This is a genomic window from Streptosporangium sp. NBC_01639 (genome assembly GCF_045209755.1).
Lineage (GTDB): Bacteria > Actinomycetota > Actinomycetes > Streptosporangiales > Streptosporangiaceae > Streptosporangium.
Genome location: NZ_CP109272.1, coordinates 3,095,321 through 3,152,991, shown reverse-complemented (window position 1 = coordinate 3,152,991; position 57,671 = coordinate 3,095,321). Strand labels below are relative to the sequence as shown.

52 protein-coding genes (1 of these 52 cut by a window edge) are annotated in these 57,671 nt (G+C 71.2%); 37 read left to right on the top strand and 15 right to left on the bottom strand.

The genetic code is table 11. The features are described 5' to 3' along the window. A protein-coding gene (locus OHA77_RS14060; protein ID WP_406318521.1) for a hypothetical protein crosses the window boundary here: on the bottom strand, window positions 1-1,467 show its 5' portion. 114 nt of this gene lie to the left of the window's left edge; 1,467 of the gene's 1,581 nt are visible here — the first part of the coding sequence; it begins with the start codon at window positions 1,465-1,467; its stop codon lies beyond the left edge, outside the window. A 104-nt stretch (window positions 1,468-1,571) separates the two neighbouring features. On the opposite strand from OHA77_RS14060, the gene OHA77_RS14055 reads away from it, so the two are divergent. The 6 genes from OHA77_RS14055 to OHA77_RS14030 all read left to right on the top strand — a co-directional run bounded on the left by OHA77_RS14055 (window position 1,572) and on the right by OHA77_RS14030 (window position 6,879). Continuing rightward, complete coding sequence (locus tag OHA77_RS14055) at window positions 1,572-3,728, top strand: hypothetical protein (RefSeq protein WP_406318520.1); 2,157 nt, start codon at window positions 1,572-1,574, stop codon at window positions 3,726-3,728. A 105-nt stretch (window positions 3,729-3,833) separates the two neighbouring features. After that, entirely contained in the window at window positions 3,834-4,079 is a 246-nt protein-coding gene (locus OHA77_RS14050; protein ID WP_406318519.1) for a type II toxin-antitoxin system Phd/YefM family antitoxin, read from the top strand. After that, entirely contained in the window at window positions 4,076-4,507 is a 432-nt protein-coding gene (locus OHA77_RS14045; RefSeq protein WP_406318518.1) for a type II toxin-antitoxin system VapC family toxin, read from the top strand. Before OHA77_RS14050 ends, OHA77_RS14045 begins: the two co-directional genes overlap by 4 nt. Before the next feature lie 10 nt (window positions 4,508-4,517). Next, the gene (locus OHA77_RS14040; protein WP_406318517.1) at window positions 4,518-4,706 is read left to right on the top strand and encodes a hypothetical protein; all 189 of its coding nucleotides are present in this window, start codon (window positions 4,518-4,520) and stop codon (window positions 4,704-4,706) included. 208 nt (window positions 4,707-4,914) lie between these two features. Continuing rightward, window positions 4,915-5,808, top strand: a complete 894-nt coding sequence (locus OHA77_RS14035; protein WP_406318516.1) for a glycosyltransferase family 2 protein — start codon at window positions 4,915-4,917, stop codon at window positions 5,806-5,808. 3 nt (window positions 5,809-5,811) lie between these two features. Further along, a complete protein-coding gene (locus tag OHA77_RS14030) occupies window positions 5,812-6,879 on the top strand; it encodes a glycosyltransferase family 4 protein (RefSeq protein ID WP_406318515.1) in 1,068 nt (355 codons plus the stop codon). Here OHA77_RS14030 and OHA77_RS14025 read toward each other — a convergent pair. Continuing rightward, on the bottom strand, window positions 6,852-7,796 hold the full coding sequence (locus tag OHA77_RS14025) for a lysylphosphatidylglycerol synthase domain-containing protein (protein WP_406318514.1): 945 nt from the start codon (window positions 7,794-7,796) through the stop codon (window positions 6,852-6,854). The two genes, OHA77_RS14030 and OHA77_RS14025, sit on opposite strands and share 28 nt — an antisense overlap. Before the next feature lie 179 nt (window positions 7,797-7,975). Between OHA77_RS14025 and OHA77_RS14020 the strand changes: the two genes are divergently transcribed. The 8 genes from OHA77_RS14020 to OHA77_RS13985 all read left to right on the top strand — a co-directional run bounded on the left by OHA77_RS14020 (window position 7,976) and on the right by OHA77_RS13985 (window position 17,005). Beyond that, the gene (locus OHA77_RS14020) at window positions 7,976-8,815 is read left to right on the top strand and encodes a class I SAM-dependent methyltransferase (protein ID WP_326820169.1); all 840 of its coding nucleotides are present in this window, start codon (window positions 7,976-7,978) and stop codon (window positions 8,813-8,815) included. Further along, window positions 8,812-9,738: a lysylphosphatidylglycerol synthase transmembrane domain-containing protein gene (locus tag OHA77_RS14015; protein ID WP_326820170.1), complete on the top strand. Its 927-nt coding sequence runs from the start codon at window positions 8,812-8,814 to the stop codon at window positions 9,736-9,738. The genes OHA77_RS14020 and OHA77_RS14015 overlap by 4 nt, the downstream gene beginning before the upstream one ends. A gap of 145 nt (window positions 9,739-9,883) precedes the next feature. After that, window positions 9,884-10,951 (top strand): glycosyltransferase family 4 protein, encoded by a 1,068-nt coding sequence (locus OHA77_RS14010; protein ID WP_406318513.1) that lies wholly within the window; start codon window positions 9,884-9,886, stop codon window positions 10,949-10,951. Between the two features lie 17 nt (window positions 10,952-10,968). After that, complete coding sequence (locus OHA77_RS14005; RefSeq protein WP_326820172.1) at window positions 10,969-12,063, top strand: NDP-sugar synthase; 1,095 nt, start codon at window positions 10,969-10,971, stop codon at window positions 12,061-12,063. 43 nt (window positions 12,064-12,106) lie between these two features. Next, window positions 12,107-13,012: a DNA-3-methyladenine glycosylase family protein gene (locus OHA77_RS14000; RefSeq protein WP_406318511.1), complete on the top strand. Its 906-nt coding sequence runs from the start codon at window positions 12,107-12,109 to the stop codon at window positions 13,010-13,012. Between the two features lie 320 nt (window positions 13,013-13,332). After that, on the top strand, window positions 13,333-15,891 hold the full coding sequence (locus OHA77_RS13995) for a bifunctional FO biosynthesis protein CofGH (protein WP_326826997.1): 2,559 nt from the start codon (window positions 13,333-13,335) through the stop codon (window positions 15,889-15,891). Between the two features lie 300 nt (window positions 15,892-16,191). Beyond that, the gene (locus OHA77_RS13990; RefSeq protein ID WP_406318510.1) at window positions 16,192-16,365 is read left to right on the top strand and encodes a hypothetical protein; all 174 of its coding nucleotides are present in this window, start codon (window positions 16,192-16,194) and stop codon (window positions 16,363-16,365) included. 385 nt (window positions 16,366-16,750) lie between these two features. Next, entirely contained in the window at window positions 16,751-17,005 is a 255-nt protein-coding gene (locus OHA77_RS13985; RefSeq protein WP_326820176.1) for a hypothetical protein, read from the top strand. 182 nt (window positions 17,006-17,187) lie between these two features. On the opposite strand, the gene OHA77_RS13980 is transcribed toward OHA77_RS13985, so the two are convergent. Further along, window positions 17,188-18,498, bottom strand: coding sequence for a coenzyme F420-0:L-glutamate ligase (locus tag OHA77_RS13980; RefSeq protein ID WP_406319822.1), 1,311 nt, complete (start codon window positions 18,496-18,498; stop codon window positions 17,188-17,190). 5 nt (window positions 18,499-18,503) lie between these two features. Then, window positions 18,504-19,484, bottom strand: coding sequence for a 2-phospho-L-lactate transferase (cofD, locus tag OHA77_RS13975; RefSeq protein ID WP_406318509.1), 981 nt, complete (start codon window positions 19,482-19,484; stop codon window positions 18,504-18,506). A 298-nt stretch (window positions 19,485-19,782) separates the two neighbouring features. On the opposite strand from cofD, the gene OHA77_RS13970 reads away from it, so the two are divergent. From OHA77_RS13970 to OHA77_RS13955, 4 genes are all read left to right on the top strand, one after another. Further along, on the top strand, window positions 19,783-21,891 hold the full coding sequence (locus tag OHA77_RS13970) for a hypothetical protein (RefSeq protein WP_406318508.1): 2,109 nt from the start codon (window positions 19,783-19,785) through the stop codon (window positions 21,889-21,891). A gap of 223 nt (window positions 21,892-22,114) precedes the next feature. Beyond that, entirely contained in the window at window positions 22,115-22,375 is a 261-nt protein-coding gene (locus tag OHA77_RS13965) for a WhiB family transcriptional regulator (protein ID WP_012888122.1), read from the top strand. A gap of 159 nt (window positions 22,376-22,534) precedes the next feature. After that, window positions 22,535-25,387, top strand: a complete 2,853-nt coding sequence (locus OHA77_RS13960; RefSeq protein ID WP_406318507.1) for a glycosyltransferase — start codon at window positions 22,535-22,537, stop codon at window positions 25,385-25,387. Further along, a complete protein-coding gene (locus tag OHA77_RS13955) occupies window positions 25,384-26,799 on the top strand; it encodes a DUF5719 family protein (protein ID WP_406318505.1) in 1,416 nt (471 codons plus the stop codon). Before OHA77_RS13960 ends, OHA77_RS13955 begins: the two co-directional genes overlap by 4 nt. 62 nt (window positions 26,800-26,861) lie before the next feature. Here the strand turns inward: OHA77_RS13955 and OHA77_RS13950 are convergent, their stop codons facing one another. Beyond that, entirely contained in the window at window positions 26,862-27,314 is a 453-nt protein-coding gene (locus tag OHA77_RS13950) for a metallopeptidase family protein (protein WP_326820182.1), read from the bottom strand. A gap of 168 nt (window positions 27,315-27,482) precedes the next feature. Between OHA77_RS13950 and OHA77_RS13945 the strand changes: the two genes are divergently transcribed. The 5 genes from OHA77_RS13945 to OHA77_RS13925 are packed head-to-tail and all read left to right on the top strand — an operon-like array spanning window position 27,483 to window position 31,506. Beyond that, window positions 27,483-27,851, top strand: coding sequence for a DUF3499 domain-containing protein (locus OHA77_RS13945; protein ID WP_406318503.1), 369 nt, complete (start codon window positions 27,483-27,485; stop codon window positions 27,849-27,851). 48 nt (window positions 27,852-27,899) lie between these two features. Next, on the top strand, window positions 27,900-29,252 hold the full coding sequence (locus OHA77_RS13940; RefSeq protein WP_406318501.1) for a phosphomannomutase/phosphoglucomutase: 1,353 nt from the start codon (window positions 27,900-27,902) through the stop codon (window positions 29,250-29,252). Window positions 29,253-29,256: 4 nt separating this feature from the next. Beyond that, window positions 29,257-29,430, top strand: a complete 174-nt coding sequence (locus OHA77_RS13935; protein WP_406318500.1) for a Trm112 family protein — start codon at window positions 29,257-29,259, stop codon at window positions 29,428-29,430. Next, on the top strand, window positions 29,427-30,533 hold the full coding sequence (locus tag OHA77_RS13930) for a bifunctional phosphoglucose/phosphomannose isomerase (protein ID WP_406318498.1): 1,107 nt from the start codon (window positions 29,427-29,429) through the stop codon (window positions 30,531-30,533). Before OHA77_RS13935 ends, OHA77_RS13930 begins: the two co-directional genes overlap by 4 nt. A gap of 43 nt (window positions 30,534-30,576) precedes the next feature. Then, a complete protein-coding gene (locus OHA77_RS13925) occupies window positions 30,577-31,506 on the top strand; it encodes a cation diffusion facilitator family transporter (protein ID WP_406319821.1) in 930 nt (309 codons plus the stop codon). A 161-nt stretch (window positions 31,507-31,667) separates the two neighbouring features. On the opposite strand, the gene OHA77_RS13920 is transcribed toward OHA77_RS13925, so the two are convergent. Continuing rightward, window positions 31,668-32,003, bottom strand: a complete 336-nt coding sequence (locus OHA77_RS13920) for a MerR family DNA-binding transcriptional regulator (RefSeq protein ID WP_406318496.1) — start codon at window positions 32,001-32,003, stop codon at window positions 31,668-31,670. 196 nt (window positions 32,004-32,199) lie between these two features. Here OHA77_RS13920 and ahcY point away from each other — a divergent pair, with 196 nt between their 5' ends. After that, window positions 32,200-33,627: an adenosylhomocysteinase gene (gene ahcY / locus OHA77_RS13915; protein WP_326820187.1), complete on the top strand. Its 1,428-nt coding sequence runs from the start codon at window positions 32,200-32,202 to the stop codon at window positions 33,625-33,627. A 119-nt stretch (window positions 33,628-33,746) separates the two neighbouring features. Further along, the gene (locus OHA77_RS13910; RefSeq protein ID WP_326826999.1) at window positions 33,747-34,931 is read left to right on the top strand and encodes an adenosylhomocysteinase; all 1,185 of its coding nucleotides are present in this window, start codon (window positions 33,747-33,749) and stop codon (window positions 34,929-34,931) included. On the opposite strand, the gene OHA77_RS13905 is transcribed toward OHA77_RS13910, so the two are convergent. Continuing rightward, window positions 34,926-35,561, bottom strand: coding sequence for a DUF305 domain-containing protein (locus tag OHA77_RS13905; protein ID WP_406318494.1), 636 nt, complete (start codon window positions 35,559-35,561; stop codon window positions 34,926-34,928). The two genes, OHA77_RS13910 and OHA77_RS13905, sit on opposite strands and share 6 nt — an antisense overlap. A 181-nt stretch (window positions 35,562-35,742) precedes the next feature. Between OHA77_RS13905 and OHA77_RS13900 the strand changes: the two genes are divergently transcribed. Next, window positions 35,743-37,170: an LVIVD repeat-containing protein gene (locus OHA77_RS13900; RefSeq protein ID WP_406318493.1), complete on the top strand. Its 1,428-nt coding sequence runs from the start codon at window positions 35,743-35,745 to the stop codon at window positions 37,168-37,170. A 225-nt stretch (window positions 37,171-37,395) separates the two neighbouring features. Here the strand turns inward: OHA77_RS13900 and OHA77_RS13895 are convergent, their stop codons facing one another. Further along, window positions 37,396-38,472 (bottom strand): RDD family protein, encoded by a 1,077-nt coding sequence (locus tag OHA77_RS13895; RefSeq protein WP_406318492.1) that lies wholly within the window; start codon window positions 38,470-38,472, stop codon window positions 37,396-37,398. A 241-nt stretch (window positions 38,473-38,713) separates the two neighbouring features. On the opposite strand from OHA77_RS13895, the gene OHA77_RS13890 reads away from it, so the two are divergent. The 7 genes from OHA77_RS13890 (at window position 38,714) to OHA77_RS13860 (ending at window position 45,699) form a co-directional block, all read left to right on the top strand. Further along, entirely contained in the window at window positions 38,714-39,736 is a 1,023-nt protein-coding gene (locus OHA77_RS13890; RefSeq protein ID WP_406318490.1) for a LacI family DNA-binding transcriptional regulator, read from the top strand. Beyond that, complete coding sequence (locus OHA77_RS13885; protein WP_406318488.1) at window positions 39,691-41,235, top strand: sugar ABC transporter ATP-binding protein; 1,545 nt, start codon at window positions 39,691-39,693, stop codon at window positions 41,233-41,235. Before OHA77_RS13890 ends, OHA77_RS13885 begins: the two co-directional genes overlap by 46 nt. Further along, entirely contained in the window at window positions 41,219-42,187 is a 969-nt protein-coding gene (locus OHA77_RS13880; protein WP_326820193.1) for an ABC transporter permease, read from the top strand. Before OHA77_RS13885 ends, OHA77_RS13880 begins: the two co-directional genes overlap by 17 nt. 18 nt (window positions 42,188-42,205) lie before the next feature. After that, on the top strand, window positions 42,206-43,153 hold the full coding sequence (locus OHA77_RS13875; protein WP_406318487.1) for a substrate-binding domain-containing protein: 948 nt from the start codon (window positions 42,206-42,208) through the stop codon (window positions 43,151-43,153). Then, complete coding sequence (locus OHA77_RS13870) at window positions 43,153-44,109, top strand: ribokinase (RefSeq protein WP_406318486.1); 957 nt, start codon at window positions 43,153-43,155, stop codon at window positions 44,107-44,109. The genes OHA77_RS13875 and OHA77_RS13870 overlap by 1 nt, the downstream gene beginning before the upstream one ends. Beyond that, window positions 44,106-44,495: a D-ribose pyranase gene (gene rbsD, locus OHA77_RS13865; RefSeq protein ID WP_326820196.1), complete on the top strand. Its 390-nt coding sequence runs from the start codon at window positions 44,106-44,108 to the stop codon at window positions 44,493-44,495. The genes OHA77_RS13870 and rbsD overlap by 4 nt, the downstream gene beginning before the upstream one ends. Window positions 44,496-44,703: 208 nt before the next feature. Next, window positions 44,704-45,699: a stage II sporulation protein M gene (locus OHA77_RS13860; protein ID WP_406318484.1), complete on the top strand. Its 996-nt coding sequence runs from the start codon at window positions 44,704-44,706 to the stop codon at window positions 45,697-45,699. An 82-nt stretch (window positions 45,700-45,781) separates the two neighbouring features. Here the strand turns inward: OHA77_RS13860 and OHA77_RS13855 are convergent, their stop codons facing one another. The 7 genes from OHA77_RS13855 to OHA77_RS13825 all read right to left on the bottom strand — a co-directional run bounded on the left by OHA77_RS13855 (window position 45,782) and on the right by OHA77_RS13825 (window position 52,130). Next, window positions 45,782-45,946 (bottom strand): hypothetical protein, encoded by a 165-nt coding sequence (locus tag OHA77_RS13855; RefSeq protein WP_406318483.1) that lies wholly within the window; start codon window positions 45,944-45,946, stop codon window positions 45,782-45,784. An 84-nt stretch (window positions 45,947-46,030) separates the two neighbouring features. Further along, window positions 46,031-46,378 (bottom strand): DUF6247 family protein, encoded by a 348-nt coding sequence (locus OHA77_RS13850; RefSeq protein WP_406318481.1) that lies wholly within the window; start codon window positions 46,376-46,378, stop codon window positions 46,031-46,033. A gap of 190 nt (window positions 46,379-46,568) precedes the next feature. Next, window positions 46,569-47,936 (bottom strand): DUF58 domain-containing protein, encoded by a 1,368-nt coding sequence (locus OHA77_RS13845; RefSeq protein WP_406318479.1) that lies wholly within the window; start codon window positions 47,934-47,936, stop codon window positions 46,569-46,571. Between the two features lie 4 nt (window positions 47,937-47,940). Continuing rightward, complete coding sequence (locus tag OHA77_RS13840) at window positions 47,941-48,945, bottom strand: MoxR family ATPase (RefSeq protein WP_326827000.1); 1,005 nt, start codon at window positions 48,943-48,945, stop codon at window positions 47,941-47,943. Between the two features lie 73 nt (window positions 48,946-49,018). Further along, window positions 49,019-50,179: a DUF4350 domain-containing protein gene (locus OHA77_RS13835; RefSeq protein WP_406318478.1), complete on the bottom strand. Its 1,161-nt coding sequence runs from the start codon at window positions 50,177-50,179 to the stop codon at window positions 49,019-49,021. After that, window positions 50,176-50,841, bottom strand: a complete 666-nt coding sequence (locus tag OHA77_RS13830) for a DUF4129 domain-containing protein (protein ID WP_406318476.1) — start codon at window positions 50,839-50,841, stop codon at window positions 50,176-50,178. The genes OHA77_RS13835 and OHA77_RS13830 overlap by 4 nt, the downstream gene beginning before the upstream one ends. Continuing rightward, window positions 50,826-52,130 carry a hypothetical protein gene (locus tag OHA77_RS13825; protein WP_406318475.1) on the bottom strand — a complete coding sequence of 435 codons (1,305 nt, stop codon included), beginning with the start codon at window positions 52,128-52,130 and terminating at the stop codon, window positions 50,826-50,828. The genes OHA77_RS13830 and OHA77_RS13825 overlap by 16 nt, the downstream gene beginning before the upstream one ends. Window positions 52,131-52,474: 344 nt before the next feature. Between OHA77_RS13825 and mtrA the strand changes: the two genes are divergently transcribed. The 4 genes from mtrA (at window position 52,475) to OHA77_RS13805 (ending at window position 57,472) form a co-directional block, all read left to right on the top strand. Further along, the gene (gene mtrA, locus OHA77_RS13820; protein WP_012888151.1) at window positions 52,475-53,152 is read left to right on the top strand and encodes an MtrAB system response regulator MtrA; all 678 of its coding nucleotides are present in this window, start codon (window positions 52,475-52,477) and stop codon (window positions 53,150-53,152) included. A 28-nt stretch (window positions 53,153-53,180) separates the two neighbouring features. Continuing rightward, complete coding sequence (mtrB, locus tag OHA77_RS13815; protein WP_406318473.1) at window positions 53,181-54,920, top strand: MtrAB system histidine kinase MtrB; 1,740 nt, start codon at window positions 53,181-53,183, stop codon at window positions 54,918-54,920. A gap of 13 nt (window positions 54,921-54,933) precedes the next feature. Further along, window positions 54,934-56,676, top strand: coding sequence for an LpqB family beta-propeller domain-containing protein (locus tag OHA77_RS13810; RefSeq protein ID WP_406318472.1), 1,743 nt, complete (start codon window positions 54,934-54,936; stop codon window positions 56,674-56,676). Window positions 56,677-56,767: 91 nt separating this feature from the next. Continuing rightward, entirely contained in the window at window positions 56,768-57,472 is a 705-nt protein-coding gene (locus OHA77_RS13805; RefSeq protein WP_406318471.1) for a ComF family protein, read from the top strand. The last annotated feature ends 199 nt before the right edge of the window (window positions 57,473-57,671 follow it).

Sequence of the window (57,671 nt, the reverse complement as noted above, 5' to 3'; positions counted from 1 at the left end):
GACCGCCGGCGGCATCACGAGCAGCACCACCGCCGTCGTCCACGGCAGCACCCACATCATGGAGTCCGGGCCCACCCGCCCTGCCGGGGCCGCCACCGGGGCCGCCACCGGGGCCGCCACCGGGGTCGCCACCGGGGCCGCCGACGGGGCGGGCACCGGGCGGAATCGCCGGACGAGCGCCGTCACCGGGGGGACGAGCAGGATGACCAGCACCGCCGCGCCGGGCAGCCACACGATGTCCTGGTAGGCCCGTATCCAGCCCGCGTACGGCTCGACGATCCGGGTGGTGATGGGCCCCCGCTGGTAGTGGCGCTCGGCCTGCTCCGCGCCCACCGTGGCCGGGTGGCGGCCCGGCGTCGCGGGCGGCGTCGCGGGGAACTCGTAGTAGTCGTAGACCTCCTGGTCCGGGTAGACCGGGCGGGTCAGCGGGAACGAGCGCGCCAGTTCGGAGAGCACCGAGCCCAGGTAGGCGAGTGGCTGGCGCTGGATGGCCAGTGACGCGAACCGGCCGGCCAGCGTGTCGTTCGCCTCGCTGAAGGTGATGCCGGGCAGCATGACCAGCGGGGACTCGGGACTCCAGACATACTCCTGGGCGGGCGGCCGGCGCTCGGGCGGGCGGGGATCGCAGAGCACGGCCAGGTCCGCGGGCGGCCGCAGCACCGCGCAGTCGGCGAACGTCATCGTCTTGGCGTAGAGGAAGACGCCGTTGGCGCCCACGATGCCGATCCGGCCGGAGGTCGCGTGGAACCAGGCCCCGTACCCCAGGATCGGCAGCGCCGCCGCGGCCAGCATCACCCCGGCCATGAGCACCCGGCCCCGCGCCCGGTAGACCAGCCAGCACGCGAAGATCACGACGAGCGGCAGCCCGACGGTCCTGGTCAGCGTCGCGGCCGCGACCAGCAGCCCGATCCCGCACGCCGTACGCCATCCGGCGGTCCGGGAGAGGGCGAGGCAGACCGCCGACATCACCAGCGTGGCGAACAGGGTGTCGGAGACCAGCAGGTGCTCCAACTCGATCTGGTAGGCGTCCAGAAGGGAGGGAGCGGACGCGAGCACCGCGGCCCAGCCGGGGGCGCGCAGCCGCCGGGCGGTGAGGTAGACGAGCACGCCGACCAGGAGTCCCAGCAGATGCTGGACCAGCGCGACGAGGGCGAAACTGTGGAACGGTTCGAGCAGCCGCAGGAACATCGAGTAGCCGGCCGGCCGGACCAGGTCGGGCCGGGGCCGCAGCGCGGTGACGACGTAGGTGTAGGAGTCGGGGAACCAGAGCGCGGGGCGGTAGCCGAGCATGGTGACCACCCGCAGGACGGCCCCGAGCCCGAAGACCCCCAGGAACCACCGGTGTCCCCGAGTCCAGCCGGACCCGAGCCCCGCATCCCACGGGAACCGCTTGCGCCCCCGGGCCCGACCGGCGCCGAGATCCAGAATCCCCAGGAACCATCGGTGCCCCCGAGCCCAGCCGACCACGTGCCGCCCCCTTCGCGCGCTGCGCGTACGCTACCGGCTTTCGCCGGATGGATGCGCGTGCCCATCGCCCTCGCGGGGGGCTGCCACTACGCTCGGGTCGAGTTATGAGGATCGTCTGGCTGGATCGCGTGCGGAGGCCCACGGCGGGCAGGGTGCTCGCCGTGCTGTCGGTCGTGCCCGCGCTCGTGCTGGCGGGCTGGCTGCTGGCAGGGCTGTCGCTGCTGCTGTTCGGCTGGTTCCGGCCGCTCGCCGCCCTGCCGCTGGGGCTGGTGCTCGCCGCGGTCCTGTGCCGGTACGGCCTGCGCCGGCTGCCCGAGACCGTCGAGGCCACCGCCTGGCAGACGGCCGGGGTCGTCGCCGTGGCCCTGGCCTCCGGGATCTTCAACGGCCTGTTCCACAGCGAGCAGCTCGTCGTCCGCCGCGACCCCGCCACCTACGCGCAGTACGCCGTCTGGCTGGCCGGGCACGGCTCGTTGCCGATCCCGTACCAGCAGGCGGCCTTCGGCGGGCCGGATCCCGCACTGCGCTTCGACAGCGCGGGTTTCTACAGCTCGGACGGCGCGATCGTGCCCCAGTTCATGCCGGGCGCGCCGCTCGTCGACGCGCTGGGTCACTGGGTGGGCGGTCTGTCCGGCCTGCTGCTGGTGCCGCCGGTGCTGGGGGCCCTGGCGGTGCTCGTCCTGTCGGGGGTGGTGGCCCGGATGGTCGGCGCCCGGTGGGCCCCGCTCGCCGCGCTCGTGTTCGCGGTCAGCCTCCCGATCCTCTACACCTCGCGCACCACCTTCAGCGAGCTCCCCTCCATGATCCTGCTCTTCGGCGGTCTGGCCCTGCTCCACGACGCCCAGGTCAGGCTCCGTTCCGGCATCACCGGCCTCGGCTACCTGCCGTCGCTGCCCTCCGCCGAGCAGCCCGGACGGATCCGCCGGGCCCAGTCGGACGGCGCGGTGATCGGGGCGGAGCTGGCCGGCCTGGTGTTCGGGCTGGCCGTCCTGGTCAGGATCGACGGCCTGCGCGACGTGCTGCCCGTGCTGGTCTACGCCGGGCTGCTGATCGCCATGCGCCAGGTCGGCACCCGCGACGAGGGACGGCTCGGCGTCCCGCTGCTGTTCGGGCTGGCGGCGGGGACGGGGACGGGGATCGCGGCCGGATACATCCTGTCCAGGCCCTACCTGGACTACCTTTCCGGCTCGCTCGTCCCGCTGCTGGCCATCTGCGGCGTGGTGCTGGTCCTGACCCTGGTCGTCACGCTCCTGGCCCCGAGGCTCGCGGTGCTCTTCCGGCGGGTCAGGAGGGTCCGGCGGCTGCCCGAGATCGCCGGCGGCCTGGTGGCGCTGGCCGCGGTGGCCTTCGCGGCCCGGCCGCTGCTGCAGGTGGTCACCCGGCTGCCGACGACGCCGGAGGACCGGCTGAACTTCGAGTTCATCGAGCGGACCCAGCAGGCCAACGGGCTGCCGATCGACGGCTCCCGGCTCTACTACGAGGAGTCGCTGTACTGGGTGGTCTGGTACGTCGGCGTCCCCGTGGTGGTGCTGGCCACGCTGGCCGCGGCGCTGCTGACGCGCAGGATGGTCCGGGGCCGGGGCTTCGGCTGGCTGCTGCCGCTGGCCGTCGTCGGCTGGACCACCGTCACCACGCTCTACCGGCCGGGCATCACCCCCGACCACCCGTGGGCAGACCGGCGGCTGGTCCCCGTCGTCATCCCCGGCCTCATCCTGCTCGCCGTCTGGGGACTGCGCTGGGTGCGGGAGAAGGCCCGCCGGATGGGGTACGGCCGGGCCGTCCAGAACGGCCTCGCCGCCTCCGGCGCGGTGCTCCTGCTCGTCCCCGCGGTGATCACCTCCGCCGGGACGGCCTTCACCCCCGTCGAGTCCGGCGAACGCGCGGCGGTCGAGGCGCTGTGCGCGGCCCTGCCGGAACAGGCCTCGGTGCTGATCGTGGAGCGGGTCACCGGCGAGCGGTTCACCCAGGTCGTCCGGGGCACCTGCGGCGTCCCCACCGCCCGGGCCGACCTCATCCCCGGCGGTGACGTGGCCGCCGCCGCCGACGTCGACCGCCTGGTCGACCGCACCCGCGCCGCGGGCCGCGTCCCGGTCCTGCTCGCCGCCAAGGCCGGCCAGCTCTCCGGGTACGGCCCGGCGGTCCAGGCGATGAAGCTGCACACCCGCCAGGACGAGAGATCGCTCACCGGCCCCCCCGACGGCACCTGGTCGCTGTCCATGGACGTCTGGATGGCCGTCCCACCCGCGAACGCGGGCCCCTGAGAGTCACGGGGATCGCCACCTCGCCGAGCCGTTGCCGGTGACCGTCGGCTTGGGTCTTACGGCGTTCTTCTATTGATGTGGCCACTTGATGGGTAGGGTTTCCACATGAGTGAGCCGTTGCCCGATGACCACACCGTCGGTGTGCGTGACCTTACCCATCGGACCAGTCGGGTTCTCGCACGCGTCAAGGCGGGAGAGACGCTGACCATCACCGAGAGGGGTGAGCCCATCGCCGTGGTGGTCCCGCTCCGTCGGCCGAAGATGGTCATGCCTGCCATGGGTTACGCGATGAGCGGAGATCCCACCTGGGCGTCCCGTGCCGATGACAACCTCGATGGATTCGGCGAATGATCATTGCGGATACCGGTGCGATCCTGGCCACGATCGACTCGGCTGCCGCCGAGCATCCTGCTTGCGTCCGGGTGTTCGGACAGCTCAGACGGCCAATGCTGGTTACGCACATGGTGATCGCCGAAACCGACTACCTGCTGACCAAGCGATTCGGTGTCGCGACGGCGAACCGGTTTCTCTCCGATGTCGCGCAAGGCGCGTACACCCTGATCACAGGGGAAGAGGAGGACATCAATGAGGCGATCACGGTCAACACGCGTTACGCGGATCTGAAGCTGGGGGTGACCGACTGCATGAACGTGGTCATGGCCGCGCGATACGACACAGCGACGATCTTCACTCTGGACGAGCGGCACTTCCGTGTGATCTCCCCGCTCAACAAGGCGGACGCGTTCACGCTCCTGCCCGCCGATTCAAAGCCCACATAAGGCTGTGACCGTGATGCGAACAGACCACGACCGGCGGATTGTGGACGGTCTGGCGATGGTCGCGGCGTGGGAGCGCGAGCAGGGAGCCATGACGGCCGAAGACCTGGCCAAGGCGGCGGAGATTCTCGCCGAGGCGGATCGGAAGATGTTCGGTGATCCTGGTGCCGTCCGGACGCCCTCAATCCGGCCGGAGGAGTGATCTCCCCGGTTCCGCATCGGGGGGCGTGAACCCGGCGATCCGCACGGCCTGCCGACCGTTTCCGGCGGCCCGGGAATCCCGCCTGCTCAGGGGATGTACGCCGGAGGGGGTGACCGTCCGGAGAGGGTGATGTGCGTTCGGCCGCCGACTGGGCAGAGTATCCTCGCCGGACGTGAGCACGCCCGAGACATCCGAGAGTGGACCAGCTGTGGACGCAACGCCGTACGTCACGATCGTTCTGCCCTGTTACAACGAGCAGGACCATGTCATCGACGAGGTCGAGCGCATCTCCGAGGCCATGGACCGCAGCGGCTACACCTACGAGCTCGTGGCGGTCGACGACTGCTCCACCGACCAGACGCTGGCCAGGCTGCGGGAGGCCGCCCCGCGCTTCCCCAACATGCGGATCAGGGCCTTCCACCGCAACGGCGGGTCGGGCACGGTGCGCAGGATCGGTTCGCAGGAGGCACGCGGCGAGATCGTCGTGTGGACCGACGCGGACCTGACCTACCCGAACGAGCGCATCCCCGAGCTGATCGAGATCCTGGACAAGGACCACACGATCGACCAGGTCGTGGGCGCGCGGACCTCCGAGGAGGGCTCGCACAAGTTTCTCCGGGTGCCGGCGAAGTGGTTCATCCGCAAGGTGGCCGAGCGGCTGGCCGGGCAGAAGATCCCCGACCTCAACAGCGGGCTGCGGGCGTTCCGCAAGTCGGTGGCCAGGCCGTACCTGCGGCTGCTGCCGCCCGGGTTCTCCTGCGTCACCACGATCACGCTGTCGTTCCTGTCCAACCAGCACGACGTCTACTACCTGCCGATCGGCTACAGCAAGCGGGCCGGGAAGTCGAAGTTCAGCTTCGTGTCCGACGCCTACCGCTACATCCTGCAGGTGCTGCGGATGGTGATGTACTTCAACCCGCTCAAGGTCCTCATGCCGCCCGCGCTCTGGCTGATCGGCATCGGCCTGGTCAAGGGTGTGGTGGACATCGTCCGCTACGGGTTCTACCTGACCAGCAACACCATCGTGATCTTCATCTCCGGTCTGCTCATCGGGTCGCTGGCGCTGCTCGCCGACCTCATCGTGCGCTCCCGGAGCGAGTAGGCGATGCGGATCGCGATCGTCGGGCCGACCCATCCCTACAAGGGCGGCGGGGCCGCGCACACCACCGAGCTGGCCCACCGGCTGCGCGCCGCCGGGCACGACGTGGTCATCGAGTCGTGGAAGGCGCAGTACCCGTCCTTCCTCTACCCCGGCCAGCAGACCGTGGACACCCCCGACGGCGCTCCGTTCCCCGACGTCCGCCGCGTCCTGGACTGGCGCCGCCCGGACGGCTGGATCCGCTGCGGGCGGCGGCTGGCGAGCGCCGACCTGGTGATCCTCACGGTGCTGAGCCCGGTGCAGGTCCCGCCCTACCTGGGCATCCTCGCCGGCCTGCGCCGCCGGACCAGGGTCGTCGCGCTCTGCCACAACGTGCTGCCGCACGAGCGCAAGCCCTATGACGCGCCCCTGATGAAGGCGCTGCTGCGCCGGGTGGACCGGGTGCTGGTCCACTCCGAGGCGCAGGCGGCGCTGGCCCGTGAGCTCGGGCCCGCCCCGGTGGCGACGGCCGCGATGGCGCCGCATCTCCCGGTCAGGTCCGCGGAGCGCGGCCAGGCCGACGGGGTGGCGGACCGGCTGCTGTTCTTCGGCCTGGTCCGGCCGTACAAGGGGCTGGACCTGCTGATCCGCGCACTGCCCGAGGGCGTCTCCCTGCGGGTCGCGGGGGAGTTCTGGGGCGGGCTGGCGGAGACGGAGGCGTTGATCGCCCAGCTCGGCCTGACCGGCCGGGTGGAGCTGCGACCGGGCTACGTGGCCGACGACGACGTGCCGGGGCTGTTCGCCGACGTGGACGCGCTGGTCCTGCCGTACCGGAGCGGTACGGCCAGCCAGCAGGTGTGGTTCGGCCACGAGCACGGCGTCCCGGTGATCGCCAGCCGGGTGGGAACGCTCGGCGACCACGTCACCGACGGAGTGGACGGGCTGCTCGTCGAGCCCGGCTCGGTGGAGAGCCTCCGCGCCGCGCTGACCGCGTTCTACCGGCCGGGCGAGCCCGAGCGGCTCCGCGCGGGGGTCAAGGCCGTCGATCCCGAGCCCTACTGGGCCACCTACCTCAAGGCCCTGGTCGCGGACTGAACCCCGTCCCGGTCCGCCGCGGGCCGGGGAGCGCGGCCCCAGAGGAAACCGATCCCGGCCCAGGTCACGTCGGCCAGGGTGAACGCCAGCCGGGACACCACCGCGGCCACCAGCGCGTCGGGTGAGCCGAGCACCGGGGCCAGCGCGAGCACCATGGCACCCTCCCGGACGCCTATCCCGGCCGGGACCACCACGGTGAGGATGCCGGTGGCCCAGGCCAGCGCGTAGGCCCCGGTCGCCACCGGGTAGAGCGGACCGCCCGCGGCGCCCAGGTCGGTGATCGGCAGCAGCAGATGCACGCCGTACACCAGCCAACCGGCCAGGGTGAGCGCCACGGCGACCAGTACGGCCCGGCCGCCGAGCACCTGCTCCAGCGGCTCCCTGCGGGCGATCCGCAGGGCCAGGTTGAGCCCGAAGGTGAGCACCTTCGGGTGCAGGCACAGGGCGATGACCGGGATCAGCGCCATCAGGTACCACGCCTGGCTCACGGTCTCGCGCAGGGTGACCGCCGCCACGAGGAGGGCGCAGCCGAGGGAGATCAGCAGGCTGAGCGAGGTGGAGCTGAACGTACGGCGGGGCGGGACACCCTGGTCGCGGCCGAGCTCCATCATCGCGGCATAGGCCCAGACGCTGCCCGGCACGTATTTGCCGAGCTGGCCGATGAAGAAGATCTTCGCGGTGATCCCGAGGGGGAGCGGCGAGCCCAGTCCGGCCAGCACCGCCCGCCAGGCCAGCACCATGAGCCCGATCCCGGCCATGACCGACAGGTAGGACCCGGCCAGTGACCACCAGGAGAGCCGGGAGAGCGCGCTCAGCGTGTCGTCGGCGTTCCTGGCCAGGCCGTACCCCAGAAAACCCAGCGCGACGAGGGCGAGCAGCACCCGGAGCAGGCGGCTTGACCGCAGGCGGCTCAGCATCCGCCAAGGGTACGACGCGGACCTTACCCGGCGGTAGGGTCCCGGCTCGCCGGTACGCTTGGGCGGCGTACCAAGCGAACCCGCCGCGGCGAGCGCGGGAATCCCGCGCCCGCCGCCGGCATGACGGACCATGGGGGCGGGCGGTCCGCGCGGCGAACGAGGGAGTGGCAGGCGAGGCTATGGGCACGAAACGGGTGGCGCAGCTGGCGTACTCCGAGTTCCAGGCGGCGATGCTCGACGAGGCGAAGCGCCGGCGCAAGGCCGCGAAGATCGTGGCGGTGCTCGGTCACTTCCTCGGCCGCGACAAGGACGTCCTCGACGGCCTGACGGTCGCCGACATCGGCTGCTCGGCCGGGTTCATCGCCGACGAGCTCGCCGCCGCGGGCGCGAGGCGGACCTTCGGCGTGGACATCGACGTGCCCGGCCTGCGCAAGGCGGCCGAGCGGTTCGGTGAGCGGGTCGAGTTCGTGTGCGCCGACGGCACCGCGCTGCCGTTCCCCGACGGCTCCATCGACGTGCTGGTCTTCAACCACATCTACGAGCACGTGGTGGACCCCGACGCGATCATGGCCGAGATGCGCCGGGTGCTGACCGACGACGGCGTGCTCTACCTCGGGCTGGGCAACCGGCTCGGGGTGATGGAGCCGCACTACAAGCTGCCGTTCCTGTCCTACCTGCCGCCCGCGCTGGCCGACCGCTACGTCCGGCTGTCCGGCCGTGCCGACAGCTACTACGAGCGCTACCGGACCCGGCGCGGACTGCGGAGGATGGTGCGCGGCCTGCGGGTGTGGGACTACACCTTCCCGGTGCTCGCCACCCCGGCGGCGTTCGCCGGCTCCGAGCTGTTCGGCGGCGTGGCCGGCCGGGTGGCCGGCGGCGTGCTGGCCCGGCTGCCCCGGACCGTCCTGCGCGGACTGCTGCCGGTGGTGCCGACCTACCTGTGGGTGGCCACCAAGAGCAGCCGCCGCCCGGCCGGGGCCGCCCTGCCCCAGCCGCCCGACCCGGTCCGCCCCCGGTGAAACGACTGGTCCGCATCGCCTTCCTGCTCGTGGCGCTGGGGTTCGGCGGGTGGGTGGTGGCGCGCCAGTGGGACGAGGTCCTGGCCGGGTTCGCCCGGCTGTCCTGGCAGGCGCTCGTGCTCTCCCTGGTCGCCGTGGTCGCCGCGCTGTGCGGCGGGATGATGACGTGGCGGGCGCTGCTGGCCGACCTCGGCTCGCCGCTGCCGTTCCGCCCGGCGGCGAAGGTCTTCTTCGTCGGCCAGCTCGGAAAGTACATCCCCGGCTCACTGTGGCCGGTGCTCGCCCAGATGGAGATGGGCCGGGAGCTGGGGGTGCCTCGGTCGCGGAGCGCGGCGGCCTTCTTCCTGACGCTGCCGGTGCAGCTCGGCAGCGGGCTGGTGATCTCGGGGGTGACGCTGCTGGCCGCCCTGCCCGGGTCCGCCGCGCCGTACGCCTGGGTGTTCCTGCTGATCCCGGTGCTGGTGGTGGTGTTCGAGCCGAAGGTGATCAACGCGGTCCTCGGGTTCGGGCTGCGGAAGCTGCGGCGTGAGCCGCTGGAGCGCCCGCTCACCCGCAGGGGCATCCTCACCGCACTGGGCTGGGCGCTGCTCGGCTGGACCGCGTACGGCCTGCATCTGGCGGCGATCATCCACGGGTTCGGGCTCTCGGGCGTCTCGATGGTCCTGTTCTCCATCGGGTCCTTCGCGCTGTCCTGGTGCCTGGGGATCATGACGTTCGTGGTCCCCGCGGGAGCCGGGGTGCGTGAGGCCGCCATGGTGGCGGTGCTGGCCCCGGTCCTGGACCGGGGCTCGGCGATCGCCGTGGCGCTCTGCTCCAGGATTGTGATCATTCTCGGCGATCTCGTCTGCGCCGGTGCCGCGGGCCTGTCCGCGCGACGCGCCGTCGATGCCGGGCACGACTCCGACCCGCGAAAAGCCGTGTGATTCGCCCCACGTTTCCGGAGGCTCTGGCAATAGAGTGAACAGCAGGAGGGGGACGTCCGTCCCGCGATGATCCTGAGGGGAGCGATCCTTCTTGACGCCCCGAGTGCTCATCGACGCAGCCGCCGTTCCAGCTGATCGCGGTGCTTTGATCAGATATGTCGACGGCCTCGTCGCCGCACTGGACAAGGCCGGCGCCGACCTGGTCGTCGTCTGCCAGCGGGCCGACGCCCAGCGCTACGCCGCACTCGCGCCCGCCGCCCGCGTCCTGCCCGGCCCGGCCGGGATCACCAACCGGGCCGCCCGGCTCACCTGGGAGCAGACCGGTCTCCCGCTGCTCGCCCGGCAGGCCGGCGCCCAGGTGATCCACGTCCCCTATTACTCGATGCCGCTCCGCTCCGGTCTGCCGACCGTGGTGACCGTGCACGACGTCACCTGGTTCACCGAGCCCTCCCAGCACAGCGCGGTCAAGGCGTCCTTCTTCCGCTCGGCGACCCGGACGGCCGTCCGGCACGCGTCCCGGGTGATCGTGCCCTCCAAGGCGACCAGGGACGAGCTGATCCGGGTGCTCACCGCCGATCCCACCAGGATCGACGTCGCCTACCACGGGGTGGATCCGGCGCTGTTCCACCGGCCCTCCGAGCGGGAGGCCGGGCACGCGGCCGACCGGCTCGGACTGCACGGCACCCCCTATGTCGCCTTCCTCGGTCCGCTGGAGCCGCGCAAGAACATTCCCAGCCTGATCCGGGGTTTCGTGCGGGCCGTCCAGGATCTTCCCGATCCGCCCGCCCTGGTGCTGGCCGGGGGCGTGCGTGACGCCGACGTGGACGTCGCCGTCGGGGAGGTGCCCTCCGGCGTGAAGGTGCTCCGTCCCGGCTACCTGTCGTTCGCCGACCTGCCCGGGTTCCTCGGCGGCGCGGTCGTGGCGGCCTTCCCCTCGCGCGGTGAGGGTTTCGGTCTCCCGCTGCTGGAGGCGATGGCCTGCGGCGCCCCGGTGCTCACCACACACAGCACCTCGCTGCCCGAGGTGGGGGGCGACGCCGTCGCCTACACCGAGCCCGACGACGCCGCCATCGCCGAGGGGCTGCGGACGCTGCTGACGTCGCCGGAGCGCCGCGAGGCCCTGTCGGCGGCAGGGCTGGCCCGAGCCAAGGAGTTCACCTGGGAAGCCTCGGCCGATGCCCATCTGCTCTCGTATCAACGAGCCGTCGAATAGTGAGTTAATCTCGCGAGATGATGGAGACCCCTTTGCCGGACCTAGAGGCGATCCTCCTTGTCGGGGGACAGGGGACGCGGTTGCGTCCGCTGACGCTTGGCACGCCCAAGCCGCTGCTGCCCACAGCGGGGGTTCCCTTCCTTGCCCATCAGCTGGCACGGGCTCGCTCGTTCGGTGTGCGGCGCATCGTGTTCGCCACGTCCTACCGGGCGGAGATGTTCTCCGACGCGTTCGGAGACGGCTCGGCCTTCGGGCTCTCCCTCGAATACATGACCGAGGAGACCCCGCTCGGCACCGGCGGTGCCATCCGTAACGCCGCCGAGGCGCTGACCTGCGGCCCTGACGCGCCGGTGCTCGTGCTCAACGGCGACATCCTGTCCGGCCACGACATCGGCGACCAGGTCGCCCGGCACGTCGCCCGGCGGGCCGCCGTCACCCTGCACCTGACCGAGGTGGAGGATCCCACGCGCTTCGGCTGCGTGCCGACCGACGACGAGGGGCGGGTCACCGCCTTCCTGGAGAAGACCCCGAATCCGGTCACCAACCGGATCAACGCCGGGTGCTACGTCTTCACCCGCTCGGTGATCGACTCGATCCCGGCCGGTGAGGTCGTCTCCGTCGAGCGCGAGACCTTCCCCGGTCTGATCGACTCCGGTGCGCTGGTGCTCGGCTACGCCGACGCCTCCTACTGGCTCGACGTCGGCACGCCCGCGGCCTTCATCAAGGGCTCCCGCGATCTGGTCCTCGGCCGCCTGGCCTCACCCGCGCTGCCCGGTCCCCCCGGTGAGTTCCTCGCGCTGCCCGGCGCCCGGATCTCGGCCGAGGCCAAGATCGACGGAGGTTCGGTGATCGGCGCCCGCGCGGTCGTGGAGTCCGGGGCCCAGGTGTCCGGCAGCGTTCTCGGCGACGGCTGCGTGATCCACGCGGGGGCCGCCGTGGTCGACTCGGTGATCGGCATCGGTGCCCGGGTCGCCTCTGGAGCGATCCTGCGCGACGCCGTCATCGGCGACGGTGCGATCGTGGGGCCCGGCAACGAGTTGGTGGCGGGCAGCCGGATCTGGCCCGGTGTCGTGCTCCCCGAGTGCTCCGTCCGCTTCTCCAGCGACGTCTGACCCGGTCCGGTCCGTGCGGGTGCGGTGAGAGCAGGGCGTGCGCGTGACCGTGGCGAGGGAGCGGCAATGGCGCTGGGACGGGCCGTTCGACCTTGAGCTGACCCTCCACCCGCACCGGCGTGGCGGTGGGGATCCCGCCTGGCGCAAGACGTCCGACGGGGCGATCTGGCGGACCTCCCGCACCCCCGACGGCCCCGCGACGTTACGGGTGACCGCCCGGAGCGGACACGTCGCCGGCACCGCCTGGGGGCCGGGGGCCGGGTGGCTGCTGGAGACGCTTCCCGCGATGCTCGGCGTCGACGACGACGTCTCGGGGTTCGTTCCCGAGCACGACGCGGTCCGTGCCGCGGCCAGGCGCTACGAAGGGCTCCGGGTCGGGCGGACCTTCCGGGTTCTGGAGGCGCTGGTTCCCGCCGTGCTCGAACAGAAGGTCGTGACCGGCGAGGCGTGGCGGGCCTGGCGGTGGCTGCTCCTCCGGCACGGTGAGCCCGCCCCGGGGCCCGCACCCGAGGGGATGAGAGTCTTCCCCGAGCCTGAGGCGTGGCGGTCGATCCCGTCGTGGGACTGGCACCGGGCGGGAACGGAGGCCGTACGGGCCCGGACCATCGTGAACGCCGCGTGGCATGCCGTGAAGCTGGAGACGGCGGGGGACAGCGCCGACGTGGACCGGCTGCTGCGGGCGCTGCCCGGGATCGGGGTGTGGACGTCCGCCGAGGTGCGGCAGCGGTCGCACGGTGACGCCGACGCGGTATCGGTGGGGGACTACCACCTGTCCTCGCTGGTCGGCTGGTCGCTGACCGGTCGGAAGACCGATGACGCGGGGATGTTGCGGTTGCTCGCGCCTTACCGGGGACACCGGCACCGGGTCAGCAGGCTGTTGAAGCTGGGCGGTGAGCGGCCACCCGCCCGGGGGCCACGGATGCCGGCACGCGACTATCGCCGCTTCTGACCCGGCCGGGCTCGGGGAGCGGCTCGACGCTCCGCCAGTCGCGGCTGTCACGGGTGTCGGCTCCGGCGAACGGGGCGAGGACGGCGAGGACGGCGAAGGCGAGAAGAAACCAGATCATTTTCTACTCCTGGGAAGGGGTGGTGCCTCGGTGGATGCCTCCAATGTATGCAGGCGCAAGTATTTATGTCTATCGAGACCTGCTTCAACTAACGCTTTAGAAACTCTGAATGATCGACTGTGCCGAACCGGCACCCGGTGGCGGTTTCCTGGCCGCTGCGCCGTAATGTGCAGCCATGAGCGTCAACCCCACCGACACCGCGATGCGCCGGGCCCTGGCCCGTGCCCGTGACGGAAAAGCTCTCGACCTGACCGAAGCCGTCGTGCTGCTGCACGCCCGAGACGCCCACCTCGACACCCTTCTCCAGCACGCCGGACGGGTCAGGGACGCGGGCCTGGAGGCGGTGGGACGACAAGGGATCATCACCTACAGCCGCAAGGTCTTCATCCCGCTGACCCGGCTCTGTCGTGACCGATGTGGCTACTGCACGTTCGCCACCGCGCCGCACAAGCTGGAGAGCATGTATCTCAGCCCCGACGAGGTGCTTCAGATCGCCGCCCAGGGCGCGGCGATGGGGTGCAAGGAGGCGCTGTTCACCCTGGGCGACCGGCCGGAGGACCGCTGGCCCCAGGCCCGCGAGTGGCTGCACGCGCACGGTTACGACGACACCCTCTCCTATGTCCGCGCCATGGCCGTCCGGGTGCTGGAGGAGACCGGACTGCTGCCGCACCTCAACCCCGGCGTCATGAGCTGGCAGGACCTGCAGCGTCTCAAGCCGGTCGCGCCGTCGATGGGCATGATGTTGGAGACGACCTCGCGGCGGCTGTTCGAGGAGAAGGGGCAGCCGCACTACGGCTCGCCCGACAAGGACCCCGCGGTACGGCTGCGCGTGCTGGAGGACGCCGGCCGGACGAACGTACCGTTCACCAGCGGCATCCTCATCGGCATCGGTGAGACGGTCGAGGACCGGGCCGAGTCGCTGTTCGCGCTGCGCAGAGTGGCGCGCGAGTACGGCGGGCTCCAGGAGATCATCGTCCAGAACTTCCGTGCCAAGCCCGACACGGCCATGCGCGGCATGCCGGACGCCGACCTGCAGGAACTGGCCGCCACGATCGCGGTGACCCGGCTGGTGCTCGGGCCCAGGATGCGGGTGCAGGCGCCGCCGAACCTGGTCGACTCCGAGTACGAGCTGATGATCAGGGCGGGCATCGACGACTGGGGCGGGATCTCCCCGCTGACGCCCGACCACGTCAACCCCGAGCGACCGTGGCCGCAGATCGACGACCTCGCCGCCCGGACGGCCGCGGCCGGGTTCGCCCTGCGGGAACGGCTGACCATCTACCCCGAGTACGTGCTGGCCGGAGAGCCCTGGCTCGACCCCCGGCTCAACGCGCACGTGGCGGCGCTGGCCGATCCGGAGACCGGGCTCGCCCGCGAGGACGCGATCCCGGCGGGCCTCCCCTGGCAGGAGCCGGACGGCGGATTCGTCTCCCTCGGCCGAACCGACCTGCACACGGCCGTCGACACCGAGGGCCGCACCGCTGACCGCCGGGACGACTTCGACCACGTCTACGGTGACTGGGACGCCCTCAGAGAGCGGCTTCCGGCTCCCGCGGTGCTCGTCGGGGAGGCCGGGGCGGCCCTGCGGCAGGCCGCCGCGGATCCCACCCGGCTGACCGACGAGCAGGCGCTCGCCCTCCTCGACGTCGCCGGTGACCACGACGGCGCGGGAGCGGACGACGCGGCGCTGGAGGAACTGTGCCGGATCGCCGACGACCTCCGCAGGGAGGTGGCCGGCGACGACGTGACCTACGTGGTCAACCGGAACATCAACTTCACCAACGTCTGCTACACCGGCTGCCGGTTCTGCGCCTTCGCGCAGCGCCGTACCGACGCCGACGCCTACACGCTGAGCCTTGAGCAGGTCGCCGACCGGGCCTGGGAGGGCTGGCAGGCGGGAGCGACCGAGGTGTGCATGCAGGGCGGAATCCATCCGGACATGCCCGGCAGCGCCTACTTCGACATCGCCCGCGCGGTCAAGGCACGGGTGCCGGAGATGCACGTCCACGCCTTCTCCCCGATGGAGGTCATCAACGGCGCCAGCCGTACGGCCCTGTCCATCGAGGACTGGCTGGTCGCGGCCAAGGAGGCGGGGGTCGACTCGCTGCCGGGCACCGCGGCGGAGATCCTCGACGACGACGTGCGCTGGGTGCTGACCAAGGGCAAGCTGCCCACCGCCGAGTGGGTCGAGGTGGTCACCACCGCGCACCGGGTCGGCATCCCGACGACGTCCACGATGATGTACGGCCACGTCGACAACCACGCCCACTGGGTGCAGCACATCCGGCTGATCCGCCGCATCCAGGAGGAGACCGGCGGGTTCTCCGAGTTCGTGCTGCTGCCGTTCGTCCACCACAGCGCGCCCATCTACCTCGCCGGGATCGCCAGGCCCGGACCCACCGCGCGGGAGAACCGGGCCGTGCACGCACTGGCCCGCATCCTGCTGCACGGCGCGATCGGCAACATCCAGTGCTCCTGGGTAAAGCTCCAGGACGGCCTGTGCCGCCAGGTGCTCCAGGGCGGGGTCAACGACCTCGGCGGCACCCTGATGGAGGAGACGATCAGCCGGATGGCGGGGTCGGAGAACGGCTCCTTCAAAACGATCAGCGACATCGCGGCCATGGTCGCCCCGACCGGCCGGCCGCTCCGGCAGCGGACCACCTCCTACGGGGTGCCGGACGGGGAACGGCTGGCCGCGGCGGCGGCGAGCGACGGCGTCTGCCAGAGCGTACGGAGGCTCCTGCCACTCGAACAGGTGTGACAGGTCCACAACACCGGACGTCGGGCGCAGCCCGTACACCTGGACCGCGCGGAGCCTTCACGCTCCGCGCGGCCCGTGCTCGGACTGCGCTCGATCGGGCCACCCGCAGGACGTCCCATTCGGTTTGCCGCCATCCGGGTCGGCGGGATGTCATGCGGCGGGCGAGCATGCTCTGACGCCGCACATCGCCACAGACCTCATCCCCGTGGCGCACAGCTGATCTTCACAACGCACGATGCGATCCTGCTGGGCAGTGAGGTGCTCGACCGGCCGCTCAACCGTGATCAGGTGTGGATCACGGTGAAGCAACGCTCAGGAGAGAGCGAGCTGTATCCGCTGACAGCGGCCAAGCCGCGCAAGGAGGAGAATCTGGAGCGCGGTTATCTGCGTGGCCGTTACGGTGGGGTGCCGCGGGTCACCGCCGGAAAGATCGTCCGTGAGCTGTCCCGGCGAGAGGCGAAGGCGACCGGGTAAGTAGGCGGGCGGGGAGAGAGCAGGAACAGGGAAGGCGGAGAAGACGCGGACGTTTCAGCGGCCGCCTGGCTGTCCCTATGGGGGCGCCCGCCGTACCCCTGCTGCGCCGCGTGTTGTGATGGTCGGTGGGGCGGCGTCCACCTGCCCGGACGGTTCCGGCTGAGGTCAAGGGAAACAGTTCTTGGCATTTCCGTAGTCGTTCGCATACTCTTAGTGATGAAATCCTGCTTCCTTCCAGGTGGGAGTGCACCAATGGACAGTGCGGACGGCCGGATCCTGATGCTCATCGTGGTCGCGATGATCGTGTTCGCCATTTCGCAGCTCTGACAGCCCCGACATACCCGCAGCGACGAGAATCCTGCTTCCCCCTGGTAGGAGTGCAACGTTGGACAGCTCGGACGGCCGTGTCCTGATCATCATCGTGATCGCGACGATCGTCTTCTTCGTCGGGCGGCGTTTCCAGCGGACGCTCGACGCCTGGGCCAACTGGGGCAAGGCGCTCCAGACGGTGGCCGAGGCGATGGCGAAGGTCCCGGATGCGAAGGCGGCGGCCTGGACGGCGATCCGGAGAATGATCGTGGTCGGCCTGGGGACGCTGATCCTGTTCGCGGCGATCGTGAACGCGATCCGATACGGATGAAACCCTGAAAATGCTGATCTGCCGTCATCGGCGGCCGTGTTCCCGGAGGCGTTCTCCGGGGCCGTGGCCCGGCATCGGCCGAAACCGCGGAAGCCGATCCCGGCCCTGCTTCCGAAGACCGATCGGTCCTCGGAAGCAGAGAGTCCCGTCAGCGGGTGGCCGGCCGTACCAAGCCCGTACGGCTAGCGGACGGCGATGAAGTCGGCCGCCTGCCGGGGGGCGCGGTCACGGGGCGGGGCGGCCGGATGGCCGATGGCCACGGCGCCCATCGGGTCCCAGTCCGCAGGCAGGTCGAGCACTTCGCGGACCACCTCGCGACAGAACATGGTGGAGGACACCCAGGCCGAGCCCAGGCCCTCCACCGCGAGCTGGACGAGGAAGTTCTGCACTCCGGCGCCCGTGGCGACCACGAACATCTCCCGCTCGGCGGCGTTGCGCCGGTCGTCGCGGTAGGTGTGCGAGCCGTCCATGACCAGGCAGGGAACGGCGAGGTAGGGCGCGGCGCGCAGCACGTCTCCGCGCCGGATCCGCTTGGCGATCGACTCCTCGGAGAAACCGTCACCGCGCAGGTCGGTGATCCACGCCTCGCGCATGGCGTCGAGCAATTTGCCCCGGATCCCGGCCGACTCCAGCAGGACGAACCGCCACGGGGTGGTGTGGTGCGGGGCGGGGGCGGCGATGGCCGCGTCCACCGCCCGGCGGACCCTGGCTCCGTCCACCGGCGTGTCGGAGAACTCGCGGACGGTCCTGCGCGCGAAGACCACGTCACGGGAGCCGTACCGGAACATGTCGTCCTCGGACGGACGGATCAGCTCGCGGATTCCCGGGCCGTCGTCCTCGGTGGTGTATTCGGCCAGGCCTCGGAGCACCGCTACCGGAGTCTGCGCCAGCTTGCCCTTGACCAGGTCTCCGGCGGCGGCGAACTCGTCGGCGATCGCGGTCAGGGTGACCTCCAGCGCGTTGCCGTGGTCGTCGGACAGGCCACGGTAGTCGAGCACGGGGGTCACTCCGGCCGCGCCGACGGCGAGGTCGGTCTGGCCGTTGCGCCAGGGACGGCCGAAGGTGTCGGAGACCACCACGCCGACCGAGACGCCGAGCCGCTCCCAGATGCTCGTCCGGACGGCCGCGGCGGAGGCGTCGGGGTCGACGGGCAGCAGGACGACCGTGCCGGGTTCGGTGTTGGAGGCGTCCACCCCGGCGGCGGCCATGACGAATCCGTGCGCGGTCTGCGCGATCACCGTCTCGCCCCGGCGGGCGACGACCCGGGTGGTCTCGGCGGCGATGGCCTCGCCGCGTCCGACGCCCTGGAGGACCCGGCCCTCGGCCTTGCTGGAGATCTTGGAGGTGACCACGAGGATGTCCCCGTCGCGCAGGTCGGGCGAGGCCGCGGCGATCAGCTCGCCGACGTCGTCGCCCTCCCGCACCTCGGGGATCCCCTGGATCGGGAAGATCTCCAGCCGGCCGTCGCCCTGGTCGCCCCGCCTGCGGTGGATCCTGTTCACAGTTCTTCCTCGCCCTTCGCTCCGTCCGGCTCCCGCCGGGAGGCCGACAGTTCGGCGGCCAGGTCGAGAGCGGCCTGGGCGATGGCCGCGGCGGACTCGACGTCATGCATGATCAGGGGACGGGACCGGACGCTGACGCCGTCGAGGCGGACGCCTTCGTCCTCCTCGGCGACCAGCCAGCCGTCCACCAGGGCCGAGCCGTACAGCTCCAGGACCGCCTGGGCGGTCGTGTCCACGCCGATCGCGGTCAGGCAGGCGTCCGCCATGCCGCGGACCGGGGCGCCGCCGACGATGGGGGAGACGCCGACGACCGTCTTGGACATGAGGGCCTCGCGGATGCCCTTGATCTGCAGGATCGTGCCGATGCTGACCACCGGGTTGGACGGCGGCAGGATCACCACGTCGGCGTCGGCGATGGCCTCCAGCACGCCGGGGGCGGGCCTGGCCTGGTCCGCGCCGACCAGGATGATCTCTTCGGCGGGGACGGAGGCGCGCAGCCGTACCCACCACTCCTGGAAGTGGACGGCCCGGCGGCCCTGCTCGTCGGAGATGACCACGTGGGTCTCGGTCCGGTCGTCGCTCATCGGGATCAGCCGTACGCCCGGCTCCCAGCGCGCGCACAGCGCCTCGGTGACCGCCGACAGCGGGTAGCCGGCCCGGAGCATCTGGGTGCGCACGATATGGGTGGCGAAGTCACGGTCGCCCAGGCCGAACCACTGGGGTTCGACGCCGTAGGCGGCCAGTTCCTCCTTGACGACGTGCGTCTCCTTCTGCCGCCCCCAGCCCTGCTCCTCGTCGATGCCGCCGCCCAGGGTGTACATCACGGTGTCGAGGTCGGGGCAGACCTGCAGGCCGTAGAGAGTGATGTCGTCACCGGTGTTGCCGATGACGGTGATCTCTGATTCGGGGGCGGCGGTGAGAAGGCCGCGCAGGAAGCGGGCACCGCCGATTCCGCCGGCTAGGGACACTATGCGCATGGCGTCCAGTCTTTCACTGCCTCGGACACGCCGGTTCGAAGGCCTTCCGCCGTGCACGGGGTCGCCTTGTCTTGATCGTTACGAGGGCCGTCTTCGCTGGCAGGGTTGCCTCCAGTGGTTCGCTAAATATACGACAATAAGGTGCAGTGAAGTACATATGGGATTCCTGAGGTTTCTGGGTCTCCCGACGTTGAAGTCGACCATGTGCAAAACTGTGCCGGGTTTACCTAAAGACCCGTTGGGGGTAGTTGTGATCAATGGTGAAGCCGGCCGGCTCCGAGAGCCGGCTGCGTGGCTCATGATCGCTATCGCGTCCGCGAGCGTTCTCGTCGGCATCGAACGGCTGCTGTTCGGAGGATCCACCTCTTCGGCGAGCTCGTCCTTCGGCATTCGCGCGTTCGGATACGTGGACGACTTCACCTCGCCGGTGACCGTGGCGCTGCTCGTCGGCGCCGTGCTGCTGGCCGGCCACCTCGGCCCGGTGCTCAGCCGGATGAAGCTGATGACGCAGGTCGCCGTGGGCATGCTCGGACTCGCCGCGCTGTTCGGCGTGGTCGGGCTGTTCGGCGCGCTCTTCAGCGGAGACGCGACCATCGGGCGGAAGGTGGAGTTCCTCCTCCTCAGCGTCCCCGGTCTCGCGCTGGCCGTGCTCGCGCTGCTCTACCTGCTGCCGAAGGCGACCTCGGCCGCTCCCCGCGTGGCCGGCGTCCGCGCCGAGGGCGGCTCCTTCCGTCCTCAGGAGCAGTACGCCCAGGAGCAGCAGGCCTATCCGCAGGGTGGTCACGCCCAGCCCGTTCCGCAGCAGGGTTTCCAGCCGCAGGAGCAGGCCTCCCAGCAGGGGTATCCGCAGGGTTACCAGCCGCAGGAGCAGGCTCCGCAGCAGGGTTTCCAGCAGGAGCAGTCCTTCCAGGGGCAGGGTTTCCCGTCGCAGGAGCAGGCTCCCCAGCAGGGTTTCCAGCCCCACGGGCAGGCCTATCCGCAGGGTGGTCACGCCCAGCCCGTTCCGCAGCAGGGTTTCCAGCCGCAGGAGCAGGCCTCCCAGCAGGGGTATCCGCAGGGTTACCAGCCGCAGGAGCAGGCTCCGCAGCAGGGTTTCCAGCAGGAGCAGTCCTTCCAGGGGCAGGGTTTCCCGTCGCAGGAGCAGGCTCCCCAGCAGGGCTTCCAGCCCCAGGAGCAGGCCCCGCAGGGTGGGTACCAGCCCCAGGGGCAGACCCCGCAGGGCGGGCATGCCCAGCAGCAGGCCCAGGCTGCCCCCGTCCCGCAGCTCCCCTACAGCCAGCCGGCGCTCCCGCCCGCCCGCAGTTCCGCCGCGACCTCCGACGGCTACGGCCAGCAGAGCGCGCACGCCTACACCCCGCCGACCGGCGACGGCTACTCTCCGGCCGCCTACGCGCCGCCGGTCGAGACCCAGGCCCCCGGCAACCAGCCCGCCCCCTACGCCCAGGCGCAGCTTCCGCCTCCCGCCCCGGCCGAGCCCTACACCCCGAGCCCGTACGTCGCCGCCGACGCCCAGCCTTCCGCCCCGGCCGCGCCGTACGACCCGCCGGCCACGGCGTACGACCCGCCGATCTACGCCACGCCGGCGGAACAGCCTCAGCAGGCCCCGGGCTACCCGGACGCCCAGTTCCCGGGCTACCCGCCGCCCGCCGCGGCGCAACATCCCGGCTACGCTCCGCCGGCCGATTCTCCGGCTCCCGGCTACTCCCCGCAGCCCGAGCAGCAGCAGGCCTCCTTCTACCAGCCGCAGCCGGAGACCTACCAGCCGCAGTCCGAGGCCTATCAGCCGCAGCCGGAGGCCTATCAGCCGCAGCCGGAGGCGCCCGCGCCGGCTGACAACCGGCAGCAGACGGCCTTCGACAACCAGGAGCAGCCGTCCTTCCCGCAGCCGCCGGAGAACTACGGCCAGCCGTTCACCGGCTACTCCGGCGCGGAGTTCGCCCGGCCGACCGAGCCGAACCTGCACTACCCGGCACCCGACCCGGTCGACCCCCGTTCCCAGCAGATGGCCCAGGCCTACCAGCAGGCGGAGAGCTACCAGCAGCAGTCCCAGGGGACCGAGCCGCAGCTCAGGGTCCCGGAATACGGTTCCTCCCCGCAGGGCGGGTCCTACGACGACCCGTTCGGTCACCCGCAGACGCCGCCCGCCGCGCAGCCGTACCAGCAGCAGAGCGGTCACCAGTGGGACCAGCCGGCCGACGCGACGCTCCGGTTCGACCCCAGCTCCTACCAGGGCGACCCGCTCGGCGGAAACTCGTGGGACTCGCAGCCGGCCATAGACCCCACCGCGATCTACCGGCCGGAGCGCTCCGGCCAGGTCACGGGCGAGGAAAGTCCTGATAGAGAGAGGGTGGGCCCCGGTCAGGAGCAGAACATGTCCTGGTACGGTTCCGACCGCCGAGAGCCCTGAACGGCCAGGCGGTCGTCATGATCGCTTGGTCCGTCCGCCGTCGTGGGAGGTGCGCGACCTACAACCGGGGAGAGCAGGTCTTTCCCCGGATACCGGCATGCCGCTTGACGCCACACCGGGCACGCGCGTGTAATTACACACGTGTTGTTACGCCTTCCTCTGGGTGGGTAAGAGGGAGGCGTTCATAGGGGGGCTCCATTTGCGGGCGGCAGGGAGGTGTGCAGTGGCCGACCTGGTCATCGCACAGGACAGCATCGCTGAAGAGCAGCTTGGCTGGCAGGAACGCGCCTTGTGTGCGCAGACCGACCCGGAGGCGTTCTTCCCGGAGAAGGGCGGGTCCACACGGGAGGCCAAGAAGGTGTGCCGCTCCTGTGAGGTCCGTGCCGAATGCCTTGAGTACGCGCTTGAGCATGACGAGCGGTTTGGCATCTGGGGTGGGCTTTCCGAGCGGGAACGTCGCCGGATCAAGCGTGAGGCAGTCTAAGAGGCAGTTGAGGCGCCCGCTGAGGGCGCTTGACGATATTTCGACGGGTCACGTGACCACGGGTCACGTGACCCGTTTTTTCATCCATATGGCATAGCCGTACATAGTGTGTCGTATCGTTGTCGCGCCCATCGTCACCCCTCCTGAACCACGGGACGTATGTCCATCACCGACTCCCCCCGTCTCCACCACAGCGTCACTGCGATCGTCGTCTCCCATGACGGTGCCCGCTGGCTGGGGGAGACCCTCGACGCGCTGCTCGCGCAGACCCGGCCGGTGGACCGTGCCGTCGGGGTCGACAACGGCAGCCGGGACGGCAGCGCCGCACTGCTGACCGGCGTCCTCGGCCCGAACGCCGTGCTCACCCTTCCGCGCTCGACGAGCTTCGGCCAGGCCGTGGCCGCGGTGCTCGACCGGCTGGGGCCCGCCGGCGGGCGGGAATGGCTCTGGCTGCTCCACGACGACTGCGCGCCGGACGCCGGAGCGCTGCAGGCCCTGCTCCGGGCCGCCGACGCCGACCCCAAGGCCGGAGTGCTCGGCCCCAAGCTCCGGGACTGGCTGGACCGGCGGGTCCTGCTCGAGATCGGCGTCACCGTCGACCGGACAGGCCGCAGGGACACCGGGCTGGAGCCCCGCGAGTTCGACCAGGGACAGTACGACGGCGTCCGGGACGTGCTCTCGGTCTCCAGCGCCGGGATGCTGATCCGCAGGGACGTCTGGGACGAGGTGGGCGGCCTCGACCCCTTCCTGCCGCTGTTCCGCGACGACCTCGACCTGTGCTGGCGGGCCAGGGCCGCGGGGCACCGGGTGCAGAACGTCACCCAGGCGGTCGCCTGGCACGCCGAGGCCGCCACCCGGCGGCGCCGCCGCATCATCGTCAGTGGCGACCATCCCCGCCGGCTGGACCGCCGCAACGCGATCTTCGTGGTCATGGCGAACCTGCCGTTCTGGCCGCTGATGTGGGCGCTGGTCCGCAACATCTCCGGCTCGGCCTTCCGCACGCTGCTGTTCCTGCTGGCCAAGCGGCCCGCCGACGCGCTGGACGAGATCGTCGCGCTCGGCTCGGTGGTCGGCCATCCCGGACGGATGATCAAGGCCCGCCGGGCCCGCGCCAAGGGCCGCAAACAGGGCCATGCGGCGGTCAAACGGCTGCTCACCCCGTCAGGTGCGGGCTACCGGCGCCTCTCGGACCGGCTGCAGAGCTACCTGGCGGGGACCGGTTTCGTGGAGTCGGCGGGCCGGCACCAGGCCGTGGCCGCCTCCCAGGAGGACGGTGAGGAGCTGCTCGCCGACGCCGGGGGGATGCAGCGGGTCTTCGGCAATCCGGGAGTGCTGCTCTTCCTCGCGCTCGCCGTGGTCACGCTGATCGCCGAGCGAGGTCTGATCGGCGGCGCCCGGCTGGGCGGCGGCGCACTCGTCCCGGTGACCGGTGGCTCCTCCGACCTGTGGGATCTCTACCTGGAGGGATACCACCAGGCCGGGCTGGGGAGCGACGCGTGGGCGCCGCCGTACGTCGCGGCGCTGGCCGCGCTGTCCAGCGTGCTGTTCGGCAAGGTCTGGCTCGCGGTCTCGGTGCTGCTGCTGGGCTCCGTGCCGCTGGCCGGGTTCTCCGCCTACGTGGCCACCCGGTCGATGATCCCGGGCCGTTGGACCCGCATCTGGCTGGCCTCCTCCTACGCGCTGCTCCCGGTGGCCACCGGGACGGTCGCCGCCGGACGGCTCGGCACCGCCGTGGTCTTCGTGCTGCTGCCCCTCTACGCGGCGCTGGCCACCACCCTGCTCTCGGGCGAGGGCCGCCGGGCCCGCCGGGCCGCGTGGGGGCTGGGCCTCCTCCTGGCCGTCGGTACGGCTTTCGCCCCGCTGGTCTACCCGCTCACCCTGGTCCTCGGCGCGCTGGCCGCGCTGGCCTTCCCCCGCAGGGGCGTCGCGCTCTCCGTGGTCATCGCGTTCGGCGTCCCGGTGGCGTTGCTGTTCCCCTGGCTGGCCCAGGTGCTCGGCGCGCCGGGGCGGCTCCTGCTGGAGGCCGGACTGCACCAGCTGGCTCTGGTGGACCCCGCGCTGCCCGCCTCCTCGCTGCTGACGCTCAGCCCCGGCGGCCCCGGCATGCCGCCGCTCTGGGTGACCGGCGGCCTCATCGTCGCCTGCCTGGCCGCGCTGCTGATGCGCCGCAACCGGATGGTCATCGCGGTCGGCTGGGGCGTCGCGCTCTTCGGCCTGCTGGTGGCGATCCTGGTCAGCCGGACCCCGGTCACCTCTCTGAACGGCGACGCCGTGGCCCCGGCCTGGCCGGGTGTGCCGCTGGCCTTCGCCACCACCGGCCTGCTGGTGGTGGCCGCCCTCACCGCCGACCGGATCGTCGAGTTCCGGGCGGCGGGCGGGCTGCGCAGGGTCACCGCGTTCGCCGTCGTGGCGATCGCCTTCTCCACCCCGCTGCTCGCGGCCGGCATGTGGATCGCCAAGGGGGTGGACGGTCCGATCAGCGGGAACGTGCCCGACGTGCTGCCCGCCCTGGCCGCGGTCAACTCGCGTGACGGTGAGCGGACCCTGCTCCTGCGCACCCGGCGGGACGGCCTGACCTTCACCGTGCTGAGCGGCCGTACCCCGCTGATCGGCGAGTCCGACATCCCCATGGAGCAGGCGGCGCGCGAACGCGTCGGCGTCGCCGCCGCCGGGCTGGTCTCCGGCCGGGGCGCGGACGATGCCGACGTGCTGGCCGCACACGGCGTGCAGTTCGTGGTGGTGGCTCCGCCGATCAGCCCGGAGATCAGCCAGGCGCTGGACTCCCAGCCCGCCCTCGCCAGGATGAGCCTGGCCCGGACGCTCGGTGCGTGGCGGCTGACCCAGCCGATCGCCAGGCCCCCCGTCCCGGCCGGCGACCCCTGGCACGACCGCTGGCTCTGGGCCCAGGCGCTCATCCTGCTGGTCGTGTCGGTCCTGGCGGCACCCGGCTCGCGATCCGGCTCCGCCTCCCAGGACCTGCCCGAGCCCGTAAGAGAGCTGGCCCCCCGGTGAAGTCCCTGATCGAGAACCGGTTCAGTCTGCTGGCCCTGGTCCTGGTGGCCCTTCTCGCCCTCTACGGCGTGGCCTCCGCGACCCAGCCGGGGGCCGAGACCCGGCCCGCGCCCGGCCCGCAGCGGGTGCCCGTCGCCTCCGTGACGGCCGTCTGCCCCGACGCCGGCGAGGCCGCCGTCGGCGTCGTCACCCCGCCGGGCGGGCAGGGGCCGGGCACCACGACGATCGTCGCCGGTGACAAGACCCTCCAGACCCTGGAGGCCCCCGGCGGCCTCTGGCAGGAGAAGGTCCCCGCCAAGTCGGGGCCGCTGACGGTGGTGTCCACCGGGAGCATGGCCGCCGGCCTGGAGTCGGAGCAGACCCGCAAGGAGACCTCCGGAAAGCACCGGGGACTGGCCGGAGTGCGGTGCGTGGAGCCCGTGGCGAGCACCTGGCTGGTCGGGCCGGGACCGGCCTCGGCCGACGTCACGATCCACCTCACGAACGCCGACCCCGCCCCGGCCGTCGTGGAGATCCTGGTCTACTCGGGAGAGGGACCGGTGGTCGGCGACTCCGGTGGCGTGTTCACCGTCAAGCCGGGCGAGAGCCGTACGATCAAGGTCGGCGACCTGGCCCCCTCACCGCTCGTCATGGCCGTCGAGGTGCGCACCAGCTCCGGCCGGGTGACCGCCGCGGCTCGGGCGATCATGAACGGCGGCCGCGGCGTCGACTGGCTGCCGGTCTCCACCGCGCCCGCCACCCGCGTCGTGGTGCCGGGCATCCCCGGCGGCGGGGGGAAACGCGAGCTGCTGGTCGCCTCCGTCGGAGAGGCCGACACCCTGGTCGAGGTCAAGGCGCTCACCCCCGACGGGACCTACGCGCTCAAGGACCGCGAACTGGTCGAGGTATCCGCGGGGTCCGTCGCCACCCTCGACCTGTCGACCGGTATCGCCGGGCAGCCCTCCGCGCTGCTGCTCACCTCCGACGCGCCGATCGTCGCCGGGCTGACCGTCACCGGGACCGGGAAGAAGGGGGACGTGGCCTTCACCGCCGGAGCCGCCCCGATCGACCTGGGCAGCGTGGTGGCCGACAACCGCACGGGCAAGAAGCAGAGCTCCCGGCTGCTGCTGACCGCGCCGGACACCGCCGGAAAGGTGAGCGTCCAGGTGCTGCCGCGCAAGGGGGAGGCACCGGAACCCTTCGAGGTGAGCGTCATCGCCTCGCGCACCAAGGAGGTCAAGCTGCCCAAGGTGGACGGCCCCTTCGCGGTGGTCGTGCTGCCGCTGCCCGGGTCCGGCCCGGTATACGGCGGGCGGGTGATGGACGAGCGGGTCAAGGACGGGCTGCTGCTGACCGCGCAGCCGCTGGCGGCCGCGCGCCTGTGGGCGCTGGTGCCGCCGATCACCGAGTCCGTCTCGGCCGTGCTGCCCTGAGGCCCGGCCGGGTTCCCGCCGGGCCCCGGTCCCGCCGGCGGACCCCGCGCGCCGTCCGGCGCTCAGTCGCGGTCGTAGCCGGGGTCGACCGTCTCGGGCGTCAGTCCCAGCAGGTCGGCGACCTGCTCCACCACGGCGTCGTGCACCATCGCGCCGAGCTGGTCGCGGTCACGGGCCCGGGCCTCCAGGGGGCGCCGATAGATGATCACGACGGCCGGGCGCTTGCCCGCGGCGGGCTCGGAGCGGCCGAACGGGATCGGCTCTCCGGCCAGCAGCCCGGGGCCGTCGCTCAGCTCGCTGAGCGGCGGCACCTCCTCGACCGCGAACTCCACCGCCGCTAGCTGCTTGCTCCAGCGGGGCTTGAGCCGGTCCACGGCGTCCAGGACGAAGTCGTCGAAACGCTCGCTGCGGGACTTGGCGATCGGCACATGGGAGGGCGCCAACGGGCCGCGCATGCCACGGCCGTGCCGGTCGCGTCTGCGGGGAGGGCGGAAACCGCCGGGTGCCGAACTCACGGGCCAAGCTTAGACGCGCCGGGAGGAGGGCGGGGAGGCGACCGGGGACAGAGGTGGTAAGCCGTACAGGCGGGTGGAAGATGGGACACGTGTCCGAATTGTGGCGACACGCTCGTTAAGAGCGCTCAGATAGTGGCGCCTCGGACGCTTACCGGATACGGTCCCACCGTGAGCCCCGTCCGCCGCTGTTCCCGCACCGCGTGCAGTCAGCCTGCCGTATTCACGCTCACGTACGTCTACGCCGATTCGACCGCCGTTCTCGGGCCCTTGGCGACGTACGCCGAGCCGCACTGTTATGACCTGTGTGCCGAGCATGCCGAGCGGTTGACCGCACCTCGTGGCTGGGAGGTCGTGCGCCTTCCCAGTGACGGTGCGCCGCCGAGCAGCGACGATCTGGAGGCCCTCGCCAACGCGGTCCGCGAGGCGGCCAGACCCGCCCCGACGGGGGGCGCCGAGCCCGTCGGCCAGGGAGTCGAGGTGGGGCGCCGCGGTCACCTCCGGGTGCTCCGTTCCGCTCAACCCCAGCGTGACCGCTGACCCGGATAAGCTGGGCTCGGCAGACATGACATAAAGGGCGGAGCTGGAGTGGGTGACCTCGCCAAGATCTTCAAGGCGTACGACGTCCGAGGCGTCGTGCCGGACGAGTTCGACGAGGAGACCGCGGAGGCGGTCGGCGCGGCCTTCGTGGAGGTGACCGGCGCCGGGACCGCCGTGGTGGCCCACGACATGCGCGCCTCCTCGGCGCCGCTGGCCGCGGCCTTCGCCCGCGGGGTGACCTCACGCGGGGCCGACGTCGTCCATGCCGGACTGGGCTCCACCGACCTGCTCTACTACGCCAGCGGCAGCCTCGCCCTGCCCGGCGTGATGTTCACCGCGAGCCACAACCCCGCCCGGTACAACGGCATGAAGATGTGCCGGGCCGGCGCCGTGCCGATCGGCGGCGACACCGGTCTGGCCGAGATCCGCGACCGGGCGGCCGAGCTCCTGAAGTCCGGAGTCGGCGGCGACGGCGGCGGGACCGTCTCCGCACAAGACCTGCTACGGGGCTATGCCGACCACCTGCGCACGCTGGTCGACCTGTCCGGCATCCGGCCGCTGAAGGTCGTGGTGGACGCGGGCAACGGCATGGGCGGCCACACCGTCCCGGTGGTGTTCGAGGGGCTCCCGCTGGAGACGACCGAGCTCTACTTCGAGCTTGACGGCACCTTCCCCAACCACGAGGCCAACCCGATCGAGCCGGAGAACCTGCGCGACCTGCAGAAGGCCGTCCTCGACACCGGTGCCGACATCGGCCTGGCCTTCGACGGCGACGCCGACCGCTGCTGGGTCGTCGACGAGCGTGGCGAGTCGGTCTCCCCCTCCACGATCACCGCGCTGGTCGCGGCGCGCGAGCTGGCCAAGCACCCCGGCGCCGTGGTCATCCACAACCTGATCACCTCGCGGAGCGTCCCGGAGATCATCGCCGAGCATGGCGGGCGTCCGGTCCGCACCCGGGTGGGCCACTCGTTCATCAAGGCCGAGATGGCCAGGACCGGTGCCGTCTTCGGCGGCGAGCACTCGGCCCACTACTACTTCAGGGACTTCTGGTCCGCCGACTCCGGCATGCTGGCCGCGCTGCACGTGCTGGCCGCGCTGGGCGAGCAGGACCGGCCCCTGTCGGAGATCCTCGCGGACTACGCCCGCTACGCGGCCTCCGGAGAGATCAACAGCACGGTCGCCGACCAGGCGGAGGCGACGGCGCGGGTGCGCCGGACGTTCGCCGGCCGCGACGGTGTCACCTTCGACGAACTGGACGGCATGACCGTGTCCGGACCCGGATGGTGGTTCAACCTTCGCCCGTCCAACACCGAGCCGCTGCTCAGGCTTAACGCCGAAGCGGCTGACGAGATTCAGATGGCAGCGATCAGGGACGAAGTTCTCGCTGTCGTGAGGAGCTGAACAGATGAAGATCGACGACTGGCTGCTGGAGATCCTGGCCTGTCCCAACTGCAAGTCCCCCCTGCGCGCCGAGCCCGAAGTGGACGAGCTGTTCTGCACCTCCGCCTCCTGCGGCCTGGTGTATCCGGTCCGGGACGACATCCCGGTGCTGCTGGTCGACGAGGCGCGGAAGCCGTGAGCTGGGAGCCGGATCGGCTCGACGACCCCGAGCGGCTGGCCGGCGGCGATCCGTCGGGCATGCTGCGCGCGGTGGCCGCCTCGGCGGCGCAGGTCCGCACCGCCTACCGCGCCACGCGCGAGACCGATCTGTCCGCGCTGGTCGGCGGTGGGCGGCCCCGGGCCCTCGTGGTCGCGGGCATGGGCGGTTCGGGCATCGCCGGTGACATCCTCAACGCGGTCTGCGGCCACGGCGCCCCGCTGCCGGTCGTGACCGTGCGGTCCTACCGGCTGCCCGGCTGGGTCGGCTCGACCGACGTGGTCATCGCGGTGTCGTGCTCGGGCAGGACCGAGGAGACACTCGCGATGGCGATGGAGGCCGTCCGCCGTGGCTGCCGTCTGCTCGCGGTGGGCGCGCCCGACTCCCCGTTGCAGGCGATCGCCCGGCAGGCGGGCGCGCCGTTCGTGCCCGTCACCTCCGGAGGGCAGCCGCGGGCCGCCCTCTGGGAGCTGTCGATCCCGCCGGTCGTCGTCGCCGCCGAGCTCGGCCTGATCAAGGTGGACGACGAGGTGTACGAGAACGTCGCCGGGCGCCTGGAGGAGATCGCGCACCGGTGCCGTCCGGCGAGTGAGTCGTTCATCAATCCGGGCAAGTCGCTGGCCATGGAGATGGCCGAGACCGTGCCGATGATCTGGGGATCCTCGCCGCTGGCCGCGGTCGCCGCCTACCGGTGGGCCTGCCAGCTCAACGAGAACGGCAAATACCCGGCCGTCTGGGGCGAGATCCCGGAGGTCGACCACAACCAGGTGGTGGCGTTCGACGGCCCGCTGGCCACGCGCGACATCTTCGCCGAGGAGAGCGGGCGGTCGTTGCGGCTGTTCGTGCTCCGCGACGTCGAGGAGCATCCGCAGGTGGCGCGACGGCGCGAGGTGTCGGTACGGCTGGCGGAGGACAGGGGGGTCCCGGTCACCCAGCTCGCCGCCGACGGATCACATCCGCTGGAGCGGCTCGCGACATTGATCGGCATGGGCGACTACGCGAGTACGTACCTCGCGTTGGGGTACGGGATCGACCCGACCCCTGTGTCGACCATCACAGAACTGAAGGCGAGAGTTTCCCCATAGGATTTCATCTCGGCTTTTATCGAATCAACGAGTGGAGGCTGCCGTGAGCGCGGGCGGCGGTACCAAGGCGATCATTGCGGCATTATCGGCGAACCTCGCGATCGCGGCGGCCAAGTTCGTGGCCTTCCTGATCACGACGTCCTCGTCGATGCTCGCCGAGTCGATCCACTCCCTTGCCGACTCGGGTAACCAGGTGTTGCTGCTGGTCGGAGGGAAGCGGGCGGCGCGGAAACGGACCCCCGAGCACCCGTTCGGCTATGGCCGGGAGCGCTATTTCTACGCTTTCGTCGTGGCGGTGGTGCTTTTCACGATCGGTGCGCTGTTCTCTCTTTACGAGGGCTGGCACAAGATCAGTGATCCGCACCCGGTGGAGACACCCATTGTGGCCTTCGGGGTGCTGATCTTCGCGATCATCGCCGAGGGTTTCTCCTTCCGTACAGCGATCAAGGAGTCCAACACGGTCCGCGGCGACCAGTCCTGGGTGCAGTTCATCCGCAGGTCCAAGTCGCCGGAACTACCGGTGATCGTCCTGGAGGACCTGGGCGCGCTGATCGGCCTGGTGCTCGCGCTGGCCGGTGTGTCCATGGCGGTGGTCACCGGTGACGGCGTCTGGGACGGTGTCGGCACGATGGCGATCGGCGTCCTGCTCGCCGTCATCGCGGTCATCCTCGCGGTCGAGACCAAGTCGCTGCTGATCGGTGAGGGCGCGGGTCCGGAGGTCGAGAAGCAGATCCGCGAGGCCCTGGAGGGCACGCCCGAGGTCGCCCGGATCATCCACATGCGCACGCTCCACCTGGGCCCGGAGGAGATCCTGGTCGCCGCCAAGATCGCGGTCGACCACGACGACACGGCCACCGAGGTGGCCCGCGGGATCGACGAGGCCGAGCAGCGCATCCGCGCCGCCGTCCCGACCGCCCGCATCATCTACCTGGAGCCGGACCTCGACAGGTCCAGGGTCAACGGCTCGGCCTGACCATCCCCGGGGAGCCCGGAGTCACCGGCGCTCCCCGGGGCAGTCAGCCGAGTTGCCGGCCCAGTTGATCGACGGCGGCCGTCAGCACATGGTCGACGACTTCGGTGATCTCGGGCCGGCGTGCATCGGATTCGTCGCCGAAGCCGATCGGGCCCATGTTTTCAAGAGCGGCCCTGGAGCAGGCGCAGCGCCTTCTCCTTCTCGAAGTCCAGGGCCCGGCGCGGGGCCTGCAGGCGGCCGATCCGCAGTCCCAGTTCCCGTACGGCCTGCGCGACGGCGGGCTCGCTCATCACCCGCAGGGCGAAGGCCAGTTCGGCGGGGGAGATGTCGAACCGCTTCTCCAGCTCCACACCCTGGGCCACGGCCGACAGCTCCTCGGGGCCGAAACGCCGGTGTGAGCCCTGTTCCCTGACCGGTGGGAGTAGGCCGAGCGCCTCGCGGTAGCGGAGCATGCGGGGCGACATGCCCAGCCGTTCGGCGGCCTCGGTGATCCGCATTCCTCAACCTTTCCGCAGTTTCTAACATTCTTGTGTCAGGTTAGCCGTCCCAAAGATGCGCGGAGCCGTATCGCCACCTAAACTCGCAAGCGTCGACTTTTCCGGCGGAGCGACGGGCCGGGCCCGGTGGCGGAGCCGGAGCGCGTGGCCGGCGAGGGCACGAGTCGAGCGCGATCACCAACCAGAGGGGTAACACATGGACTTCAAGGTCGCCGACCTTTCGCTTGCGGACTTCGGTCGCAAGGAGATCCAGCTCGCCGAGCACGAGATGCCGGGCCTGATGGCCATCCGCAAGGAGTACGCGGAGGCCCAGCCGCTGGCCGGTGCGAAGATCATGGGCTCGCTGCACATGACCATCCAGACCGCCGTGCTCATCGAGACGCTGGTCGCGCTCGGCGCCGAGGTCCGCTGGGTGAGCTGCAACATCTTCTCCACCCAGGACCACGCCGCCGCGGCCGTCGTCGTCGGCCCGAACGGCACCGTCGACGCCCCGCAGGGCGTCCCGGTCTTCGCCTGGAAGGGCGAGACCCTGGAGGAGTACTGGTGGTGCACCGAGCAGGCGCTGGTGTGGCCCGGCGGTGACGGCCCCAACATGATCCTCGACGACGGTGGCGACGCCACCCTGCTCGTCCACAAGGGCGCCGAGTACGAGAAGGCGGGCGCCGTCCCCAGCGCCGGCGAGAACGACGCGGAGGAGTGGAAGATCATCCTCGATCTGCTCCGCCGTACGGTCACCCCCGAGAAGAAGTGGACCGAGGTCGCCTCGCGCATCAAGGGCGTCACCGAGGAGACCACCACCGGTGTCCACCGCCTCTACGAGATGTTCAAGGCCGGTTCGCTGCTCTTCCCGGCGATCAACGTCAACGACTCGGTGACCAAGTCGAAGTTCGACAACAAGTACGGCTGCCGCCACTCGGTCATCGACGGCCTCAACCGCGCCACCGACGTGCTGATCGGCGGCAAGGTCGCGGTCGTGGCCGGTTACGGCGACGTCGGCAAGGGCTGCGCCGACGCGCTCCGGGGCCAGGGCGCCCGGGTCATCGTCACCGAGATCGACCCGATCTGCGCGCTCCAGGCCGCCATGGACGGCTTCCAGGTGACCACCCTGGACGAGGTCGTCGGCATCGCCGACATCTTCGTCACCACGACCGGCAACTTCGACATCATCACCGCCGACCACATGGCGAAGATGAAGCACAACGCCATCGTGTCCAACATCGGCCACTTCGACAACGAGATCGACATGGCCGGGCTGGCGAAGATCCCGGGCATCGTCAAGACCGAGATCAAGCCGCAGGTGCACACCTGGACCTTCTCCGACGGCCGCCAGATCCTGGTGCTCGCCGAGGGCCGCCTGATGAACCTGGGCTGCGCCACCGGCCACCCCTCGTTCGTCATGTCCAACTCCTTCACCAACCAGGTGATCGCCCAGATCGAGCTGTTCACCAAGACCGAGCAGTACCCGGTCGGCGTCTACGTGCTGCCCAAGCACCTGGACGAGAAGGTCGCTCGCCTCCACCTCGACGCCCTCGGCGTGAAGCTCACCAAGCTCACCAAGGCGCAGGCGGAATACATCGGCGTGGACATCGAGGGCCCCTACAAGGCCGACCACTACCGCTACTGATCGACCGTTCCACCGGGCCCCCGCGGATCCGCGGGGGCCCTTCGGGCAATCCGGGGAGAAACGTGGACAGCACGCTGGTGGCCGCGGGCGAACGGCGGATCGGGTGGGCGGCGCGGTCGATGCCGGTGCTCACCGCCATCGGTGAGCGGTTCGCGGCCGAGCGGCCCTTGGACGGACTCCGGATCGCCGCGTGCCTGCACGTGACTGCCGAGACCGCGGTGCTCATGGGCGCGCTGAAGGCGGGTGGGGCCGAGATCGCACTGGCCGCCTCCAACCCGCTGTCCACGCAGGACGACGTCGCCGCCGCGCTGGGCGACTACGGTGTCGCCGTGCACGCGCTGGCCGGGGTGAACAGGGAGACCTACTACCGCCACATCCACCGGGCGCTCGACATCCGCCCGGACCTCGTCCTCGACGACGGCTGCGACCTGGTCAACATCCTGCACACCGAGCGGACCGAGCTGCTGGAGACGGTCTCCGGGGGATGCGAGGAGACCACGACCGGCATCATCCGGCTCCGGCAGATGGCCGCGGAACAGGCGCTGAGGTTCCCGGTCGTGGCGGTCAACGACACCCGGACCAAGCGGATGTTCGACAACCGGTACGGCACCGGCCAGTCCACCGTCGACGGCATAATGCGCGCCACCAACACCCTGCTCGCCGGCAAGACCGTGGTGGTCGCGGGGTTCGGCTACTGCGGCCGGGGGGTCGCCGAGCGGGCCAAGGGGCTGGGGGCGCGGGTGGTGGTCACCGAGATCGATCCGGTCAAGGCGCTGGACGCCACGTTGCAGGGGTACGACGTGCAGACCATGGCGAGCGCGGCCCGGAGCGGAGACGTGTTCGTCACGGTCACCGGCAACCGCGACGTGATCAGGGGCGAGCATCTGGCGGTCATGAAGGACGGCGCGATCCTGGCCAACGCCGGCCACTTCGACGTCGAGATAGACGTCCGGGCACTGGACGAGCTGGCGCAGGCCGTACATCCCGGGGTGCGCCCCAACACCGACGAGTACGTTCTCGCCGACGGCCGCCGGCTCCTGCTGCTCGCCGAAGGCCGCCTGGTGAACCTGACGGCCGCGGAAGGGCATCCGGCCGCCGTCATGGACATGTCCTTCTCCGCCCAGGCGCTCGCGGTGGCGTGGCTGGCCCGTGAGCGGGCGGGGCTGGCGCCGGGTGTCTACGACGTGCCGCAGGAGGTCGACGTCGAGGTGGCGCGGCTCAAGCTGGCCGCCGCCGGTATCGAGGTGGACACCCTCAGCTCCGACCAGGAGAGGTATCTCCACTCCTGGCGGGTCGGCTCATAACGCCGCCTGCATCTCCTGCATTCTGCGGATCTCGGCGTTCTGGGTGGCGGAGACGTCGTTCGCCAGCTCTTCGATCTTGATGTGCGAGCCGCCGACCAGAACCTGCTCGGACATGGTGACCGCCCCCTGGTGGTGAGCGGTCATCAAGGTGAGGAACAGCCGGTCGAAGTCCTTCCCCCTGGCGGCCTTGAGCGCCTCCAGCTGCGCGGGGGTGGCCATGCCCGGCATGCCCGCGTGGTCGGCGTGGTGGTCCGGCACACGCTGGCCCTGCTGCCGCAGCCAGGTCGTCATGTACTGGATCTCCGGTCCCTGGGCGTCCTTGATGCGCGAGGCGAGTCCTTTGAGCGTGGCCGAGTGGGCCCGTGAGGGAGCCAGGATCGCCATGTCGACGGCCTGCCGATGATGGGTGATCATGTCCTGCGCGTACTTCACGTCCGCCGCGTTGGCGGTGGGAGCGGGTACGGCCGTGGCGGCCTCGTCCGGACTGATCGTCCTGGCGGCCTCGCCCGGTCTGCCGGGCGCGATGATCGGGGCGGTCGGCTGCGCCTGCGGCGTCGGTGCCTGGCCGGAGCTGCACGCGCCGAGGCAGAGGGTGGCGGCGGCGACCACGGCGACAAGCGCGACGCGCACCCGGTCTCCCTTCCTTGGCTGCTGTGCCGAAAGACGGTAACCCATGCATACTGCGAGAGTAAAGACGGCATGTCGGAAAAACTTGCTGACACAATGACATCTTGCCTGACCGGCCGTTCAGGATGAACCATCGGGTTATTTATGTGCTCCTTATAGGGGCGCATGGCAAGGAGGTTTGCACGTGTTCACCCCTCTCAGGAAGGGCCTGACCGGCCGGTTCCTGGTAGTAGCCGGTGTCGCGGCCGCGATGGCGCTGTCCTCGGTGCCCGCCCAGGCGGCCGACATCCCGGCGCCCGGTGAGATCGTCATGAGCCCGAACATCGAGCATGTGACCAATATCCCCAAGCCGGCCGAGCTGACCGACATCCACACCGATATGGCCTTCCAGGGCGACTACGCCTATGTCGGCAACTACACCGGTTTCTCGATCTACGACGTCCGCAAGCCGAAGAAGACCTCCCTGGTCAGCTCGGTGATCTGCCCCGGCGGGCAGATGGACGTGGCCGTCTACGGGAACCTGCTCTTCGGTGCCGTCGACTCCTCCCGCAACAACGACTCCTGCAGCAGCACCTCCCAGAATGCGTCGATCAAGGAGTCGTGGGAGGGCATCAGGATCTTCGACATCAGTGACAAGAAGAACCCGAAGTACGTCAAGGCGGTCGAGACCAACTGCGGTTCGCACACTCTGACGCTCCTGCCCGGCAAGGGACGGGACCGGCGCAACGCCTACCTCTACATCTCCTCCTACAACCCGTCGGCGAGCTTCCCCGACTGCCAGCCGCCGCACGACCTGATCTCGATCGTCAAGGTGCCGCTGGACAGGCCCGCAGAGGCCGCGGTCGTCGCCACCCCGAACCTGTTCCCGGACGGCGGCAACCCCGGTGAGCCGGACAAGCAGTATCCCGACCGCACGTCGGCGACCACCGGCTGTCACGACATCACCGTCTTCCCGGAGAAGAACGTCGCCGCCGGAGCCTGCATGGGCGAGGGCATCCTGATGGACATCTCCGACCCGGTGAGCCCGAAGGTCACCGCGACGGTCCGGGACGACGAGAACTTCGCGTTCTGGCACTCGGCGACGTTCAACAACGCCGGCACCAAGGTCGTCTTCACCGACGAGCTCGGCGGCGGTGGCGCGGCCACCTGCAACGAGACGATCGGCGCGAATCGCGGCGCCAACGGCTACTACGACATCGTCGGCGGCAAGCTCGTCTTCAAGGGCTACTTCAAGATCCCGCGTCACCAGGCCGACACCGAGAACTGCGTCGCGCACAACGGCTCGCTGATCCCGGTCAAGGGCAAGGACATCATGGTCCAGGCCTGGTACCAGGGCGGCATCTCGGTCGTGGACTTCACCGACTCCACCAACCCGCAGGAGATCGCCTTCTTCGAGCGCGGCCCCGACGGCACCGCCCCGGCGCTGAGCGGTGGATTCTGGTCCGCGTACTACTACAACGGCTACATCTACGGCAGTGACTTCAACCTGGGACTCGACGTCCTGAAGATCAACGACCCGCGGACCAACAAGGCCGGCGGCGTCAAGTCCGACATCCTGAACGCGCAGACTCAGGCCACCTACCCTGAGCGCGGCCACGGTCACAACGGCTGACCCTCGCTGAGGCAGGGGCGGCGGGAACTCCGGTTCCCGCCGCCCCTTCTGTGTGCGAGACGGTTTCGCGCGTGTACGGCCATGGCCTGCGACACCGGTGCGGCGGGCCCCCGGCCGGTGCGCGGTGCGCACCCCTGCCGTGGGAGAAGGAGCGACCAGAACGGTTTCCGCCGCGCCTCACCGATCGGTGAGCGGCGCGTTCGCGGGCCGTGGGGACGCCGGAACTCAGGCGGGCGGGACGAAGCCGCCGGCGGTGGGGGCGGGGCGCGGTGGCGAGGTCGACTCGGTCGGCGTGATCGGCGCGGGCACCGCGCCGGATGCCGGCCGCGCCTGTCCGGGATGGAGGTGCGGCGATGGAGGGGACATCGGATCGACCTGCCCCGGGTGAGACGCCTGCTGGGGTGACGGTGCCGGGGAGGGCTGCCCCGGGTAAGACGTCTGCTGGTGAGGTTGCCCCGGGTAAGACGTCTGCTGGTGGAGCGGCGCCGGGTACGACGCCTGCTGGTGAGGTTGCCCCGGGAAGGGCTGCGCCGGGTAGTGCTGTGGCCGGGCGCCCGCCTGGTGTGCGAGCCGCAGGTGGTCACGGCGGCGGCGCTCGGCCAGAACGGCGGTCAGGTAGGCGAACGGCGGCACCCCCGGAGGCGAGGGCGGGGAGACGAAGGCCGCCATCTCGGTGGCGATGCGCACGCCCATCTCGTGCTGGACGGCGGGGGACAGGTCGTGCCAGCGCATGAGATATTGCCTGGCGGTGGCGGCGATGTCCTCGGGCAGCCGGGACAGCTCCAGCGTCGCCGCCCACGCGGCGAGCGGCGCGGGCATCTCCAGCAGCGGGCCGTACTGCCGCGGGCCGCGTTCGGAGATCACCATGGTGCCCGCGAAGACGTCGCCGAGCCGTTTGCCCTTCTCGGAGATCAGCGAGCTGATCAGGGCGGGAGCGCCGCTGAGCATCCAGAACTCCAGCACTCCGGCCAGTCCGCGGAACAGGGCCTGCCGGAACCGCTCCGGGCCGCCGTCGTCGCCGACCACCCGGAGACCCAGGGCGAGCTTGCCGAGACTGCGCCCGCGCGAGAGCGTCTCGAAGATCACCGGATAGCCGACGATCACGAGCACGGTGAGCGCGATGTAGATCATGGCCAACAGCGCTCCGTCGGCGCTGAAGGCCAGGAGGCCGACCAGGAAGGACGCGCCGAGCAGCGTCAGGCCCTGGACCACCAGGTCGATGAGCAGTGCCGCGACCCTGCTCGGAAGCTGGGCGACCCGGACTTCGACGACAACGGCCTCGCCGGTTACGACATCGGACACACTCAGAACCCTACCCGTGACAGGGCGGAACGGGTCTTTCCTGTCCCGGTGCCCGGTGCCCGGTGCCCGGTGCCCGGTGCCCGGTGCCCGGTGCCCGGTGCCCGGTGCCCGGTGCCCGTGCCCCAGGCCCCGGGGCGGGCCGGGCGCGACCGGATGACACGTGCGCACAGCGGCTCGAAATCCGACTTGCATTGATGTAATCGATTACATACCCTCATGTAATCGATTACATGGAGGGCTGATGGCACGCATCAAGGACGTGGCCGCGCGTGCGGGCGTCTCCGTCGCCACGGTCTCCCGTGTGCTGAACGACAGCCCGTCGGTGACGGAGGAGACCCGGAACCGGGTCTACGCCGTGATGAGAGAGCTCAACTACGTTCCCAACGCGGTCGCGCGCTCGCTGCGCACCGAGGCGACCAGGACCCTCGGCCTGATCATCGGCGACATCGTCAACCCGTTCTTCGCGGAACTGGCCAGAGCGGTCGAGGACGCCGCCCGCGCGGCCGGTTACACAGTGATCATCGGCAATGCCGACGAGCGGTCCGAGGAACAGGACCACTACGTGCGGACCCTCCTGGAACAGCGGGTGGACGGGCTGCTGATCTGCCCCACCGCCGAGGTCACGCCACTGGTCGAGAAGGTCGCGCGCTCCGGCGAACCCCTGGTCTTCCTGGACCGGACCCTTCCCGGAGTGGACGTGCCGTCGGTCCGGGCCGACGGTACCGACGCCATCAGGGCGCTGGTCGCCCATCTGGGAGGGCTCGGGCACCGGCGGATCGCCTTCATCTCGGGACCCGCCCGACTGTCCACCGGCAGGGAGCGCACCGCGGCGTTCCTCGCGGCGATGGCCGAGCACGACCTGGAGGTCCGGCCGGACTACGTCCAGGCCGGTGACTTCCGCTCGGGAAGCGGCCGCGCGATCACCGCCAGGCTCCTCGACCTGCCGGAACCGCCGGAAGTGATCTTCGCGGGTGACAACCTGATGACCCTCGGGGCGCTGGACGAGATACGGGCCCGCGGCCTGCGCATCCCCGACGACGTCGCTCTGGCGTCGTTCGACGACGCGGCCTGGTTCCCGCACGTGGACTCCCCGATAACCGCGATCAGCCAGCCCGCCGCCGAACTCGGCAGGTTGGGGGTGGGAGTCATCCTCGACCGCCTCGCCGGCCGCCCGGCCGGGTCGGTGACCCTCCCCGCCCGGCTGGTGGTCCGCCGGTCATGCGGGGAAGGTCAGTCATACGGGGAAGAAAGGAACGGCTCGTGAACGAGGAAATCCTCCGGGTCGAGGGGCTGCGCAAGGTGTTCCCCGGCGTGGTCGCGCTGGACGGGGTCGACTTCAACCTCCGGGCCGGCGAGGTGCACGTCCTGCTCGGCGAGAACGGCGCCGGCAAGAGCACGCTGATCAAGATGCTCTCCGGGGCCTACCACCCCGACGGAGGACGGATCCTGGTCGACGGCGCTCCGGCCGAGATCCGCACCGCGAGCGACGCCACGGCGCTCGGCATCGCCACCATCTACCAGGAGTTCAACCTGGTTCCCCAGCTCACCGTCGGTGAGAACCTCGCCCTCGGGCGTCCGCCCCGCCGGTTCGGTTTCGTCGACACCCGGCGGATGCACGAGCAGGCGCGGGAGCTGCTGCGGCGGGTCGGCGTCGACGTCGACCCGCGCACCCCGGTCGCGAGGCTGGGCATCGCCCGCATGCAGATGATCGAGATCGCCAAGGCGCTGGGCCTGAACGCCCGGGTGCTCATCATGGACGAGCCGACCGCCGTGCTCACCACGACGGAGGTCGAGCGGCTGTTCGCCATCGTCCGTCAGCTGCGCGACCAGGGGGTGGCGATCGTGTTCATCACGCACCACCTTGAGGAGATCCCGCAGATCGGCGACCGGGTCACCGTCCTGCGGGACGGCCGCTCGGTGGCGGAGGTGCCGGCCACCACCCCCGAGGGGGAACTGGTCAGGCTCATGGTCGGCCGTCCGATCGACCAGCAGTACCCCCGGGAGCCGGCGGCGCCGGGCGGCCCTCTCCTGCAGGTGCGGGGGCTCCGCAGGGAGGGCGAGTTCGCCGACGTCTCCTTCGAGGTCCGCGCCGGCGAGGTCGTCGGCCTGGCCGGACTGGTCGGCGCGGGCCGTACCGAGGTCGCGCGGGCGATCTTCGGCGCGGACCCCTACGACGCGGGCGAGGTCCTGGTGGAGGGCCGCCCGCTGGCCCGGGGCGACGTGCACGCCGCCATGGAGGCGGGCCTCGGCCTGGTCCCGGAGGACCGCAAGGGCCAGGGACTGGTGCTCGGCGCGGACGTGGCGGAGAACCTCGGCCTGGTCACGCTCCGGCGGGCCAGCCGTGGCGGCTTCGTCGACAGGTCGGGTCAGCGCAAGGCCGCCGGCGAGGTGGCCCGGCAGCTCGGGGTGCGGATGAGCGGTCTCACCCAGGAGGTCCGTACGCTGTCGGGCGGCAACCAACAGAAGATCGTCATAGGGAAATGGCTGCTCGCCCAGGCGAGAGTGCTCATCCTCGACGAGCCCACCCGCGGTGTCGACGTGGGGGCCAAGGTCGAGATCTATCAATTGATCAATTCGCTCACCGCCTCCGGGCACGCGGTGCTCATGATCTCCAGCGATCTCCCCGAGATCCTGGGCATGAGCGACCGCGTCCTGGTGATGGCCCGCGGCAGGCTCGTCGGGGAACTCGCCGCCGGTGACGCTACTCAGGATTCGGTGATGGCCCTGGCCGTCACCGAGGTGGAGGATGCTCGTGTCCACTAACGTGCTGCGCCGGAAGCCGCCGGCGGCCGTGTGGCTGGGTGAGAACGGCGCGCTGGTCGCACTGGTCGTGCTCGCGGTCGCGCTGTCGCTGCTGTCGGGTGACTTCCTGGCGGTGACCAACCTGCTCAACGTGGGCGTGCAGGCGGCGGTCACCGCGATCCTGGCCTTCGGGGCCACCTTCGTCATCATCACCGGCGGCATCGACCTGTCGGTCGGCTCCGTCGCGGCCCTGTCGGCGATCGTGCTGGCCTGGACGGCGACGGACACGGGGCTGCCGTGGCCGCTGGCCGTGGTGATCTCTCTCGCCGTCGGCCTCGCGTGCGGGCTGGTCAACGCCGCACTGATCGCGTACGGCAAGCTGCCGCCGTTCATCGCCACGCTGGCCATGCTGGGCGTGGCCCGCGGCCTGGCCCTGGTGATCTCACAGGGCAGCCCGATCGCGATGCCGGAGACCGTCTCCCACCTCGGTGACACCCTCGGCGACTACCTTCCGGTCCCCGTCATCGTCATGCTGCTGATGGGCGTGATCACAGCCGTGATCCTGAACCGGACCTACACCGGGCGCGCGATGTACGCCATCGGCGGCAACGAGGAGGCCGCCCGGCTGTCCGGCATCAACGTCAACCGGCAGAAGCTCATCACCTACGCCCTGGCCGGGCTCTTCGCCGCGGTCGCGGGCATCGTCCTGGCCAGCCGGCTCGCCTCGGCCCAGCCCCAGGCGGCCGCCGGCTACGAGCTGGACGCCATCGCCGCCGTCGTCATCGGCGGTGCGAGCCTGTCCGGCGGCAAGGGCCGGGCCTTCGGCACGTTCGTCGGCGCGCTCATCCTCGCCGTGCTGCGCAACGGCCTCAACCTGCTCTCCGTCTCCGCTTTCTGGCAACAGGTCGTGATCGGAGTGGTGATCGCGCTCGCGGTCCTGCTCGACACCCTGCGACGCCGTACGGCCAACTGAAACCATCGGGGGAACATCGTGAAACGCACCATCAGTCTTGTCGCCGCCGGCGCCGCGCTCGCTCTGGGCCTGACGGCCTGCGGCTCGGATTCCTCCTCCGGAGGGTCCGGGGCGGCCGGGGGGGACGTGAAGATCGGCATGTCGGTCTCCACCCTGAACAACCCCTACTTCGTCCAGCTCCGCAAGGGCGCCGAGGACGAGGCCAAGAAGCAGGGGATCGCGCTGACCGTCACCGACGCCCAGAACGACGCCTCCCAGCAGGTGAACCAGGTCCAGAACTTCGCCAGCCAGAGCATGAAGGCGATCATCGTCAACCCGGTCGACTCCGACGCCGCCGCACCCGCGGTGAAGGCGGCCGAGCGCTCCAAGATCCCGGTGATCGCCGTCGACCGGGTGGTCAACGGGGCCACCGTGGCCCAGACCGTGGCCTCCGACAACGTCGCCGGCGGCAAGCTGGCCGCCCAGGAGCTGGCCAAGCAGCTGGGCGAGAAGGGCAAGGTCGCCGTCCTGCAGGGGGTGCCCGGCACCTCCGCCTCCCGCGACCGCGGCCAGGGCTTCACCGAGGGCATCAAGGCCTACCCGAACATCCAGGTGGTCGCCCAGCAGCCCGCCGACTTCGACCGGACCAAGGGCCTGGACGTCATGACCAACCTGCTCCAGTCCAACCCCGGCGTCACCGGGGTGTTCGCCGAGAACGACGAGATGGCCCTGGGCGCCATCAAGGCGCTGGGCGCGAAGGCGGGCAAGGAGATCAAGGTCATCGGCTTCGACGGCACCCCCGACGGGCTCAAGGCCATCCAGGCCGGCACGCTGAACGCCAGCGTCGCCCAGCAGCCGCAGATCCTCGGGCAGCAGGCCGTGCAGGGCGCGCTCAAGGCGGCCAAGGGCGAGAAGGTCGAGGCGACGGTGGCCGTGCCGGTCAAGATCGTGACCAGTGCCAACGTCGCGGAATTCGCGGGCTCGTGATGACCGCCCGCGGTGGCGACGGCGAGCACCTCTCTCCCCAGGACGCTCGACGGCAGCGCCCGGACGATCCGGAGCAGCCCTACGAAATGATCGTCGTGGGCTCGGTCAACGCCGACCTGGTGGTCCGCGTCGACCGGCGTCCCCGGCCCGGTGAGACGGTGATCGGCTCGGACCTGGTCACCTATCCCGGCGGAAAGGGCGCCAACCAGGCCGTCGCGGCGGCCCGGCTCGGCGCCCGGGTGGCCCTGCTCGGCAGGGTCGGCTCCGACGGCAACGGCGAGTTCCTGCGCAAGGCGCTGGCCGGCGACGGGGTGGACCTGAGCCACCTCGCCGAGACCCCGGGGCCGACCGGCGTCGCCCTGATCACCGTGGGGGCCGACGGGGACAACAGCATCATCGTGTCCCCGGGGGTCAACGCGCTGCTGAGCGAGGACGACGTCGCCGCGGCCACCGACCTGCTGGCGTCGGCGCGGGTCGTCTCCCTCCAGTTGGAGAGCCCGCTCGCCACGGTCGTGGCCGCCGCCCGGACGGCGGCCCGGGTGGTCTTCAACCTGTCGCCTCCCGCGGTGGTCCCCGACGACCTGCTCGCCGTCTGCGATCCGCTCGTCGTCAACGAACACGAGGCCGCGCTCCTGCTGGGCGAGCACGGCACTCCCCGGCAGCAGGCGACGGCCCTGCTCGCGCTCGGCCCCCGTTCGGTGGTCCTCACACTGGGCGCCGACGGCGCGGTCGTCGCCGGGCCCGACGGGGTGACGACGGTGCCCAGCCCCTCGGTGGACGCCGTCGACACCACCGGTGCCGGGGACGCGTTCACCGGGGCGCTGGCCTGGCGCCTGGCCGGCGGCGACGACCTGGCCGCCGCCACCGCCTTCGCGGTCCGGGTGGGCGCCGCCTCCGTACGGAGTCCCGGGGCGCAGAGTTCCTACCCGTACCAGGAGGACCTGGAGACGCTGTGAAACGTGCCGGGATTCTCAACGCCGCCCTGTCCGGGGCGCTGGCCCGCCTCGGACACACCGACGAGCTGCTCATCTGCGACAGCGGAATGCCGCTGCCCCCAGGGGTCGAGGTCGTCGACCTCGCCTTCCTGCCGGGCGTCCCGGCGTTCGCCGACGTGCTGGACGGGATCCTCGCCGAACTCGTCGTGGAGGGGGCCATCGCGGCGCGGGAGGTCCGGACGGCCAACGCCGGATGCGCCACCCTGCTCGGTGCCCGGCTGCCCGGCCTGACCTACGTCCCGCACGAGGAGCTCAAGCGCCTGTCCCGCGCCGGTCGGCTGGTCGTGCGGACCGGGGAGGCGAAGCCGTACGCCAACGTGCTGCTGCGGTGCGGGGTCGCCTTCTGACCGTCCCGGCACCCGCCGGTGCGCCGATCCGGCGGGCGTGAAGGCCCGGCCTGCCGTACGGCCGTCCCTCCGCCCCCGTTCCCCTGGGGTGCCGTCCCCGGGAGGCGGACCGACGCGGCGGGAAAGAAGGGCGGGACGTGCTCACCGCGATCGGCGCCCGCGAGACGGACCGACGCGGCGGGAAAGAAGATGTGGATACGCTGCTTTCGTGGACATCGACGCCTTCGTCAGCGCGCACCGGCCGGTCTGGGACCGCCTGGAGAACCTCATCCGGCGCCGGAGGTCACTGAACGGCGCCGAGGTCGACGAGCTCGTGGACCTCTACCAGCGGGTCGCCACGCACCTGTCCATCGTGCGGTCGGGCCGGGCCGACCCGATCCTGGTGGGCCGGCTGTCCGCGCTGGTCGCCCGGGCCCGGTCCGCGGTGACCGGCGCGCACACCCCCGCCTGGCGGGAGTTCGTCCGCTTCTTCGCGGTCTCCTTCCCGGTGGTCGCCTACCGGGCCCGCTGGTGGTGGCTCGCCACCACGGCCGCGTTCGTCGTGGTCTCCGTGGCCATCGCCGTCTGGGTGGCGGGCGACCCCGCCGTCCAGGCCGCGATCGCCACACCCGAGGAGATCACCCAGCTCGTCGACCACGACTTCGCCGACTACTACTCCGAGCACCCCGCGGCCTCGTTCGCCGGGCAGGTCTGGGTCAACAACGCCTGGGTCTCGATGCAGGTCATCATCATGGCCATCCTGCTCGGCCTGCCGATCCCCTACATCCTGTGGGAGAACGCGGCCAACGTGGCCCTCTCCGCCGGGCTGATGGCCTCGCGCGGCAAACTCGACATCTTCTTCGGCCTGATCACCCCGCACGGCCTGCTGGAGCTGACCGCGGTGTTCCTCGCGGCGGCCGTCGGCATGCGCCTCGGCTGGACGGTCATCGCCCCCGGCCCCAGAAAGCGCGGCGAGGTCCTCGCCGAGCAGGGCCGGGCCGTCATGAGCGTGGCCCTCGGCCTGGTCGTGGTGCTGTTCGTCTCCGGGCTGATCGAAGGACTGGTCACCCCCTCGGGCCTGCCCACCTGGGCGCGGATCGGCATCGGAGTGATCGCCGAGGCGGCCTTCCTGACCTACGTGATCTACTTCGGCCGCCGGGCCCTGCGCGCCGGCGAGACCGGAGACCTGGAGCGCGCCCCCGACCTCGCACCGAGCGCCGGCTGACGCCGGACTCGCACGCCGCCGCGGTGATCAGGCCCGCGTCCACCCGCGCGGTGAGCGTGTTCGCAGGGCACCGTATGTCCGGTCACAGCCATTGCACGCGGAGGATGCACACTTCTCGCTGCGGCTCCACGACAAGATAGGTCACCAGTCCGCTCTCTCCGAACGGAATGACCAGCAGATTCCCCTCGGATCTGGCGGGGTTGACCGACCTGCCGACCCATGGGGCGGTCTCCAGAAGAGCCAGCACCTCGGCGAGGTAGCGGGCGGCCTCGATCGGAAGTGCCGCGATCTGTTCTTGGGCGATCGGATCGGGCGGCGTGATCGAGTACGCCTACGTCTGAACCCCGCGCTCGGCCAGCACCTCACGCCAGGTCCGGTCTCCCCGGGGGAGCGGCCGGCCCTGGTCGGCCAGTTCTTGTACGTGGGCGACGTGCTTGTACATGAGCTCGCGACCTGTTCGGTCGTGGATGGAATCACAGGCGATCAGCCACCAGGCGTGGACGAACTCAGTCAGCTTGCCCAGGTCGAGACTGATACGAACTTCGTCCAGAGCGAGACGCAGCCCCGTGTCGAAGGCCGCCCGGTCCTGTGGCAGGGTCAGGGCGGCGCGGATGGACCGCAGGCTCTTGTCAGGAAGGGACGCACCCGTGTCGGAGGTCTCATGCGGCTGCGCGGTCATCGATCTCCCCCTCCACCGTTCTGCCCCAGAGTCTACGGGGCCGGCCCGGCGAAGACATCAGATCACAGCAACGGCCCGTGGCGCCTACCGGGCTTGACGGTGCGGAAAAACAGCAGAGGTTCTTTCCTCCAGTGTCGTAGTTTCCCGACGTGACACGACGCGACACGTCGGAGCGGGTCGCCGTCCGCGGTCAGAGGCGCCCCGCGGCCTTCAGCGCCAGGTAGGCGTCGGCCAGGGCGGGGGCGAACTGCTCCGGGGCGGCGTCCACGACCTCCACGCCCTGACGGCGCAGCCGGGCGGTGATCCTGCGCCGGTCGGCGTTCTGGTGCTCCGCCGCCGCGGCGTTGTAGACCAGTTCGGGGGTGCCGCGCCCGGCCGCCATCGTGGCCACCTGCGGGTCGGAGACGGCGGCGAGGAGCACCAGGTGCCGTGCGGAGAGCCGGGGGAGCATGGGCAGCAGCCCCTCCTCCAGCGACGCCGAGTTCAGGTCGGTCAGCACGACGACCAGGCAGCGCCGTTTGGCGCGGGCCAGGACGGCGGCGACCATGCCGGCCGAGTCGGCCTCGACGAGCTCGGCCTCCAACGGGGCCATGGTGTTGACCAGCGACGACAGCATCTCGGTACGGCTGGCGCCGGACACCCAGGCGCGCACCGCGCGGTCGTGGGCGAGGAAGTCCACCCGGTCGCCGGCCCGGGTGGCCAGTGCGGCCAGCAGCAGCGCCGCGTCCATCGACCAGTCCAGCCGGGGCCAGCCCGGCACGATCGTCACCGGGCCGTACAGGCCGCCGGTCCTGGGCATCTCACCGGCCAGCGGGACGGGGGCCGTCCCCACCCGCCCGGCCGAGGTGCGCCCGGTGTCCAGGACGATCAGCACCCGCCGGTCGCGCTCGGGCCGCCAGGTGCGGACCACGACGTCGTTGCGGCGGGCGGTGGCCCGCCAGTCGATCGAGCGGACGTCGTCGCCGACCACGTACTCGCGGAGCGAGTCGAACTCGGTGCCCTGTCCCCGCACCATCGACGGGTGCCGGCCCTCCAGTTCCCGCAGCCGTGAGAGCTTGGCGGGCAGGTGCTTGCGGCTGAGGAACGGCGGCAGCACCCGGACCGACCACGGCACCCGGTGGGAACCCTGGCGGGCCGCGATGCCCAGCGGGCCCAGCGCGCGCACCGTGACCGTGACGGCCTCGCGGTCGCCCCGGCGGGTGGGGGTGAGCGTCGTGACGAGACGGCGGCGCTCGCCGGGGGGCACGTCCAGCCGCAGGTGCCGCGGGGCGGCCCCGGCCGAGGGGGGCCAGGCGTCCCGCAGCAGGCCCCGGGCCCGGCGAGGCCCAGGGTTCTCCACGATCAGCTCGACCGTGGCGGACTCGCCGAGCCGTACCAGCCGGTCGCCCGAACGGGTGAACCGCAGCGGCCGTACGCCCCCGGCCAGCAGCAGGTCCACCGCGACCAACGCCAGGAGCAGCAGCGCCACCCCGGCGACGGCCGGTCCCGGCTGGGGCGCGAACAGCACGGCCAGCGTGCCGAGCAGGGCCAGCAGGGCGGCCCGTCCTGTCAGTGCCATCGTCTCAGCGGGGGACGGGGACGGAGGCGAGGATGGCGTCGATCAGGCCGTCGGCGGTCGCACCCTCCAACTCGGCCTCGGGCCGGAGCTGGATACGGTGCCGCGTCGCGGGCCTGGCCAGCGCCTTGACGTCGTCCGGGGTCACGTAGGAGCGGCCGGACAGCCAGGCCCACGCCCGTGCCCCGGCCAGCAAGGCGGTGGCGCCACGCGGTGAGACGCCGAGCTGGAGCGACGGCGACTGGCGGGTGGCCCTGGCGATGTCCACGATGTAGCCGAGCACCTCGGGTCCGGCGTGCACCTGGCTGACCGCCGCGCGCCCGGCGTCCAGGTCGGCGATGGTGGCCACGGCCTTGATGTGCGACAGGTCGCGCGGATCGAAGCCCAGCACATGCCGTTCCAGCACCGCGATCTCCTGGTCGCGGGGCGGCAGCGGCACGGTCAGCTTGAGCAGGAACCGGTCGAGCTGCGCCTCGGGGAGCTGGTAGGTGCCCTCGTACTCGACCGGGTTCTGGGTGGCGGCCACGATGAACGGCTCGGGCAGCTTGCGCGGCAGGCCGTCCACACTGACCTGCCGTTCCTCCATCGCCTCCAGCAGCGCGGCCTGCGTCTTGGGGGGCGTACGGTTGATCTCGTCGGCCAGCAGCAGGTTGGTGAAGACCGGGCCCTGGCGGAACTCGAACTCCGACGTCCTCGCGTCGTAGATCAGGGAACCGGTGACGTCGCCCGGCATCAGGTCGGGGGTGAACTGCACCCGCTTGAAGTCCAGCGACAGGGCCGCCGCCAACGTCCTGACCAGCAGGGTCTTGGCGACACCCGGCACGCCTTCCAGGAGCACGTGCCCCCGGCAGAGTAACGCGATCACCAGTCCGGTGACCACGGCGTCCTGACCGACGACGGCCTTGGAGACCTCGGCGCGCAGGCTCCCCAGCGCCTCTCTGGCGGCGTTCGCATCCGGGGTCGTTCCGGCGGCGGAGGGTGTCTCCACCTGGTCGCCGCCGTGCTGTGGCATGGTCATGAAGCTCTCTCCGCCGACTCCGGGAGCACGGTGCCGCCGTCTCCGACGGCCTGCTCGCTACGCTCGCTCACGACTCTTTGACCTGCCTCTCCAACATGTCCAGGTATGCGGCCAGGGCCACCAGCCCGGCCTCGTCAGCCGGTGGCGGGCCGTACAGGGCGGCGCCCACGTGGAAGCCCGCCTGACCGGTCCGTTCGGCGATCGCGTCGACCTTCGCCTCCGGGCCGGCCGCCGAGGGCAGCCCGAGCCGGGGGGTGACCCGGTCGGCGAAACCGGCGCGCAGGGCGACGGCGGCCCGGTCGCGGGCACGTCTGGCCCGGTAGAGCCGGGCCCTGCCCTCCACGGTCTCTGCCGCCCTGACCACGACGGGCAGCCGCTCGGCCACCACCGGGCCGAGCCGACGGCCCTGCCACAGTGCCAGCAGGAGGACGACGACGGCCAGTTGCAGCACGGCCCACCTGACCCCGTCGGGGATCAGGTCGTAGAAACTCTGCTCTCCCGTGGCCTGCGCGGCGGTCTCCGGGGCCACCAGCCAGATCAGCCGGGGCCGGGCCCCGGCCAGGTTCATCGCCAGCGCGGCGTTGCCGTCCTCGGCCAGCCGCAGGTTGGACATGAACTGGCCGTCGCCCACGACCGTGACCGTCCGGTCCCTGTCGGTGTAGCTGACCAGGGTGGGCGTGCCGTCGGCAGGGTAGCAGCCGACCGCCCCCGAGGGGGCGGTGAAGGTCACGCCGCCCATGAAGGCGCCGCCCGCCCGGGCCGCCGCCGGCAGCGCGCACCGGGGCTCGCGGGAACGTGTCCGCGCCGTCTCGGTGGAGCCGACACCGGGGGTGAGCAGGTCCTCGTACCTTTGCGCGCCGACCACGATCCGGTCGGCGGACAGCGCGCCGAGCCGCCGGGCCTCTTCTTCGCCGAGGAAGGAGGTGTCACCGAGCAGCAGGGTGCTTTCGCCGGAGTCGGCGGCCTCCGCCTCGGCGACCGAGGTGACGCGCCTGACCTCCACCCCGTGGGCTCGCAGGAGCTGGGCCAGGCCCTTGCCGCCGGCCAGTGAGGTGTCGGCGGGGTCGAGGGGCCGGCTCGCGCCGGCGCCGCCGAGCAGTACGCCGACGACGGCGCCGGCGACCACGATGAGCGCGATGAGGAGGATGCCCCGGCCACCGCGCCACAGGCTCGCGGCGGTGGGCGAGGTGGCGGTCGAGCCCGTCTCCGCGGCGGCGGCGAGGCTCATGGGGAGATCGCCCCCGTCGGGGCGCCGAGCGTCGGGCGGGCCGTGCGCAGGCGCTCGTCGAGATCGCGCAGGACCCCGTAGGCCTCGGCGGTGCCCGGCGTCTCGCCGTAGGTCACGTCGTCGAACACCCGCGCCGCGGCGGCCAGTTCGGCGGCGAATCCGGGCAGCGCGCGTCCGGCCTCGGCGGCGAGCTCGTCCGCGGTACGGCCGGGCGTGGAGTCGACGATGACCCGGTCCTCCAGATCTCGTGCGACGGCCCGGAGCCGCTCGCGCACGGCCTCGGCCCACCGGCTCTCGGCGGCCAGCCGTTCTGCGGCCTCGCGATGCTCGGCGGCGGTGCGGCGGCGCTCTCCGAAGATCCCCTCTTTGCGCGTGGTGCCGCCCCTGACGGTCCGGCGCGCGATCAGGATCACCGCGGTGACGGCGGCGACGACGATCACCGCCAGGACGATCCGCGCGGCCACGCTGCCGACGACGCCCACGGACTCCTGGTCCAGCAGGTCGCCGAGGAACTGGTTCGCGGCCCGCATGACACGGTCGACGAGGGACTCCTTGGCGTACTCGGACCTGAGGAGCTCCGCGGCCGCCTCACGCCCGGCCTGCTCGCGGTCGATGTCGATCGGGGCCGTCAGGAGCGCCGGGTGGGTCAGAACGGGGACCACGGGGCTCCCTGACCACTCCGGCCGTCCCGGCCCGGTCCGGCGGGGGTGATGGACGGGTCCCACAGGTCGTCGGCCGACGCGTGCACCCAGCCCTGCCGCTGCTGCTCGATCGCGGCGGTCTGCAGCACCAGGTCGAACGCCTCGGCGCGCATCCGCCGGTCGGCGTAGAGGAGGCCTTGGACGCCCGCCTGGAACGGGTAGGTGATCATCGCGCCGATGGTGCCGCCGATGGCGATCAGGACCGCCGCGCCGATCTGCGAGGCCGTGGAGGTCTCGCCGGTGACGCCGATGAAGGCTCCCGCCAAGGTGAAGGGGAAGGAGAGCGCCGTGGTGGCCAGGCCCGCGATGAGCTGGGTCAGCAGCAGGATGCCGAGCGTCCGCCAGAAGCCGCCGTTCACCAGGGTCCAGGATCTGCGCAGCGAGGCGAGGACGCCGCGCCGCTCCAGCACCGCCACGGACGCCGCGAGTGCCAGGCGGGTGGTGACGAAGAGCGCGTAGGCGATGAAACCCAGCACCAGCACCGCGCCCAGCAGGACCATCGACCCGAGGTCGGCGCCCGCCGACGCCAGCATCCACAGGAGTGCGAAGATCAGCGCCAGTGGCAGCAGCATGACCAGCATGCTGACCACCACCAGTCCGAACAGCGTGGGCACCCGGTCCCGGGTCAGCCGCCAGGCCTCGCCTCCCGTCGTCCTGCCGCCGAAGACCGCCCGGCCCAGGATCCGGGTCAGCACGCCGGTGAGCAGGGTGACCGCGATGAACTGCACCGCGTAGGAGATCAGCGTCCCGCCGTACTGGGAGAGGAAGTCCGTACTCTGCGGGCCGATGGGCGCCGCGGAACCGTCCAGTTCCGCGCTCATCCCGGTGAGCAGGGCCGACTGGCCGATCGCCACCGGGATCGCGCCGAGCGCGGCGACGATCACCGAGAGGCCCAGGACGGTCTTGGGGTTGGAGCGGATCAGCTTGATCGCGCCGTCGAGGATGTCGCCGAGGCCGAGCGGGCGCAGCGGGATGATCCCCGGGCGCAGCGCGGCCGGCGGCGGCCGGTAGCCGTGGGGCTGCCCGCCGTACGGGCCCGGGTGGTACGGCGGCGCCTGGTCGTGGGGGGCCTGCGGCTGCGGCGGGGCCTGCCCGCCGTACGGCTGCTGCGGGGGCGGGGGAGGGGACTGCGGCGGAGGCGGGGCGCCGGGCGCGGTCCACGGCGATCCCGGGGCGTTGCCGTAGGGCGGAGGTTGGTTGGACGCCCAGCCGGATGGCGTGCCGGGAGTGGAGCCGTGACCGTCTGACATATCCCAATCCTGACATGTGGACACACCGATTGTGCTGATGGGGAGATCACACCGAGGTTTCACCCCACAAGTCGTCGACGGAGATGGCGGAGGGATGGCCGAGACACCGTCGTTTACACCAGACTGGGAACGTGACCACCTCCGCTTGGCGTTCGCAGTCGCCAGGGCCGGAGTCGGTCATGCAGGGGGGACCACTGTGAGCTTTACGTTGTGTGCGCCTAAAATTCGGCATTTGGATGGCCGACCGTTGACTGGTGTCATCCAGTAGTCGGACAAGGGTAATCTTCGACCACCGTGCCGTTTATCCCAAAGACTCCCAAACTGCGTAAAACGAATGAGGGGCCATGAAAGGACGCGTGCTGGTCGTCGACGACGACGCCGCTCTCGCCGAGATGCTCGGCATCGTGCTACGCGGAGAGGGTTTCGAACCTTCCTTCGTCTCCGACGGGGACAAGGCGCTCGACGCGTTCCGCGACACCCGGCCCGATCTGGTCCTGCTCGACCTGATGCTGCCCGGTGCCGACGGCATCGACGTGTGCCGCCGCATCCGTGCCGAGTCCGGTGTGCCGATCGTCATGCTGACGGCCAAGAGCGACACCATCGACGTCGTCCTCGGCCTGGAGTCGGGAGCCGACGACTACATCGTCAAGCCGTTCAAGCCCAAGGAGCTGGTGGCCCGGGTGCGGGCGCGGCTGCGCCGCACCGACGAGCCGACGCCGGAGATCCTGCAGATCGGCGACATCACCATCGACGTCGCCGGGCACTCGGTCAAGCGGGACGAGGAGACCATCAACCTCACCCCGCTGGAATTCGACCTCCTGGTCGCGCTGGCCCGCAAGCCGCGTCAGGTCTTCACCCGCGAGGTCCTGCTCGAGCAGGTCTGGGGATACCGGCACGCCGCCGACACCCGCCTGGTCAACGTGCACGTCCAGCGGCTCCGAGCCAAGATCGAAAAGGATCCCGAGCACCCCGAGATCGTCGTGACGGTCCGCGGGGTCGGCTACAAGGCCGGTCCGGCCTGACCTGCGCGGATCCCCTCGGGAGCCGGACATGTCCTCATTGCAGCGGAAACGCCGCCGCACTCTGCGCCAGCTGGTGCGGGGTGTACGGCGGCGCGCCCGCCGTGCCGTGGGCGGCGTGCGCCGGGTCTGGCGGCGCTCCCTGCAGCTCCGCGTGGTCACCAGCACGATGGTCATATCCATCGCGGTGGTCGCCGTGCTCGGCGTCTTCCTCATGCAGCAGATCATCTCGACCACCCTGGAGGCCCGGGAGCGCGCGGCGAAGAGCGAGGCGCAGGCCGACAGGAACGCGGTGCTCGGCTATCTGAACCAGCCGGCCGGCGACGCCTCCAAACCGTCCGCCGACGCGGGTGACGACCTCCAGCGGGGCGGGGACAGTCCGCTCAGCCAGGCGGTCTACACGCTGGCCGGCCGCGCCGGATCCCCACCCCGCTACTCGGTGTTCGCCCGCAACGACAACCAGCCGGGGGAGTTCTACGGCACCAACAACATCGACCAGCGGAGCATCCCGTCCGGGCTGCGCGAAGAGGTGTTCAAAAAAGCGCCCGGCGAGGACAGCACCCACTACGGGAACCTCTACTACGAGGACCGACGCGAGCCGGTGCGGGGCCTGGTCATCGGCACCCGCCTCGACACCTCCGAGACCATGCTGGACGGCGGATACGAGATCTACCACCTGATCCCGCTGGACAAGGAGGAGGTGACCCTCAACTCGGTCCTGCGGATGCTCGTGGCCGTCGGGGTGGCCCTGGTCCTGCTGCTGGCCGCCATCGCCTCCCTGGTCACCCGCCAGGTGGTCACGCCGGTACGGCTGACGCGCCAGGCCGCCGAGCGGCTGGCCGCCGGCCGCCTGGACGAGCGGTTGAAGGTCCGGGGCGAGGACGACCTGGCCCGCCTGGCCGCCTCCTTCAACGAGATGGCCGCCAACCTGGCATTGAAGATCCACCAGTTGGAGGAGCTCTCGCACGTCCAGCGGCAGTTCGTCTCCGACGTCTCACACGAGCTGCGCACCCCGCTGACCACCGTGCGGATGGCCGCCGACCTGCTCTATGACGCCCGAGAGGACTTCGACCCGATGGCCGCCCGTTCGGCCGAGCTGATGCAGAACCAGCTCAACCGGTTCGAGTCGATGCTCGCCGACCTGCTGGAGATCAGCCGCTACGACGCGGGCGCGGCCGAGCTGGACGTCGACCCGGTGGACGTCAGGGACGTGGTGCTGCGCGCCGTGGCCGACTCCGAGGCACTGGCCGAGCGCCACTCCACCCGGTTCGACCTGCGGCTGCCGAGCGAGCCCTGCATGGCCGAGATGGACAGCCGCCGGGTCGAGCGGATCCTGCGCAACCTGCTGTTCAACGCGATCGAGCACGGGGAGGGCCGGGAGATCATCGTCTCGGTCGGCGCGGACCGGGACGCGGTGGCGGTGGCCGTACGGGACCACGGGGTGGGCCTCAAGCCGGGCGAGGAGAACCTGGTCTTCGACCGGTTCTGGCGGGCCGACCCGTCGCGTGCGCGGACCATCGGCGGCACCGGCCTGGGCCTGGCGATCTCCCGTGAGGACGCGATCCTGCACGGAGGGTGGCTGCAGGCATGGGGGTCGCCGGGGGAGGGGTCGCAGTTCCGGCTCTCGCTGCCCCGGGTGGCCGGTTCGCCGCTGCGCGGTTCGCCGCTGTCGCTGGTCCCGCCGGAGGTGGAGATGCGGCGGGCGTGGCGGGGGCACATGACCCCGGTGCTGTCACCGGCGATCGCGGACGGGGGGAACGGTGCGAGCTAGGACGGGAAGGCTTATGGGCGCGGTCGGCCTGGTCGCCGTGCTCACCTGGAACGGGGCGGCGTGTTCCGTCATCCCCACCGGGGACAAGGCCATCGCGGTGGACAACGAGCGCAAGAGCAATCCGCTGGGCGACCCGTACGCACGGGTGATCGCCATGCCGCCGAGCCCCAGCTGGACGGCCGAGGAGGTCGTCACCGGTTTCCGGGCCGCGATGGCGAGCGTCGACGACCCCCGGCGCGAGGTCGCGCGCAAATACCTCACCGACGACTTCGCCGGGAAGTGGAACCCGCTGAGCGGGGTGACGGTCTACAAGCAGGAGGAGTACGTCCCCACGCAGGAGGGGGAGAAGGAGACGCGGGTCACGCTCAAGGGCACCGTGACGGCGATGATCGACCAGGACGGCCGCTACTGGCCGAAGAGCACCACCCTCAACGAGCCCTTCACCCTCGTGAAGGGAGCGGGCGGGTGGCGGATCAGCTCGGCGCCCGACGGCCTGATGCTGTCGGAGGCCGACGTCGACCGCGCCTACCTCAAGGTGGACCTCTACTTCCTGGACTCGGCGTGGAAGGGCCTGGTGGCCGACCAGGTCCGGGTGCCGATCGACCCCTCCTCCAACTTCGCCAAGACGACGGTCGAGCGATTACTCAAGGGGCCGAGCAGCCTGCTGCGGAAGGCGGTGAACTCCGCCTTCCGGCCGGGCACCGAGCTCATCGACGTCACCACCGACGACAACCGCGTCGTCGTCGACCTGACCAAGCCCGTCGACTCCGACCGGATCGCCCCCATGTCGGCCCAGCTCGCCGCGACGCTCTCCGGCCTCACCAACGGAGGCTGGGGCTTCGAGATCAGGGTGAACGGCGAGCTCTACTACTCCGACACCGCGCTGCAGATCGCCGCCCAGGAGCAGTCGGACTTCGACCCGTGGATGACTCCCGGCGAGGTCCGCCCCTACTACCTGGCCGGTGGCGCGCTCTGGCAGCTGGGCAACGACAAGGTCGGCCGTCAGATACAGGTCGGGGAGGGCGAGATGGGCGACGCGCGCATCCGTCCGGCGATCAGCAACCAGGGACAGGTGGCCGCACTGTCGAAGGACGGCACGAAGGTCTCGGTCGCGCCGCTCACCGTGGGCGGGAAATGGCAGGACCGGTTCACCGGCGACTCCCTCACCCCGCCCTCATGGGACCGCTACGACACGTTGTGGACGGTCGACCGGCCCAGCGACCACTCGTCGACGGTGCTGCGGACGGGGAACGACGGCAAGCAGTACCGGGTCACGGTGCCCGACCTGGACACGGTCTACGTCAAGGCGCTCAAGGTCGCGCGTGACGGGGTGCACGTCGCGGTGGTGGTCAAGAACGGCACCGGGGAGGAAGAGGTCGAGATCGGCACGATCGTCGGCCGGGGCGGCGACACCAGGATCACCGACCTGCAGTCCGTGGTGTCCGCCGACGGCGGCCAGACGATCAAGGATATCGCGTGGAAGGACGGCAAGTCCCTCTACGTGCTCACCGGCAAGTCCGAGCTGCTGGAGGCCTCGGTCACCGACGAGCCCAAGTCGCTGGCCTCCAACGCCAGGATCGAGACCATCACCGCCCTGGACGGCTCCCTGCTGGCCGGGGCGGTGGACGACAACGGCAACCGCCAGGTCCTCTCCTGGAACCGCGGCTCCGCCAAGTGGGAGGCGATGGTCAAGGAGGGCGGGTCCACGGACTTCACCGAGAAGGGCCCCTCCTCCCCGGCCTATCCGCTGGGGTGAGCGGCCGGGCCTCCCCGGGCCGGCCCACCGCGATGAGCGGTCCCGCCGCGGGGACGGGCTGTTTGTCGGTGCCGACTGGCACCGTGGACCTGTGCCGACAGCTCTGCTCGACCTGCTCCTGCCGCCCCGCTGCGCCGGATGCGACGCGCCCGGGGCCCTCGTCTGCGCCCGCTGCACGGCGGAGCTGCACGGCGAGCCCGCGCGCCGGATGCCCGCCCCGGTCCCGCCCGGCCTGCCCGAGTGCTGGTCGGCGACCGGCTACACAACCGCCGCACAACGGACGATCATCGCTTACAAGGAGCGTGGCCGCACCGCGCTGGCCCCCTTCCTCGCCGGCTCCCTGGCGCTGACGATCGCCACCGCGGTCGGCGACCGGCCGGTCGTCCTCGTCCCGGTGCCGAGCGCCCGCTCGGCCGTGCGGCGGCGCGGGCACGCTCCGGTGACCAGGCTGACGGAGCTGGCGGCGGGCTGCCTCCGCGCGGCCGGATGGCCGGCGACCGTGGCGGAGATCCTCTCCCCGCGCCGCAGGGTCGCCGACCAGGCGGGCCTGAGCTCGCTCCAGCGGGCCGCGAACCTGTCCATGGCATTCAGGGTCACGACCGGCCGGAACGGGGCCGGAGCAGGTTCCTGGGGCGGCGCGGGGCCGGTTGTGCTGGTGGATGACATCATCACCACCGGTGCGACGCTCGCCGAGGCGGCCAGGGCGCTGCGCGAGGCGGGCGTGCCGGTTCCGCTCGCTGTCACGATCGCCGCGACACGCCGGAGGGGGGAAGTTCCTCCCCATGACGGAGGGTGAGGGGCGGTCGGGTGATCGGTCTCACCGGGTAGCCACACCTCCCTGTCCCGGCGACGGATTCGGTGCCGTTCACCATGGCGGGAAAGCTTTCGCGCACGGTCGTGCAGTGCGGCCGGATCGGCCTTCCGTACGGCCGGCGGGCAGCGGGTGATCACTCAAAGTGATCCGTCGGCCGGTGTCCAGGCTGACATTCGGCCGG

Bases quoted from the DNA above. Each gene is read 5' to 3' on its own strand.
- OHA77_RS14055 (WP_406318520.1), top strand. From the start codon at position 1,572: ATGAGGATCGTCTGGCTGGATCGCGTGCGGAGGCCCACGGCGGGCAGG.
- OHA77_RS14050 (WP_406318519.1), top strand. From the start codon at position 3,834: ATGAGTGAGCCGTTGCCCGATGACCACACCGTCGGTGTGCGTGACCTT.
- OHA77_RS14045 (WP_406318518.1), top strand. From the start codon at position 4,076: ATGATCATTGCGGATACCGGTGCGATCCTGGCCACGATCGACTCGGCT.
- OHA77_RS14030 (WP_406318515.1), top strand. From the start codon at position 5,812: ATGCGGATCGCGATCGTCGGGCCGACCCATCCCTACAAGGGCGGCGGG.
- OHA77_RS14025 (WP_406318514.1), bottom strand. From the start codon at position 7,796: ATGCTGAGCCGCCTGCGGTCAAGCCGCCTGCTCCGGGTGCTGCTCGCC.
- OHA77_RS14020 (WP_326820169.1), top strand. From the start codon at position 7,976: ATGGGCACGAAACGGGTGGCGCAGCTGGCGTACTCCGAGTTCCAGGCG.
- OHA77_RS14005 (WP_326820172.1), top strand. From the start codon at position 10,969: ATGATGGAGACCCCTTTGCCGGACCTAGAGGCGATCCTCCTTGTCGGG.
- OHA77_RS13995 (WP_326826997.1), top strand. From the start codon at position 13,333: ATGCGCCGGGCCCTGGCCCGTGCCCGTGACGGAAAAGCTCTCGACCTG.
- cofD (WP_406318509.1), bottom strand. From the start codon at position 19,484: ATGCGCATAGTGTCCCTAGCCGGCGGAATCGGCGGTGCCCGCTTCCTG.
- OHA77_RS13970 (WP_406318508.1), top strand. From the start codon at position 19,783: ATGATCGCTATCGCGTCCGCGAGCGTTCTCGTCGGCATCGAACGGCTG.
- OHA77_RS13960 (WP_406318507.1), top strand. From the start codon at position 22,535: ATGTCCATCACCGACTCCCCCCGTCTCCACCACAGCGTCACTGCGATC.
- OHA77_RS13935 (WP_406318500.1), top strand. From the start codon at position 29,257: ATGAAGATCGACGACTGGCTGCTGGAGATCCTGGCCTGTCCCAACTGC.
- OHA77_RS13920 (WP_406318496.1), bottom strand. From the start codon at position 32,003: ATGCGGATCACCGAGGCCGCCGAACGGCTGGGCATGTCGCCCCGCATG.
- ahcY (WP_326820187.1), top strand. From the start codon at position 32,200: ATGGACTTCAAGGTCGCCGACCTTTCGCTTGCGGACTTCGGTCGCAAG.
- OHA77_RS13910 (WP_326826999.1), top strand. From the start codon at position 33,747: ATGCCGGTGCTCACCGCCATCGGTGAGCGGTTCGCGGCCGAGCGGCCC.
- OHA77_RS13890 (WP_406318490.1), top strand. From the start codon at position 38,714: ATGGCACGCATCAAGGACGTGGCCGCGCGTGCGGGCGTCTCCGTCGCC.
- OHA77_RS13885 (WP_406318488.1), top strand. From the start codon at position 39,691: ATGCGGGGAAGGTCAGTCATACGGGGAAGAAAGGAACGGCTCGTGAAC.
- OHA77_RS13880 (WP_326820193.1), top strand. From the start codon at position 41,219: ATGCTCGTGTCCACTAACGTGCTGCGCCGGAAGCCGCCGGCGGCCGTG.
- OHA77_RS13870 (WP_406318486.1), top strand. From the start codon at position 43,153: ATGACCGCCCGCGGTGGCGACGGCGAGCACCTCTCTCCCCAGGACGCT.
- OHA77_RS13850 (WP_406318481.1), bottom strand. From the start codon at position 46,378: ATGACCGCGCAGCCGCATGAGACCTCCGACACGGGTGCGTCCCTTCCT.
- OHA77_RS13845 (WP_406318479.1), bottom strand. From the start codon at position 47,936: ATGGCACTGACAGGACGGGCCGCCCTGCTGGCCCTGCTCGGCACGCTG.
- OHA77_RS13840 (WP_326827000.1), bottom strand. From the start codon at position 48,945: ATGCCACAGCACGGCGGCGACCAGGTGGAGACACCCTCCGCCGCCGGA.
- OHA77_RS13835 (WP_406318478.1), bottom strand. From the start codon at position 50,179: ATGAGCCTCGCCGCCGCCGCGGAGACGGGCTCGACCGCCACCTCGCCC.
- OHA77_RS13825 (WP_406318475.1), bottom strand. From the start codon at position 52,130: ATGTCAGACGGTCACGGCTCCACTCCCGGCACGCCATCCGGCTGGGCG.
- mtrA (WP_012888151.1), top strand. From the start codon at position 52,475: ATGAAAGGACGCGTGCTGGTCGTCGACGACGACGCCGCTCTCGCCGAG.
- mtrB (WP_406318473.1), top strand. From the start codon at position 53,181: ATGTCCTCATTGCAGCGGAAACGCCGCCGCACTCTGCGCCAGCTGGTG.
- OHA77_RS13810 (WP_406318472.1), top strand. From the start codon at position 54,934: ATGGGCGCGGTCGGCCTGGTCGCCGTGCTCACCTGGAACGGGGCGGCG.